Genomic DNA, 57,671 nt, shown 5'->3' with positions numbered 1-57,671 from the left:
TCGGAGGTATTCTGTCGGGCATGAAGAACATGAAGTCGTTTGGCTGGACCCTCAGTGTGGGGTGTTTGTTGACCGGCGTGGCGTTTGGCGGCTTCGGGCTGCTTGAAGTCGGCGCTTCTGCCGGGTTGATTCTGGGATGTTCCTTCCTTGGGGGAGTGGGCGTCGGGTTTAACATCATCGGATTTAGTTTTCTGCGGCAACGCGAGACTCCGCCGGAGACGATGGGACGCATCACCGGCATCACCAACTCGCTGACATCGGCGGTCGTCATCCTCGGCCCGATGCTTGGCGGTGTGTTGATCGGGGCGCTGGGTGTCAGCGCCGCTTTTTCCATCACGGGATACGTCATGCTTGGAGTGGGTCTGATTGGAGTTCTGTGTAAAAGATTGATTTGGAACGGGGGAGAGCAAGCATGAAACAAAAATTGGTAGGCGTGCTTGGGGGTATGGGGCCGTTTGCATCTGCAGAATTCGTCAACACGATCTATGAACACAACTTGAACTTGGGGATGGAGCAGAACAAACCACGGTTGGTGCTCTGTTCCGATCCGAGCATTCCAGACCGCACGACCTCGATTGAGGCGGGCGAGAACGATGCGGTAACCCGGAAACTGATCTCGCTTTGGGAGCAGATGCAGGGGATGGGGATTGAATGCTTGATTATTCCGTGCATCACTTCACATTATTACGTCCGGCACTATCCGGAAGCCATGCAGCAGCAGATGGTCAACCTCGTGACACTGACTTTGGGGGAAGTGGAGCGGGGCCGGAGCACGTATCTGCTGTTGGCAACGAACGGATCGTACCGTACGCGGTTGCTCGAACATGAACGCATCGTGATTCCCAGTGTGGAAGATCAACGGCGCATCCATGATCTCGCCTACACGATGAAGCAACACGGGAGTCGTCCGGATTTGTTGGTGCAAACGTATGAACAGGTGTTGGAATTGGTGAGAGCGTACGGCACAGACGGATGGATCAGCGGATGTACGGAATTTCATTTGCTGACCCGCTACGTGATGAGGGAACACGCAGAAGTGGCGGAGCGCATCCTCGACCCGTTGGTGCTCGTGGCAAAGAAATGGCCGCAACTTGCGGCGTATAAGTAAGGAGGGGGGTTGGAGATGACCGTGCTGAACCAGCAATATATACACCACATGTTTTCTGAACAGGCCGCGCAATTCCCGGATCGGGTCGCGGTCTCGTTCGGTTCTCAAGCAGTGACGTACGGGGAGTTGAACGCACGTGCGAACTCTCTGGCACATTTCCTTTTGGCCCAGAACGTGAAGCGTTGCGAACCGGTTGCGATCTTGTTGGAGCGCAGCATCGAGATGGTCGTGTCCTTGCTCGGGGTGTTAAAAGCGGGGGCCGCTTTCGTCCCGCTCGATCCGAAGTATCCGCACGACCGCCTCGCGATGATCATGTCTGAAGTTTCACCTTCGTGGTTGATCACCCAACCTTCCTTGCAAGCGCAGCTTGAAATTCCTCAGGATGTCAACGTGCTGGTCACGTCGCAGTTTGACGAGACAGGCAAACATTCCAATGAGAACCCCGAGCTTCGAAACGAGCCGGGAGACCTCAACTATATGTATTACACATCCGGCTCAACGGGGCGGCCAAAGGGAGTCATGGGCTGTCACAAGAGCCTCGCGCATTTTATCTCGTGGGAAATTGAAGAGTTTGGCATCGGGGCCGAAGACCGCGTGAGCCAATTTGCCGCGCTGTCGTTTGACGCGAGTTTGCGCGACCTGTTTGTCCCGCTCTGTTCAGGCGGCACCGTTTGCTTGCCGCCGCAAGAGGTGTTGCAAGACCGTGAAGCGTTGGTGAACTGGATCGAGACGGAGCGGCTGACGTTGGTTCACTGCGTTCCTTCGGTGTTCCGTCAGATTCTGGCGGAATTGCAAGCGTTGAAACCGAGTGACCGCGCCGCAAAGTTCCCGCACTTGCGCCAGATCTTGATGGCGGGGGAAGTGCTCGAAGTTAAACATGTTCGTCAATGGATGGACATCTTCGGAACGCGAATCCAACTTGTGAACCTCTACGGCTCGACAGAAACTACGATGATCAAGATGTTCCATCGCATTGAAAAAGTACCTCCCGAGGGCAAGTCGATTCCGGTCGGCAAAGCGATGAAAGGCGCGGCGGCGCTGATTCTCAATGAAAAGCAAAAGCTCTGCGGGATCGGGCAAGTCGGGGAGATCTACATTCGCAGTCCGTTCCTGTCGCTCGGGTATTACCAGCGCCCGGAACTGACGGCAGACGTTTTTTTGCAGAACCCGTTGAATCCGAACTCCGCCCATCCGGATCGTGTCTATCGCACCGGCGACCTCGGACGTTACTTGTCGGACGGCTCGGTGGAGTACATCGGGCGTCGGGACAACCAAGTCAAAGTGCGCGGGATTCGCGTAGAACTTGGCGAGATTGAAGCGGCGTTGACCCAATTGAACGGCATCCGGGAAGGAGTCGTGGTGGCGCGTTCGGAGGAGGAGGGAGATCACACCCTGATTGCCTACTTCACCGAGGTAACAGACGCAGACAAGTTAACCGTTGAGAAACTCCGTGCTTCTCTGCAACAGAAACTTCCGGACGTGATGATCCCGTCTCAATTCCATGCCCTCCACGAGATGCCGCTTTTGCCAAACGGCAAGATCGACCGCAAAGCTCTGCAAGCCTTGGCCGTAGCAGCCAAGCCGACGCTCGGCAGCACGTATGTTGCACCGACGACGGAGACGGAGCACCTGCTTGCTTCGATCTGGTCGGACGTTTTGAAAGTTGAAAAAGTGGGCGCACTCGACAGCTTTTTTGCCTTGGGTGGCCACTCCTTGCTGGCGATGCAAGTTCTGGCGCGCATCAAGGAAGCAACCTCCTTGCAAGTTAAGCTGAACGAGTTGTTCCAACACCTCACGATCCAAGACTTGGCGGCCCATCTCGACGGTCTGACCCAAGCGGGGAAACTCACGCGCGAAACCTCGATCCCTCGCCGACCAAAGCAAGACGCGTACCCGCTGTCCAATGCCCAGAGCCGAATCTGGTTCCAACAGCAACTCGACCTGCAAAACTCTTCCTACAACATGCCGTACAGCGTGACGTTCAAGGGCGAACTGAACCGAGAAGCGTTGGAAAAAGCGCTGAACTCCGTCACCGCACGCCAAGATGCACTGCGTACTCTGTTCTTGGAAGAAGACGGAGTGCCGTGCCAAGTCGTGTTGGAAGAAGTGCAAGTGACAGTTCCCTATGAAGACTTGTCCGCTCAACCACGCGGGGAGCAAGAAACGCAGATGCAAAAGTGGATCGACCACGATGCCCGCACGGCGTTCACACTCTCCGAAGCACCGCTTATGCGCACGAAGCTGTTTCGCATCAGCGATGACGAGCACAAATTCTATATCAATTTCCACCACATCATCGCAGACGGCACCAGCATACGCTTGCTGATCCAAGAGGTCGCGGAATTCTACCATGCTCTCCTGCACGGACAAGATGCAGACTTGGAAGCCTTGGCGATCTCTCACGTCGATTACGCCGTCTGGCAAAACGAGCAGATTGCCGCGGGCGCGTACCAAGAGGAAGAAGCGTATTGGACGGAGCAGTTGGCGAAACCTCTGCCTGTGCTGAACTTGCCGCTCGACTTCGACCGTCCGGCGGTGATGAGCGACGAAGGCGCCGTTTTGGAATGGCAATTGGACTCCGCGCTGTCCGACTTGGCCCGGCAAGTAGCAGAACGAGAGGGGACGTCGCTGTACATCGTGATGCTCGCCGTCTACCACCTGCTCTTGCATCGCTTGAGCGGAGATGACGACATCATCGTCGGCACTCCGATTGCCACTCGCACCACGCGCGAATTGGAATCGTTGCTCGGGGTGTTCATCAACACGCTGGCGATCCGCGTGAGATTCGGTGAAAACGAGACGTTCCGCTCTCTGCTGCAACAGGTCAAAGAGCGTTGCTTGGAAGCGTTCGACCGCCAGTCCTACCCGTTCGACCTGCTGGTGGAGAAAGTCCAGCCGGAGCGCGATTTGAGCCGTCCGGCGCTGTTCTCCGTTCAGTTCGTCTTTCCGAATGCTCCGTCCGGACTGCATCTGCCGGGCTTGGAAATGTCGGAGCCGACCGTCCATCGCCAGTCCAGCAAGTTTGACATGATGCTCAAAGTCATGGAGAACGACCAAGGTCTGAAAGTGATGATCGAATACAACACCGCGCTGTTGCAGGAAGAAACCGTGCAGAACGTGGCGGAACAATTCCAACTCCTCCTCGCGTCCGTCCTGCCGAATTTGGAACAGGGTTTGTACGAACCGAAACTTCTCACGGCTCGCGACCTTGAAATGATCAAGGAGATGAACGACACCGAACGGGCGTACAGCACTCGTTTGGCGATGGATCTGTTCAATGAGCGGGCGGAGATGCATCCGGAACGGATCGCCGTGCGATATGAGGGGCAGTCGATGACCTACGGCGAGTTTCACGAACGCTCGAACCGTGTGGCGAACTTCCTTCGCGCACAGGGCATCGGGCGCAACGACCTCGTCGCACTGCTCATGGAGCGCAGTCTGGAAACCCTCGTTGGAATCTACGGCATCATGAAAGCGGGAGCCGCGTATGTGCCGATCGACCCCGAATACCCCGAATGGCGCATTCAATATACGCTGGCAGACGCGGCGTCGCGTGTCGTTCTGACCAAGGGCAATTGTTTGACGCATTTGCAAGCTGTGCGAGATGAAGTGCCGTCGCTGGAGACGATCCTCCTGCTTGATGAATCAGAACTCGCGACGAAAGCAGACGCAGCGTCTGTAGAACTAGCTCGTAAGCGCATTGTGACCTGGCAAGAGATCACAGCGCTTGCGTCAGCGACCACTCCGAACTTGATCAACGTCCCGGGCGACCTCGCCTACCTGATTTACACGTCCGGCTCAACCGGCAAGCCCAAAGGCACGATGCTCTCCCACCGCGCGCTCACCAACATGTTGCACTGGTGGCAAGAGATGCAGCCGATCACCGAGAACGACTGCGTCGGTCAACGAGCTTCGGTCTGCTTCGATGCTTCCGTGCCCGAACTGTTTTGGCCGTTGCACCACGGAGCCCGCATCGTGATCGTCCCCACGGAAGTCGTCGTCGATGCCTACCGCCTGCGAGAGACGATGATCGCAGAGAAGATCTCCTATATGAAATTTGTACCGACCCTGTTCACCAGTTTCGTGGCGGGTTTGCAAGAGATGGGAGGTTCCCAAGCGAGCATTCCGTCGCTCCGCTATGTGATCAACGGCGGGGAAGCGTTGACGCCGAAGTCGGTCAACCTCTGGTACGAACTGTTCGGGACACAGGCGCAATTGATCAACCAATACGGCCCGACCGAAGCCACCGTCGACGTGACGATCAACAAATTGAACGGTCCGCAATCCGGCACCATCCCGATGGGCCGTGTCATGCCGAACAACCAATGCTACGTCCTCGACCGCGCCGGCAATCTCTGCCCGGTCGGCGTGATCGGCGAACTGCACATTGGCGGCGTGCAACTGGCAGACGGTTACCTCAACCTCCCGGAAAAAACGGCAGAGTCGTTCATCCCGAACCATCTGCCGAACACTCCCGGAGACCGCCTCTACCGCACGGGGGACCTCGTTCGCGTCCGCCGCGACGGCATGCTGGAGTACGTCGGGCGCAAGGACTCCCAAGTCAAAGTCCGCGGCTTCCGCATCGAACTGGGCGAAATCGAAGAAGTGCTGAGCCAGCATCGAGATGTGAACGGCGTTGGTGTGATCGTTCACGCCGAATCGGACGGCAACAACACACTGGTCGCGTACTTCACGTCGTCCAAGCCGCAACTCGACGTCGCGGAAATCAAAGCGTACCTCGGGGAAAAAGTCCCGCCGTACATGGTGCCGGCGTTCCTCGTCCAACTCGACAAACTCCCGCAGACCCCCAATGGCAAGGTGGATCGCAAAGTGCTGGTGCAGATGGCGACGGACGAAGGCTTCGAAGAGGCCAAGGACGCTTTTGTCCAACCTTCGACGCAGACGGAAGAGCGGTTGGCGGAGATTTGGAAGCAACTGTTGCGCAAGGACGAAATTTCGGTGCGTGACAACTTCTTCGAACTCGGCGGTCACTCGCTGACGTTGATGTTGATGCACAGTCGTATTCGCACGACGATGGATGTCGCGCTTGAACTCAAGGACTTGTTCGCGAACCCGACCGTCGCCGGATTGGCGGCACATGTGGATTCCCTGCTGGGAGCGGGGGAGAGTTCCGCAGAAGTTCGCATCGAACGGGCACCCAAGCAAGAGCATTACGAACTGTCACACGCGCAGAAACGCCTGTGGTTCCTCTACAAGTTCGACCCGGAGAACACGGCGTACAATGTGTATTTCAACCTCGTGTTGACGGGTGACATCGATGTAAACGTATTTGACCAAGCTCTGCAAGAAATGGTTCGCCGACACAGTGCGCTTCGGACGGTGTTCCGCGAAGTGGACGGTCTGCCGCGTCAGTTCGTGCAGGAGACGTCGCCGTTCCGTTTGGTGTATGAAGATTGGACGAACTTCGAAGCGGGAGACCAGGAAGCTCGATTGCGTGCCAAGTTGCGCGAGACGGAGCCCATGCCGTTCAATTTGGGCGAAGGTCCGTTGCTGCGTTGCTTCCTGTTCCAAACGGGAGAGCGGGAGTATCGTTTCTTGCTCCAGATGCACCACATCATCACCGATGCGTGGAGTCGGGACCTGTTTGGCAAGGAGTTGCACTTGATCTACTCGGCTCTGGTCGAAGGCCGCGAGCCGAACTTGGCTCCGGTGGAGTTGCAATATGAGGACTACGCCGAATGGCAAGCCGCTCAAGCGGAAGCGGGCGTTTTTGAACAAGAACAAGAGTATTGGCTGAAAACACTTGCCAAGCCGCTGCCTGTTCTGGAATTGCCGACCGACTTCCCTCGCCCTGAGGTGCAGACGTACAGCGGCGCTCTCGTCACCGAGGTGTTGCCAAGCGAACTGATCGAGCGGGTGCGCAACCTCGCGAAGCAAGAAGACCTCTCGATGTTCATGTTCCTGTTCGCCGCCTATGTTCACCTGCTGAACCATTTGACGGGGCAGGACGATCTGATCGTCGGGGTGCCGATTGCCGGACGTTTGAATGAGCAATTGAGCGGAACGCTCGGCTTCTTCGTCAACACACTGGGAATTCGTGTGCGGACGGAGGGCATCACGACGGTTCGCGAGTTGGTGCAAGAGATCAAGCGTCTGCAAGTGGAGGCATTCCAGAACCAGTCGGTGCCGTTCGACTTGCTGATCGAGCGTTTGAACCCGGAGCGCGACATGAGCCGTCCGCCGATTTTCTCGACGATGTTCCAGTTGGAAGTCGGGCAAGCGGATGTGCGCCACGGGGAGCATTACTCGTTGGAGTTGGCGGACAACGCCTTTGAGACGATGACGTCGAAGTTCGATATGCAGATGACATTGATGGACTTCGAGGGCAAGGACTGCCAACTGTTCCTGCAATACAACACCGATCTCTTCAAGCCTGAGACTGCACAGAAGTTCACAACTCTGTTCCTGCAAGTGGTGGCGGGCTTCGTGTCCGATCTGGAAGCGCCGCTGAGGTCGCTGACACTTTTAACAGAAGCAGATGAGCGCGTGTATGCCGAGATGAACGAGACGGCGGTGGGGTATGACAATGAACACCTGCTGGTCGAGGCGTTCGTGGAGCAGGCCGAAGCTCACCCTGAGCGGATCGCGTTGTCCGATCCCAGTGTCGGGCGCACGATGACATATGGGGAACTTCATGAACGTTCGAACCAACTGGCGCACTACTTGCGCTCGCAAGGGGTTCAGCGAAATCAGTTGGTCGCGATCATGATGGAGCGCAGTGTGGAGATGGTGGTGGGGCTGTACGGCATTCTCAAGTCGGGCGCGGCGTATGTGCCGATCGACCCGGAATATCCGGCGCAACGCATCCAGTACATGCTCCAAGACAGCGGGGCTCACATCCTGTTGACGAAGGAAATGTACTTGGATCAAGTGGAAGCGACGGAGGCGTTGCAAGCGGTGATCTTGTTGGAAGAATCGCTGTCGGAAGCACCGCATCTCGACGCTGAAAACGTACTGTCGGTGGTCTGGAACGACCTCGCGAACCAGCCGAAGACTCTGCCTGCATCCATCGGAACTGCTGACGACCTCGCGTATATGATCTATACGTCCGGCTCCACGGGACAGCCCAAAGGCGTGCTCATCCAACATCGCGCGATCCTCAACCGCCTGAACTGGCACCAAGATACGTTCCGGGCAACGCCGAACGATGTCATCATCCAGCGCACGACCGTTTGCTTCGATGACTCTGTGATCGAGCTGTTCTGGCCGCTGCGTCACGGCGCAACGCTGTCGATTATGCCGCAAGACATCGTACTTGATCCGAAACGCTTGATGAGGCAACTGGTACAGGAACGGGCCACGTACATGCAATTTGTTCCGTCGTTGCTGGCTGTCGTCGTCTCCGCTCTCCAAGAGATGGCGCCGATTGAACGCCCGTTGTTGCGTTCGATCATCGTATCCGGCGAAGCGCTCCCCTCGAAATTGGTCGAGCAATGGTTCACGCTCTACCCGACGGGGACGAAACTCGCCAACCTCTACGGCCCGACCGAAGCGGCCGTCGACGTGTCCGGCGCGGTCTACGAAGGTTCGCAATCTCTGATCACCATAGGCAAACCGCTTGCCAATACGCACTTATACGTTCTGAATGCTCACGGCGTTCTCTGCCCGATCAACGTCAAGGGCGAGCTCTACGTCGGAGGCGTGCAACTGGCGCTCGGCTATCACAACAAGCCGGAAAAAACGGCAGAGTCGTTCGTTCCGAACCATCTGCCGAATAGCATCGGCGAGCGTTTGTATCGCACAGGTGACGCCGTACGCCTCTTGTCTGACGGCACGATCGAATTCCTCGGCCGTGTGGACAACCAAGTGAAGATTCGCGGCTTCCGCATCGAACTCGGTGAGATCGAGGAAGCCCTGACCCAATACCCCGCGCTGGAACTCGCCGCCGTGATCGCACGCACCGGCCCGGACGGGAACAAAGCCCTTTTTGGCTACTATACAGCGGACGGCGACCTCGATGCCTCCGCCATCAAAGACCATCTGCGCACCAAACTGCCGGATTACATGGTGCCGCCGCGCCTCGTGCAGCTCGCCGTCATGCCGCTGACTCCAAACGGCAAGGTCGACCGCAAAGCATTGGAGTACATCGCGTCACAAGATGCGTTTGAAACGGTTTCGGAGTACACCGCTCCGACGACGGCGACCGAAGAGATTTTGGCAGGCATTTGGTCCGATCTGCTCAAGCGGGAACAAGTTGGCGTCCATGACAACTTTTTTGACCTCGGAGGTCATTCCTTGCTTGCCATCCAGACTCTCAATCGGATCCAGAGCGAACTGAACGCGGGACTTGCGCTCAAGGACCTCTTCACCTACCCGACGATTGCCGAATTGTCCCCCTACATCGACGACCTCCTCAGCTCCGGCACGACCCACACACGACTTGAGATCCCGAAAGCACCTATCCAAGAGCAGTACGCTCTGTCCAACGCCCAGAAACGCCTCTGGTTCACCTACAAGCTTGATCCGAACTCCCGCGCGTACAACGTCCCGCTGGAAATCTTGATCAAGCGAGACCTCAACGTCAAACTTTTTGAAAAAGCGACGCTCCAATTGATCGCTCGCCACGATGCTCTGCGAACCGTTTTCGTAGAAGTGGGCGGAGAACCGAGGCAGAAAGTGTTGCCGACCTCTCCGGTGCGCTTGTTCTACAAAGACCTGACGAGTTTCTCCGAGGAGGAGCAATTGCACTACATCCGCGAGACGATCGCACTAAGCGAAAGCAAGCCGTTCGACCTCAAGCGCGGCCCGTTGGTGCGCGTGATGCTGTTCAAGAGAGAGGAAGGGCTCTATCACTTCTACTTGAACTTGCACCACATCATCACGGACGGTTGGAGCAACGAGTTGATCGCCCGCGAACACGGCGTGCTCTACGAAGCGTTGCTGGCGGGGGAAGAGCCGCAATTGGCAGAACTTCCGTTGCAATACACCGATTACGCCGAGTGGCAAGAGCAGGAACTCTCCACCGACAGAGGGCGAGGAGACGAGTCCTACTGGTTGACCGCGCTCGCCAAACCGCTTCCGATGCTGGAACTACCGACCGACTTCCCGCGTCCCGACGTGCGAACGGACCACGGAGACGCGATTTGGATGACTCTGCCGCGCGAACTCACGGCTGCTCTGCGCACGCGTTCGGCCGACGGCGAGTACTCTCTGTTCATGCTGTTGCTCGCAGGGTATGTGCTGTTCCTGAACCAAGAGACAAAGCAGCGAGACCTCATCGTCGGCACTCCGATTGCGGGGCGGTTGAACGAATCGTTGGAATCGGTGGTCGGGTTCTTCGTCAACACGCTGGCGATTCGGACTCGATTGGACGGGGTGGAACTCGTTCAAGACCTCATGCAAGTGGTGAAAGAACAGTTCCTGACCGCTTATGAGCATCAGGCGTATCCGTTCGACCTGTTGATTGAGAAGTTGAACCCGGAGCGAGACTTGAGTCGGACCCCGATTTTCTCGACGGTGTTCACGTACCGTCAGTTCTTGGAGGCGATGTCCCCGATGTACGAACCGTTGGTGCCGGATACTCATGAAATCTCCAAGTTTGATTTGACGATCAATGTAAGCGATGCGGGCGACGACCTGCGTCTACGATTTGAATACAACACCGACCTGTTCAAACAGGAAACGGTCCGACACTTCGCCGAGGGGGTCGAAAAAGCGCTGCATGCCATCGCGTCTCACCCGACGGCACCGCTCGACGATGCATTCCGCCGAGTGGAGGAGTCAAATCAAGAGCGCGACACAGTGCAAACGCGCTTCGAACGCCAAGCGGCCCTGACGCCGCAGAACGTGGCCTTGACTTGCGAAGGCACGTCGTGGACGTATGAGCGTTTGAACGCCGAAGCGAATCGGATCGCTCACAAGCTTCGCCAGCAAGGAGTCGGGGCGGGAACTCCCGTCGTCCTCGTTCTGGACCGCACCCCGCAGATGATCGCTTCGATTCTCGGCGTTGTCAAAGCGGGCGGTGTCTACATCCCGGTCGACCCGGATTATCCGGAGGAGCGCATCACGTACATCGTGGAGAACAGCGAAGCGAACCACCTGCTCACCACGAGCGCGGCGCCGGAACTTTTACAAGCGTTCCAAGGCGTGACGCTTCTGCTTGACCGCGATGCGGACGAACTCGCGACGATGCAGGAGACCAATCCGGACTCTGTGATCGAATCTGACAGTCTCATCTACGCGATCTACACATCCGGCTCCACAGGCAAGCCCAAGGGTGTGTTGCTCACCCATCACAACGTTCTGCGCCTCATGGACGTCACGCAACCTGACTATAACTTTGGCGGTGACGACGTCTGGACGATGTTCCATTCCTACTGCTTCGACTTCTCCGTCTGGGAGTTGTACGGGGCTCTGCTCTACGGAGGACGTGTGGTGATCGTTCCGAAAGTCATCGCCCAATCGACGTCCGACTTCTACGACCTGCTCGTCCGCGAGCGCGTCACCGTGCTGAACCAAACGCCGTCCGCTTTCTACCGCCTCATCGAAGCGGATGAAAAAAGCGCTTCCGGCCTGTTGGGCCGTCTGCGTTACGTGATCTTCGGCGGAGAAGCGTTGAATTTCACGCACTTGCGCCCGTTCCTCGAACGCTACCCGAACGGACCGCAACTGGTAAATATGTACGGCATCACCGAAACGACCGTTCATGCCACCTACCGTCCGATTTCACGCGTTGACGTGGACACCGTGTGGAAGGGCAGTCCGATCGGCTTGCCGCTGGGGGACCTGACGTTTTATCTGCTGGACGAAAACCGCGAAGAAGTTGCGGACGGAGAGCCCGGTGAAATCTACATCGCAGGTCCCGGTCTTGCGGCGCGCTACTTGAACAACCCGGAAAAAACGGCCGAGGTGTTCGTAGAACGCGACGGCCAACGTGTCTACAAAACGGGGGACATCGCCCGCCGTCACGAAAACGGCGAGCTCGAATACCTCGGACGGGTCGATCACCAAGTCAAGATCCGCGGGTTCCGCATCGAACTCGGAGAGATCGAGAACACCCTCGCCCGACATGAACTTGTCAAAAACGTCCTCGTCGTGGCAAGCCCCGACGCGAACGGCGACCTCCAAATCGTCGCCTACCTCGAAACGGACGCCGACCTGCCCGCGAAGGAATGGAGACGCTTCGTCCGCCAGTCGCTGCCGGAATATATGATCCCGGCGCGCGTGATCTCTGTGCAGGAGTTCCCGGTGACGCCAAACGGCAAGATCGACCGCAAAGCCCTGCATGAAATCGGGGAGCAACAGGCAGAGGTGCAACGGGCAAGAGCTGCTGTTCGGGCGGCGGAACACGAGAAACCGGCTTCCTCGTCCCTTTCGTCACTTCCGATTCAACAGGATATCCAAGCCATCTGGCGCGATGTCTTGCAACACGACGACTTCGGCGTAGACGACAACTTCTTCGATGTCGGGGGGCACTCGTTCGCACTGGCGAAAGTTCATTCTCTCTTGAATGAAAAACTCAGCCTCGACTTGCCGCTGACCGACCTGTTTAAGTACCCGACGATCCAATCCTTGGCGGAGGCCCTTGCACCGTCCTCAGACGAGAGTGAAGGACAAGCCTTTTTCCAAGACGTTCCCGCGAACGCTTCCCGAGAGGAGGAAGCCGTTGCGATTATCGGGATTGCCCTTCGTTTCCCGGAAGCCAGTTCGCCGTATGAATTCTGGCAGAATTTGAAGAACGGTCGCGAGTCCGTGCGTGAATTCCCGATGGAGGAGATCGCGGACACCCCGTTCAACCAAGACCCCGAAACCCGCGCCCAACTGGTTCGCGCCGCAGGGCTCTTGGATGACATCGACATGTTCGACGCCTCGTTCTTCGGAATCCCGGAGAAAGAAGCGCGCCTGATGCATCCGCAACACCGCTTGTTCCTCGAATGCTCGTGGGAAGCGATTGAAGACGCGGGTTACAACGTCGAACGGATCAACGGCAAAGTCAGCGTCTACGGGGGATGCGGCGGTTCCGAATATTTGCCGCGCACCGGACTTCCGAATTTGAGCCGCTCGGAAGTGTTCCAAGGGATGATCGCCTCGCAACCGCGATTCCTCACCACCCGCGTCTCGTACAAACTCAACCTCAAAGGCGAGAGTATGTTCGTCGACACGGCGTGCTCGACCTCGCTCGTCGCCATCCACATGGCGTGCGAAAGCCTCTTGAATCGCAAATCCGACTACGCACTGGCGGGCGGCGCGACGATTGTGTTGCCGCAAAAGCGCGGATACATGTACGAGCCGGGCTTCGTTCATTCCGAAGACGGTCACTGCCGCGCGTTTGACAAGTCGTCCACAGGCACGGCGGACGGCAGCGGGGCGGGAGTCGTTTTCTTGAAACGACTTTCCGATGCTGTGCGTGACGGCGATCCGATCTACGCGGTGATTCGCGGGTCGGCACTGAACAACGATGGCAGTTTGAAAATCGGCTACACCGCACCGAGCCAAAGCGGACAGGCAGAAGTCATCGCCGCCGCCCATGCTGCGGCGGGTGTGACGCCGGATGATATCACCTACATCGAAGCACACGGCACGGGCACCGTGCTGGGCGATCCGATTGAAGTCGCGGCGTTGACCGAGGTGTTCCGCCGACGCACCGACCGCCGAAACTATTGTGCGCTGGGCTCGATCAAGACCAACATCGGGCATCTCGACACGGCCGCCGGAGTCGCCGGACTGATCAAAACCGCGCTGGCTCTGCACCATCGCGAGCTACCGCCGAGCTTGAACTTCCAAGAAGCGAACCCCGCTTGCAAGTTGGAGGAGTCGCCGTTCTACGTCATCACGGAGCACAAGCCGTGGGACGCGGAAAACGGTGTGCGCCGCGCCGGGGTCAGTGCATTTGGCATCGGGGGCACGAACGCCCACGTGATCTTGGAAGAAGCACCGTCTGACGAACAGGAAGCAATCGAAGTTAGGAGGGGCCTCCTTTGAAATCCGAACAGCAAGTGGTAGAACGCTCACACCATCTCTTCAACCTGTCTGCCCGAAGCGAGGCAGGCGTACGCCAAGCTGCGTTGAAACTGAGCCAACACTTGGATCAGGAACCGAACCAATCTCTCCCGAACCTGGCGTACACGATGCACGTGGGACGCAAACAGTTTGATCACCGACTGAACCTCGTTGCTTCCTCCAAGGAAGACTTGCAAGAACTCTGCCGTCAAGCGGCGGAACAGCCTTGGGAGCACGGGATGGTGATCGGCGGGGCCTCGTACCGCCAACGGGTCGGCAAACAGGCACCCAAGCTCGCGTTTCTTTTTACCGGTCAGGGCAACCAGTACACTGGGATGGGGCAGGAATTGTACGAAAGCTCCTCTGTGTTCAAGGAAGCGGTGGATATGTGCGTCGCCATCCTTGATCCGTACTACCCGGTTCCCTTTTTGCAATACATGTTTAACCCGATGTACGCAGACGAACTGGACATGATCTACATTGCCACGCCTGCGATGTTCGTTTTGGAATACGCAGTCGCCAAACTCTGGATGTCGTGGGGGATCAAGCCGGATATCGTAATGGGTCACAGCTTCGGCGAATACGTGGCGGCGACGATTTGCGGTGCGATGACGCCGGAAGAAGCGATCCCGCTGCTCGTGGAGCGCGGGCGACTGATGCATGAAGAAATGGAAGAGGGCGGCATGGTGTCCGTCCTCTGTGAGCGGGACGTGCTCCAGATCTATCTGGACAACTATCGCGAACATCTCTCCATCGCGACACAGAACTCCCCGCAATCGTTCGTCATCTCCGGTCGAGTGGCGGCGATTGAAGACTTGATCACCCATCTGGAAGCGAACAACATCGTTCACAAACGTCTGCCGATCTCGGTTGCGGGGCACTCGCCGTTGATGGACCCGATCTTGGCTCCGTTCAAGGAGCATATCGAACAGAACATCAAGTTCAAGCCGCTTTCCATTCCGCTGGTCTCCAACTTGACCGCCGAAGTGATGGAGAACGTCGTTCTCGATGCACAGTACTGGGGGCGCCATATGCGCGAACCTGTACTTTTTTCCCAAGGCGTTGAATTCCTGCTGAAGCAGGGGGTGACTGCGTTTGTCGAGGTCGGTCCGCACCCCGTCCTGAAGACGATGGTCGATACGATGACCGATGGAACTCCGCTGGTCGTTGGCTCGTTGAACCGCAAAGAGTCCCCGTGGAAAGCGATCTTGATCTCGCTCGGTCAATTGGCTGCAGCCGGGGTGAATGTGGACTGGCACGCGTTTGACGCCGACTACAGACGTCGCCGCGTACATGCGCCGACCTATCCGTTTGAGCGCAAATCGTACTGGATTTCGTTTGACACGCCGGCTTTGCAACTGGCGCCGGATGCGAGCGCGTTCCAAGAAGTCGCCGCTACGGCACAAGTCGAGGAAAAAGTACAACGCTCCACTCGTCCGACGCTCGACTTGCTTGAACAGTTCTGGAAGGAAGTCCTCGGCATCTCCAAAGTCGAGCCGGATGACCACTTCCTGACGCTCGGCGGTGACTCGCTGATGATGATCCAGATCAAGTCGCGGGTTCAAAAAGCGCTGGGGATCGACATCCCGATCAAGGACGTGTTCCTGCACCCGACGTTCTCCGATTTCGTCGCCCACGTCGACTCCTTGCGCCAAGAAGCGGCCGACGACGAAGAAGCGGAGATCAAGCCCGCCGAGGTCAAGGAAGTCTATCCGCTGTCCCATACGCAACGCAGACTGTGGTTCCTCTACAAATTCCAACCGGAATCCCCGGTTTACAACATGCCGTCGCACTATCTGCTCAAGGGTCAGGTCAACGTCGAATGGCTGGAACAAGCCCTCCAATTCATGGTTGACCGCCACAGCGCGTTCCGCACCGTGTTCACGGAGATCGACGGCAAGCCGTACCAAGTGGTGCGCCCAGAATGGAAGTTCCAACTGGTCTACTTTGACGGAACGGGTCTCAATACCCGCGAAGAGCAGATGAGATACGGCGAACAGCGCGTCATCGAGGACCAGAACATTCCGTTCAATCTCACCGAAGGCCCGCTGCTGCGCGCGATGTTGTTCAAATTAAGCGACGACGAGTTCCATTTCTACATCAACCAAGCGCACATCATCACCGACGGATGGAGTTTGGACTTGTTCCGCAAAGAACTGCTCGAAGCCTACCATGCGATCGCCAACAACCAGGCACCCGCGATGAAAAAAGCGGTGCAGTACATCGACTATGTGGAATGGTACGAAGCTGAGCAAGCAAACGGCCGCTGGGCGAAGGAAGAGACGTTCTGGCTCCAAACCCTTGCCAAGCCGCTTCCGGTGCTCAACCTGCCGACCGATTTCCCGCGACCGGAAATTCAAACCTACAACGGGGCTTTGGGTCGCCTCAACTTGACGGACGAGTTGGCAACGTCCCTGCGCACGTTCGCTCAGCGTGAAGGCGTGTCGATGTACATGCTTTTGATCTCTGCGTTCAAGATGCTCCTCCACCACCTCAGCGGCGAAGACGACTTGCTCGTCGGGACGCCGGTCATGGGCCGTACGGTGGAAGCGCTGGAATCGACGATGGGCTTTTTCGCAAACTCGGTCGTCATCCGCACTCGCATGAACAGCGTGGAAACCCTGCGCGATCTCTTAAAGCAAGTGACGGGTCAGAGCTTCGATGCGTTCGAGCACCAGTCGTATCCGTTCGACAAATTGGTCGATCAAGTGAACGTCGAGCGCGACATGAGCCGTTCGCCGATCTTCACCACGTTCTTCTCCTATCGCTATGTGACCGAAGGCAAGGAAGCGGAGGATCAACTGATCCGCTTCACCGCACCGGGTGAAGAATCGCGCGGATTGGGTCACAACGTCTCCAAGTTCGACCTCTCCTGCATCGTCAACGGCAAGGACGACGAGATGACCGTTCTGTTTGAATACAACACCGACCTCTTCCGGGCCGAAACGATCGACCGCTTCCTCGACGGCTACCGTCAAGTGCTGGAAGCGTATGTCGCCGACGCCAACCAGTCGGTTCGCGAGTTGAACTTGCTGACGGTTGAAGAGCAAACTCTGTACGATGCGCTCAACGACACCACGGCAGACTTCCCGTCAGAGCAGACCATCCCGGCGCTGTTCTACGCACAAGCTGCGAAACACGCAGACGCTCCGGCTCTCTCCGATCCTGAGCAGACGCTGACATACCGCGAGCTAAACGAACGCTCCAACCGGATTGCACACGAGCTTCGTACACGCGGCATCGGCAAAAACTCTATCGTCGGCGTGCTCATGGAACGCTCCGTGGACGCGGTGATCGCCATCCTCGGTGTTCTCAAATCGGGTGCCGCCTATGTGCCGATTGACCCGAGTTATCCTGAATCCCGTGTACGCTTCATGATGGAAGACAGCGCAGCGGCGCTTTTACTGACGCATGAGGCGACCGTCGCAGCTCTCGACCTTCAAGGCAGCGATAAAACGCTCTGTCTCGAACACCTCGCGTCCGACTTGCCGACCGCCGATCTGGACTTGAACACGGAGCCGCATGACCTCGCGTACATGATCTACACATCCGGCTCCACCGGCACGCCGAAGGGGACGGAACTGCACCACGTCGGTGTCGCCAACTTGACACAGTGGAAGCGGGATCGGTACGCGTACTCGACGCAGGACATCATCCTTCAATTCGCATCGTTCTCGTTCGACGCATCGGTCTGGGAGATGTTCCCGGCTCTGCTCAACGGGGCGCATGTGTACTTGCTCGGCGAGGAGGAACGTACCTCCGTCGAAGGCTTCACGGCGGCTGTTGAGCGCATGAAGGCGACGACCGTTACGCTTCCGACCGTGTTCTTCAACCAACTGAGCCGTCATCTGAGCGACGACGACCTCCGCAAATTCGAGACGCTCCAGCGCATTTTCGTGGCAGGGGAAGCTCTCCAAGGTGAAGTCGTCCGCGCTTGGCAACGCCGCTTCGGGGAACGCATCCTCATCGTCAACGCATACGGCCCGACCGAATCGACCGTCTGCGCCACCGTGTACGAAATCGACCATCGGGTGTCGGACGAGCAAGTTCACATCCCGATCGGCACCCCGATTGCGAATACACGCATCTACATCCTCGGCGCGAACCTCAAGCCGTGCCCCGTCAACGCCGTGGGCGAGTTGCACATCGAGAGCGTCGGGTTGGCAAGAGGCTACCGCAACCAAGCAGAACGTACGGAACAAGCGTTCATCCCGCATCCGTTCTCGGAGGAGCCGGGAGCGGTGCTCTACAAATCTGGCGACTTGGCTCGACTGTTACCGGACGGAACCATCGAGTTCATCGGACGTCGCGACGACCAAGTGAAAATCCGCGGCCACCGTATCGAAATCGGGGAGATCGAAGAGAGCCTCCTGCGCCACCCGTCCGTCAAAAACGGCGCTGTCGTCGCGCCGAAACTGCCGAGCGGAGGTCACCAGTTGATCGCCTACGTGACCGCGCACGCAGAAGCCCAAGCTTCGGGAGACAGCCTGGACACCTCCTCCGTCCGCGCTTTCCTCGCCAAACACTTGCCGGACTACATGGTACCGTCGCACTTCGTCGCCCTCGACGAGATGCCGCTGACCCCCAACGGCAAGATCGACCGGAAAAAACTGCTCTCCCTCGACATCGAGGTCGAAGCAGTCGGCTACGTCCCGCCGCAAGACGAGTTGCAAGCCAAACTCGCCTACGCGTGGGAAAAATGCCTCTACCGGGAGCAAGTCGGCATCCACGACAACTTTTTCTCCGTCGGGGGTGACTCGATCATCTCGATGCAGGTGGTTTCGGTGCTCAATCGAGAAGGGCTGCGCGTGAAAACGCAAGACCTCTTCAAACACCAAACCATCGCCGAACTTGCCGACCACATCGAAACCAACGACCTCTACTTGCGCGAAGATCATGCGCAAGAAGTGTCCGTCTCCGGTGTCGTGCCGCTCGGCCCGATTCAGCAGCACCTGTTCGAACTGGAGAACACCGACCGTGAATACTATCTGCTCGCCCTCATTCTCGATATCCGCAAGCCGGTCGTGTCCGAACACGTGCAAGGAGCGCTGGATTTGTTGCTTGAACACCACGACATGCTCCGTGCGACGTACTCGTTTGAGAACGGCGAAGTCATCCAGACGATCCTCCCCAAGGAGGAAGCCAAGCTTCAACTGGAAGTCCACGAGTTCCCCGAGATGGACATGGAGGGCGTCTTCGCCGAATGTACGCGCCTCGAAGCGGAGCTCAAAGCGAGCATCAAGTTCGCGGACGGCTTGGTGGTCAAAGCGGCCCTGCTGAACTTCGGCAAGCGCCAAGCCCGCTTGATTTTTATCATCCACCATCTCGTCACCGACATGGTGTCGTCGCGGATCTTGACCACCGACCTGATCTCTCTCTACGAGCATCTGGAGCAAGGTAAAGAAGCGAAGTTGCCGCAGAAATCCAGCACCTACGACGCATGGGTGCGCTCGACAACCAAGCACATGAACGGCCCCGAAGGCGAGCGAGCCTTCTCGTACTGGAAACCGTTCTTGGACGTGGCAGGGGAGGTCGCGTTGCCGGTCGATGTGCCGAACGGCCCGAACCGGATGATGGACAACACCGAACTTTTTGTCTCCATTGACGAAGACGCAACGACCAAACTGTTAACCGAAGTCACGGAGCGCTACAGTACGTCGATCAAGGAAGTCCTGCTCACCACGATGCTTCGCTCCGTCGCCAAATGGACAGGGCAGGAGTGGGTCGGACTCGCGACCGAAGGCCACGGACGTGACGAAATCGCCGAGGATGACGACATCAACCTCGAACGCACCGTGGGCTGGTTCACCTCCGTCTATCCGTTCTATGCACGCATTGACGAGAACCAACCGGTGCGAGAGTCGATTTCGCAAGTTGTGGAGAACTTGGGCAACCTGCCGCACGGCGGGGCGTCGTTTAACATGTTGCGCTACTTGAGCGAAGAGCAGAGCGTGCGGGAGTTGTTCAGCAACTTCCGGATGCCGGAGGTCTGCTACAACTTCTTTGGCCAGTACGACAACATGCGCTCTCTGACGTTGGACTGGTCGCCGGGCGTTCAGTTTGTCGAGAACCATCCGTCCGACAGCGAGAACCATTTTGATCTCTTGATTCGCGGTCGGATTCGCGACGGCAAGCTCTCGATGGGCTTCCAGTTCTCGAAGGAACGTTACCACGAAGCTACGATTCAGGGACTCATGCAGTTGTTTGAAGCGGAAATCCGCCACATTGTGCAAGCCCACATCTGATAGGAGGAGAGTTTTTTGAAAGCAGCTCAAAACCGTGACATGATTGCAATCGTCGGGATCGGATGTCGGTTCCCCGGTGGAGTGACCGGCCCTGAAAGCTTCTGGCAGCTCTTGAAAAACGGCGTGGACGCGATCACAGAAGTTCCGTCCGACCGCTGGGGCAAGCACTTTTTCAACCCGAACCGTTCGACACAGGGCAAAACCTACACCAAGTGGGGCGGCTTCGTAGACGGGGTCGATCAATTTGATGCTTCGTTCTTCGGCATCTCGCCGCGCGAAGCGGCACTGCTCGACCCGCAACAGCGCCTCTTGATGGAGACGACGTATGAAGCGTTGGAGGATGCCGGCATGGTGGTGGAACGCCTCGCCGGCACCCGTACCGGCGTCTTCATGGGGGGCTTCACTCTGGACTGGCAAGCGCTGCAATTTGCAGACAGCAACCAAGACGTGATCGAGTCGCACACCGCGACCGGCGCGATGATGACGTTGCTCGCCAACCGCCTGTCCTACGTGTTCGACTTCCGCGGGCCTTCTGTCGCCGTTGATACGGCGTGCTCCTCCTCGATGGTAGCCGTTCACCTCGCTGTGCAAAGCTTGCTCGGCGGAGAAACCGACCTCGCCGTCGTCGGCGGCGTCAACGTCATGGTCAAACCGAACATCACCATCGCCGAATCCAAAGCGGGCATGCTCTCTCCGACAGGCCGCTCCAAAACGTTCGATGACAGCGCCAACGGCTACGTCCGCGGCGAAGGTGCGGGTGTCGTCGTCCTGAAACCGTTCGAGCAAGCGCTGGCAGACGGCGATGACATCTACGCTCTGATTCGCGGCACTGCTTGCAACCAAGACGGTCACAGCGAAGGCTTGACCGTTCCCAGCGGCGACGCTCAGCAGGAACTCGTACGTGAAGCTCTTGCGCGCGCCGGCGTACAACCGCACGAAATTCAATACCTCGAAGCGCACGGCACCGGCACTCCGGTCGGCGACCCGATCGAAGCCAACGCACTGGGCACCGTGTTGCAAGAGGGCCGTTCCGCAGACCGTCCTTGCTACATCGCGTCTGTGAAAACCAACTTCGGTCATACCGAAGCAGCCGCAGGGGTGGCGGGCTTGATCAAGACCGCACTCTGCTTGAAAAACGGCGAGATTCCCGCCCACCTGCACCTGCAAAACGTCAACCCGAAAATCGACTTCGACGCAATGAAAATGGTTGTGCCGCTCACCCACACGGCATGGCCGGACACGCACGGTCTGCCGCGCTTGGCAGGGGTCAACTCCTTTGGATTCGGCGGCACGAACGCACACGCCGTGCTCCAAGACGCAGAATCGGCGATTGCAGCACGTCAGCCTGTCGAGCACAGCGAAGTGACGAAGCCTGTCCTCGTTCCGCTCACCGCTCGCAATGAGAAGGCGGTCGCCGCTTTCGCCAGCAAGATCCAAGACCATTTGGAAAAAACCGACGTCTCGCTCACGGACCTCGGCTACACGCTGACGAACCACCGCGCGCTCCACGGGTCCCGTCTTGCAGTCGTTGCTTCTTCCAAGCAGGAATTGATCGACAAACTCGCGACCTTCCAAGCAGGGGAGTCCGCTCCGGGCTTGACGATTGGCAGCGTCCCGCACGGCGGCGCGCCGAAGATGGCGTTCGTCTACACCGGCATGGGTCCGCAATGGTGGGCGATGGGCCACCAGCTCTTGCAACAAGAGCCGATCTTCCGCGCCGTCGCCGAACAGATCGACGCCAAGTTCAAAGCCCTCTCCGGCTGGTCCTTGCTTGACGAAATGCTGAAATCCGAAGAGGAGTCGCGCATGATCGAAACCGAAGTCGCCCAACCGGCGAACTTCCTGATCCAAGTCGCGCTGACCTCGCTCTACCGTTCGTGGGGCATCAAGCCTGACGCGATCATCGGACACAGCGCGGGCGAAGTTGCTTCTGCATACGAAGCGGGTTCCATGACGCTGGACGAAGCGGTGCGCGTCATCTACCACCGTTCCCGCCTCCAACAAAAAACGACCGGCCAAGGCCGACTCGTCGCGATCGGTCTCCCGGCCGAGCAAGCAAAGCAAGCGATGGCAGGCTACGAAGACCGCGTTTCGTTTGCCGCGATCAACTCTCCGAGCTCCGTCACGCTCGTCGGCGATCCGGAAGCGTTGGAAAAAATCGTGGAGCCCTTGCAGGAGCAACAAGTCTTCTGCCGCTTCCTGAACGGCAAAGTCCCGTACCACAGCCATTACTTGGAACCGCTCAAGGGCGAGTTCTACGAATCGATGGGCACTGTCGAACTGCAAGACACGGCGTTCCCGCTCTACTCGACCGTAACAGGAGGCTTCATCACCGGGCCGGAACTCGACACGAACTACTGGTGGCGCAACAATCGGGAGCCGGTCTTCTTCGCCGATGCGATGGCGCAGATGATCGAAGACGGCTACCGCGTCTTCGTCGAGATTGGGCCGCATCCGGTCTTGGCTTCGTCGATCCGCGAATGCCTGACTGTGGCGGACAAACAAGGCGTTACGCTGACCTCGCTTCGCCGCAACGAACCGGAACTTCCACAACTTCTGGAAGCGCTCGGCGGGCTTTACACCCAAGGTATCGGATTGAATTGGCAAGCGTTCTTCCCGCAAGGCAACCGCGTCAAACTCCCGACCTACCCGTGGCAACGCGAGAAGTGCTGGCACGAATCGGAGCGCTCCCGCCTCGACCGCCTCGGCGAAAACATCCACCCGCTGCTCGGCAAGACGTTGCGCGCTCCGCACCCGCGCTTTGAAACGGACATCGACTTGCACCAACTGCATTGGATCGGCGACCATCGCATCCAGAACTCGATTGTCTATCCGGGTGCCGGCTATGCGGAAATGATGACGGCCACCGTCATGAAGTCGATCGGCGAGGGCAAACCGGCTGTCGAAGTTCTCGACATTGAATTCAAAAAAGCTCTGTTCATTGGCGAAGACGAAACGGTCAAACTGCAAGTCCATCTCGACAGCACCACCGGATTCGTCGGCGTCTACCGTCCGGGCGCGCAAGAGGGTGATTGGACGAACCATGCAGAAGGCTACTATCGTCCGATCAACCGCTTCCCGATCGGCAACCCGGACCTCACCGCCCTGCAAGCGCGCATCACCCACGAAATTCCGAAGGAGAAGTGCTACCAGCACTTCCGTACACTGGGTCTTGAGTACGGGCCGACGTTCCAAGGCATCCACCAATTGTGGCAAGGGGAGAACGAAGCGCTCGCTCAAGTCGAGATCCACGACCTCCTCCAAGGCGAAGTCGATGACTTCTACTTGCACCCGGCGATGCTTGACCTCTGCTTCCAAGTGCTCGCAGCAGCGCTTCCGTTCCGCGATGACGAGAGCTCCGTCTACATGCCGACCGCTCTGCGCCGCGCCTACCTGCGCCACGCGAAACTCACGAAAAAAATGTGGATTCATGCTCGCATCACCGACCAAACGAACATGCTCCTCGCCGGCGACATCCAATTGCTCGATGAAGACGGGAACCTCATCCTCGACATCAGCAAGTGCGAAGCCCGCTCTCTGCGCGACGAATCGGCGGGTGGCGGCGGCAATATTTCCTACTCGGAACTGGTTTGGTCCGAGCAAGAGCGCAACGAGGTGGAAGCAACCCCGCAAACGGCAGGGATGTGGATGGTCTTCGCAGACGGCCAAGGCGTTGCAGATGCGCTTTCCGAGCAACTCAAAGCCAAGGGCGACAGCGTCCTGCGCATTACCCGTGGTGACGAATTCGCAATCTTGGACGGCAACGCCAGCCTGAACCCGACCGACAAATCATCCTACCAACAACTGATCCAATGGGCGCAAACTCAACCGATTTGCAAGGGCGTTGTTCACCTCTGGAGCCTCGATGCGGTCTCCGGCGATGACGCGACGATTGCCGACCTGCGCCAAGCGGAAGACTTCGGCTGTGCGAGCGTTCTCTTGCTCACGAAGCAACTGGCACAAGGCACCTTGAAACAAAACCCGCTGCTCTGGCTGGTCACCCGCGGCGCGCAACCGGTGCTTCACACCCAAGAACGCCTGCAGGTCGCCCAAGCTCCGCTGTGGGGTCTGGCCCGCGTGCTCGGTCACCAAGAGCACACGGACATCTGGGGCGGAATCCTCGACCTCGATGCGACTGAGGTCAACCCGGCTGTAGAGGCCGAGCAAATTCTCCACGAACTCCTGAACAAAACCATCGAGGACCAAATCGGCTTCCGTCGCGGCGTTCGCTACGTCGTCCGCGTCCAAGACTGCGGCGATCTGACCCTGCCGATTCCGCCGAAGTTCCGTCCGGACGCATCCTACCTGATCACCGGCGGTCTCGGAGGCTTAGGCATCCAAGTTGCCCGTTGGTCGATTGAACAAGGCGCTCGCCGCATCGTCCTCTCGGGCCGTGAAGCACTGCCGCCGCGCTCCACGTGGTCGGACATCGACCCGACGTCCAAACTGGGCGAGCGCATTGCCGCCGTCCGTGAACTGGAAGCGCTGGGTGCCTCCATCACCGTCATCGGGTGCGACGTTTCCAACCGCGACGACCTGTTCGCTCAACTGGCGGCCTACGAAGCAGAGGGCTGGCCGGCGATCCGCGGCGTCGTTCACTCCGCAGGTGTGGCATTCCCGCAAACCCTGTTGCAAATGGAACTGGAAGACCTCAGCAACGTCCTGCATCCGAAGATCTTCGGGTCTTGGAACCTGCACAACTACTTCAAAGACCGTGAACTCGACTTCTTCGTCCTGTTCTCGTCGCTGGCAGCACAAATCGTCTCGCCGGGCCAAGGGAACTACTCGGCGGGCAACGCCTTCCTCGACGCCCTCGCGTACCACCGCCAAGCACAAGGTTTGCCGGCTCTCTCCATCAACTGGGGTCCTTGGGCGGAAGTGGGCATGGCGACCAAGCTCGACCTGATCGAATTCTTCGAGCGTCGCGGCATGTACCAATTCTCGCCGGAAAAAGGCCTGAACGCGTACGGCAACCTGTTGCTCGGCTCCAAGCCGAACGTGCTGGTCTGCATCGCAAACTGGTCGGTGGTCGCGCAACACAACTACCCGGGCGGCCTCGCGCCGGCGATGATCCTCGACATCGCCGCCGCTGATCAAGAAGCGTCCAACGGGCAACAAAACAACGACGGCATCAACTTCCTCGAAACTTGGAAGGAAGCCGAAGAAAGCGACCGCCTGACCCTGCTCGAAGACCATCTCCAAGACGTGGTCGCCCATGTCATGCGTCTGAACCGCTCGTCGTTGACGTCCGACCAACCGCTGAACTCGTTGGGACTTGACTCCATGCTCGCCATCGAATTGCGCGTCTCGTTGGAAAAAGGCCTCAACGTCAAACTCGCCGTCGTCGAACTGCTCAAAGGCCCGACGATCTCCGAACTGGCAGACTCGCTCCACGAGCAGATGGTTTCCAACCTCGAACTCTCTCAAGATGAAGAAGTTGCGGACCTGCTCGCAGAACTGGGAGACATGAGCGAAGAAGAGATGGCCGCCCTGCTTGAAGCGGCTGCAACGACGGTGAGCGAAGATGAATGACAAACTGCTCGCCCGTCTCGCCTCGCTCTCTCCGAAACAACGTGAGCTTCTCGAAAAACAACTCTTGAAAAAGCAACAAACTGCAGACGAGGGGTCGGTTTCGATCCCGACCGTCTCGCGGGACCGTGACGAGTACGAACTGTCCTACACGCAGACCCGCATGTGGTGGGCCGACCAATTGGAACCGGGCAACGCCGCCTACATCATCCCGGTGGGCGTCCGCTTCCGTGGAGACCTCGACCCTGCCTTGTTGGAACAAAGCCTCAACGCATGCATCAAGCGTCATGAAGCTTTGCGCACGACCGTTCATACCAAAGAGGAGGGGCACCCCGTTCAACGGGTGGCCCCTGCTCTCCATCTGCCAATCCCGCTCGTCGACCTCTCCCACATGCCGGAAGGGGACAAACAAGTGGAGGAACAACGACTCGCCGTGGAAACGTGCAGCACTCCGTTCCAATTGCATGAACTTCCGCTGATCCGCACCCGACTGTTGCGTATGCGCACGGACGAGCATCTCTGGGTCGTCGCCGTCCATCACATCATCTTCGACGGTTGGTCCACAGGGGTGTTCGTACAGGAAGTGGCCACGATGTACGAAACGTTGAAACGCGGCGGCACGATCTCACTCCCGCCAGTACCCGTACAAGTCATCGACTACGCCGCTTGGCAACGCGACTACCTCACGGAAGAACGCATCCAAAAGCAAGTCTCCTATTGGCAGAAAAAACTCCAACGACCGTTCCCGGTGTTGGAGTTGCCAATCGACCACCCGCGCCCTGGCGTGCGCACGTACACGGGGCGGCACTACAACTTATTCTTGACCGACGGCTTGCCGGAGGCTGTCAACGAGATGAGTCGACGCGAGGAAGTCACGCTGTTCGTCACGATGATGGCCGCGTTCCAAACCCTGCTCTACCGCTACACTGCGCTGGAAGACATCATCGTCGGCTTCCCGATCTCCGGGCGTGGTTCGTCCGAGATCCACGGCTCCATCGGGGCGTTCATCAACTCGCTGGCTCTGCGTAGCCACGTCACGGCTGAGATGAGTTTCCGCGACCTGCTCCAACAGGTGCGGGAGCGTACGATGGAAGGCTTCGAACACCAAGACGTGCCGTTTGAGATGGTGCTCGACGCCGTCCAACCGGAGCGCGTGCCGGGCCATACGCCGGTCTTCCAAGTGATGTTCAACTTGAACAAAACGGTCGCGCCGATCCAACTGACAGGACTGGAGATGGAGTACGAGCTGATCGACCACCAAGCTGTGAAGTTCGACATCTCGCTCTCAATTCGCACGAGCGACGACACGATCTGGTGTACGTTCGAGTACAATTCCGACCTCTTCGAAGAAGAGACGGTGCGCCTGCTCGCCGAGCAATACGGCAACATCTTGCGCGCCGTCGCCGACAACCCGAACCAAGCCCTTGCCGAGATCGACACTCTCTCGACCGACGAGATCGACATCGTAGCGGCATTAGGACTCTTCGATGCCCTCGAATAGACAAAAAAAAGCACCGAGCCGCTTGCGGCCGGTGCTTTTTTCTTAGGCTTGCACAGTTTTCAAGTTTGCTTTCCCGGTGCGTTCTGCCTTCACCTGTTTGCGGTGCAGGATTTCGAACATGATCGGGACGATGAACAGGGTGAGGAAGGTCGAGGAGATCAAACCACCCATAACGACGACAGCCAGACCTTGCGAGATGACCATCGAAGAGCCAAAGCCGATGGTGAGCGGCAAGATCGCGCACATCGTGGCGATTGCGGTCATCAAGATCGGACGCAGACGAACGCCGCCCGCCGAGATCAGTGCATCGCGAATCGATTCGCCCTTGGCCATCTGCTGTTTCGCACGGTCGAGGAGGACGATTGCGTTGGTGACGACGATCCCGATCAGCATCAGGAAGCCGATCATACTCGGCAGCGAGATCGGTTGACCGGAGAGCTTGATGCCAAGCAGAGAACCGATCAAAGCGAACGGGATGGAGAACAGAATCGCAAACGGTGCTTTGCCTTCTGCGAAGGTGACGACCAGTACGATGTAGACGGCACCGATTGCGATCAGGAACGCCATGATCATGTCTTTGATCATGTCGGCGATCTGTTGGTTGGAGCCGCCCAGCGAGTAGGAAGCGCCGTCTTCGAGTTGGACGGTTTTCAGAGCGTCCTTGATCGCAGAAGAGGTGCTGGATTTGTCTTCGCCGAGGATGCCGGCGGAGACGGAAGCGTATTCGTTGCCGTTGAGCAATTGCAGAGCGCCCGGTTGGTCCACTTCATTGACATCGGCGATGTCTTTGATTTTGAACACTTTGCCTGTCGCATCCATCAGTTCGAGGTTTGCGATGGCGTCGAGGTTGGTGATGCCGTTGCTCGGTTTGAGTTGCATGTACAGGTCTTCTTGGGCATTGTCTGTCGTGATCGTGCCGACTTTGGAATCGGTCAGATACGGGTTGATCATCTGATACGCTTGGCCGGAGGTCATGCCATGCGCGAGTGCATCGTCATGGCGGACTTTGACTTCGACGCCCTTGATGCCTTCTTGCAGGTTGTTCTTGACGTTTTCGGTGCCTTCGATACCTTTGACGACTTCGGTGATTTTCTCAGCCGCTTTTTTGATCGAGTCTTTGGTCGGGCCGTTTACGACGATTTGTACGTCGGCACCGTTGGCAGCGTTCGGGATTTGGTACAGTTCAAGCGTGGTGAAGTCGCGGTTCACTTTCAGGTCTTGTTTCTTCTCATCGATAAACTTCACGATGTCGGTGCCGTTCTTGAGCAGAACCATCCAGTTCGCGACGTTGGTGACACTTGCTTCCTTGCCGTTGCCTTTCGGAGCGCCGACGGTCAACTGCGAAGTTTCAACGCGAGAGTCTGCGCGGAGTTTTTCGTCAATGCTCTTGGAGAACGATTGGATTTCTGCCAATTCCGTGCCGCGCGGCAGGGTGAGGGTCAGGCCGACGACTTTGTTCTGCTCAGACGGCAGGAACGTGAAGCCGGCGGTCATCGCCAGCGGAGCCGAGCCAACCAGCAGCACGAGTGCGGCGAGCAGAACGGTTTTTTTGTGGTTCAGGGACCATTGCAGAGCTTTTTTGTAACGAACGGCCAGACCGCCTTCGTGCTCGTCATGGGAAGCGGAGCCGAATTTCTTCATCATCAGGTACGAAAGCATCGGGACCACGGTGACGGAGACGAGGAGGGAAGCGATCAAGCAGAACACGACGGTCAGCGCGAACGGGCCGAAGACGATCCCGATCATACCGGACACGGCACCCAGCGGTGCGAAGACCGCGACGGTCGTAAGCGTCGAGGAGGTGATCGCTTTGACAACTTCCTTGATCGAATCGACGATCAAGTCGAAGCTCATCGGTTCTTTTTGCAGGCGGCGCATGATGTTCTCGATGACGACGATGGAGTCGTCGACGACGCGGCCGGTTGCGACGATCATCCCGGCGAGCGACATGAGGTTCAGCGCGATGTGGAACTGTTGAAGCAAGATCAGAGTGATCAAGATCGACAGCGGGATCGAAACGACGGAGATGATCGTGGCGCGGAAGTTGCGCAGGAACAAGAGAATCAACAGCGCTGCGAACACAGCACCGAGGCCGCCTTCACGGACCATCGAGAACACCGATTCCGAAACTTGTTCGGAAGAGTCCCAGATGACTTTCATTTCGACTTTGTCGTACTTCGCCATCTCGTCTTTGAGCGCTTGCACGACTTCGACGGTGTTGGCGTCTGCGTTTTTCATTAGCGAGATCGCGATGCCGGACTTGTCGCCGACGGTGGTGATCGTTTCGGCGGAGGTGATGTTTTGTACGTTTGCCACGTCTTTGAGCTTGAGGTTCGGACGCAGCGTCAGGTTGGAGATGTCATCGAGAGACGCGAGGGCACCGTTGAGCGTGACGGTTTCGTCCATTTTGTTCAACGTGAGCTGCCCAAGCGGTGCGTTGACGTTCTGAGCTTGCAGGAGTTGCTGAACTTGCTGGTAGGTGACTTTCTGGTCCTTCAACTTCTCCGGGTCGACCGCGATGACGATCTTGGAGTTGTTGAGACCCTGTGCATCTACGGCTGCGACGCCGGAGACCGACTTCATCGCCGGGAGGACGTGGTCGACGACTTCCTTTTCGAAGTCTTCCATAGAGACGCCGTCCTTGGGAACCAGCGACGAGAAGAGGATCGGCACGGTGTTGGAACCGCCCTTGATGATGTTCGGAGCCTGCGCCGTAGACGGCAGTTTAACGGATGCGACGGCTTCTTCGACTTTGGTCTTCTTGAGTTCGCGGTCAACGCCGAGGTCGAACTCCAGACGGATGAAGGAAACCGAGTCCGAAGTGCTCGAAGTGAGCTTTTGAACACCTTCTACATTATTGAGCGCTCTCTCGAGCGGCTTGGTCACGGAATTGAGGGCTTCTTGCGCAGAAGCACCCGGCCAGACCACGTTGACGTAGATCGCTGCCGGCGATACGTCCGGCATCATCTCTTGGTTGAGCTTGGACGTGGAGAATACCCCTCCCACGATGATCAGCAACACCAAGATAAACACGACGATCGGGTTGCGCAATGAGAAACGTGTTAAATGGGTCACTACCTAGTTCACTCCTTCTCTCATAACTAATTTAGGTAGACAAGTCTGATTAACAAGATGCCCTGTTTGTATTTCTACTTTCGGTTGAGCCTTTCCTTCTGCGATGTAAAAATTTCTTCTTTTTTGTCGAATTCTTAGGTTCACCTCATTTCTGGTTCAAAAAAGGTACCGGAATTTTTTTCGTACAGTACCTTTCATTGCAAGGTAGCTGGTGTTATAATAAACCACAAGGAGTGCATTTGACAAGTAAATCGTCTCACAGAAAGGAGAGTTGATTAGAGAACATGGAAAATATACAATTTAAAAAGGGCGTGCTTGAGTTGTGTGTTCTCGTTTTAGTCGGGGGAGAAGACCTCTACGGCTATGAACTGGTGAACAGCATCTCCAAGTACATCGAAATTTCCGAGGGAACGATCTATCCTCTCTTGCGTCGGCTTACGAAGGAAGGCTACTTCACGACATACTTGGTGGAATCGCAAGAAGGTCCGCCGCGCAAATATTATCGTTTGACCGAGGGTGGCAAACGCTACCGGGATGAACTGATACGAGAGTGGGACGACTTCGTGGGTCGCGTAAATTCCATTGTGCGAGGGGAACGCCATGACTAAGGATACTTTTCTGAAAACGCTGGAAGCTGAATTGAAAGGTCTGGATCGCGAAGAACGCGAGGAAATCCTCGCCGAATACCGGGAACACTTCGCGATGGCTCTGGCAGACGGCCGCGACGAAGCGGGCATCGCCCTCTCGCTTGGCAACCCGAAAGCGCTCGCCAAAGAGATTCGGGCGACGACGTTGATCGAGCAAGTGCAACACGAGGTTTCCTTTACGAAACTGTTCCACGCGATCTTCGTGGCGGCAGGCCTTGGACTGGTCAATCTGCTGATCTTGGCGGGGCCGTTCTTCGGATTGCTTGGCGGCTTGGCTGGGCTGTACGCGGCGGCAGGCGCGTTGATTCTCTCCCCGTTGGTCGCTCTCTATATGAATGGCGTGCCGACGAGCGGAGCTGACTGGCTCCAACTGGTGTTTGCGTTGGTGATGACGGTCGTCGGTTGGTATATGGGCCGCGGGTTGATCTGGCTCACGAAATGGATGTACAGATGGTTTGTCAAATACTTGGCTTACAATGTGAAGCTTGTAAAGGGGAAGGGTATCTATGAAGCGTAAGACAGCAATGTGGATGATGGGACTGGCAATGATCGTGATGGCGGGAGGTCTGACGGGGTGCGACGCGGGCGTGTTCCAAGGCAAACAAGCGCCGATCTCCCAAGAGAAGTCGTTTGACGGCAAAGACATCCAAAACATCTCGATCGAATCGCACTCGATCGACGTGCATCTGATTCCGTCAGACGGGGACAAGATCGTCGCCACGGTCAAAGGCACGCTCAGCGAGAACGCCAAGGACGATGACAAAGCGGAATTGTTGAACGCTTCCGTTAACGGGTCGCAACTGGTGATCGTCTCCAAGATCCCGACTTCCTTCATGGATTACAAGGGCGGTTCGATAAAACTGGACGTACAAGTGCCGAAGAAAATGTACGAAGGCATCAAAGTCGAAGAGCATTCCGGCGACATCGAAATGGATGCGTTCCAAGCCAAGAAGTTTACGGTGGACACCTCCTCCGGCGACGTTGTTGTGCATGGCTTCCAAGGGGACGATTTCAACCTGACCGCGCATTCCGGCAACATGACGTTGGATCAAATGACCGGCAAAGGCACGATCTTGACTCATTCCGGTGACGTAAAAGTCTCGATGGCAGAGGTCAAAAAGGACATCTCCATCGAAACGCACTCCGGCAACACGGCGCTCTATCTGCCGGAAGCGTCGGTGTTCCGTCTCGATTCCGTCACGAAATCGGCCGACAGCGTGAAGCTGAACTTCCCGCTCTCTTCGCAAAAAAAGGACGGCGACGATCACGTGATTGCGGCGGCGAACAACGCCACGGACAGCGCACCGTTGGTCAAAATCGATTCCTCCTCCGGCAACTTGGAACTCGGCAAGTCGTCTAACTAAACTTTTTTCTTCTACAACTAACAAGATGTGCTCGGGACGATCCCGGGCACATCTTTTTTTGTCACATGGGGTCATATGGGTACAGGCAGTTTCATAGATATGAACGTGACGTTAGTGAACGAAGGAGGGACTGCGAGTGGCGGAAGCAGAAAACAAACCGTCGATTCGGATTCATGTTGACCAGCAGGTCACGATAGAAGGCGTGCGCGGCCATGAGGAAGTAGAAGACGAGACGGTTGCAACGGAGATTACGGGGTTTGATGTAGAAGACGATCTGTATGTGTTGCGCGGTGCGCTTTCGTTCAGCGGATTTTTCCGCCAAGAAGACGAGGGCGACGTGCCGCTGCCGGATGCGTTTGAAGATCGAGATGTGTTCGATGCCGGGGCGGACGTGCCGGAAGCGCCGGTCTTGCCGTTCCATCATCGTTTGCCTTTCTTGCTGCAAGTGCCGGTGACGGCGCAGGAAGTTCACCAACGCGAGTCCGGCTCGCTGTACGTGAATCCCAAGATCGGGCAATGGAACGTCCATGTGCTGGGCGAAGACACCATCCACCTGCGCGCGGAGTTGGTCTTGCAAGGACTGTCCGGTCAGGAGGGCTATGTGTTCCGTTGCGGCACACAGGAAGAGGGAGTCAAGCCCGCTTCCAGCCTCGACAACCTGCTCGAACAGGAGGAGTCGCGCACACTCGTGCCGCCTGCCGTGTCGGATGACGAGGAGTTCGACGCTCCGTTTGACAACGCGTGGGCATCGAATTATCGCCAAAGCCTCGATGTGGTCGAAGAGCCGGCATCCGAAGATGATTGGCTGATCGAGTCCCCCGCACCGGATGCCCATACGGCAGAAGCGGAGTACGACGCCGATCGTCATGAGGACGAGGAGCAAGCCGAAGAAGATGAGGAAGACGTGATTCTGTTCACGCCGGACCCGCGACTTGTGTTCCCGATGCCGGATGCAGAGACCGACTGGGCGAAAGAGCTGAACGCGGTGGAGCAGGCGTTCCCGAACGGGTTGCCGCTTCAAGAACAGGATCTGTTCAACCAAGCACAGGCGATGTTCGAGCAGGCGCAGCGCCAGTATCCGGAATTGCAAAATGTCGACTTCGCGGAAGCTTCTCGTGAAGTGATGGAGCACTTGCAAGTCTCGAACTTCGAAGATTTGCAACGGAGCCTCTTCGAACAAGCTCAGTCGCCTTACGCCAATCAATTCCTCAATCCATACGCGGACCCCGATCAAAACCATGCGTACGAAGCGGATCAATATCGTGAAGTGTACGACCGCGCGTTCGATCAATACAGCAAGTTCCAAGGCTCAAGACCGCAAGAAGAAGTGCCGTCGTCGTCCGGAACTCCGTCCTCTTCTTCGTCGGGAGGCGCAACGGCCGATGCGTACCACGAAGCTTACAATCGCATCGTCTCAAGCCACGGCACTCCGAGCCCGTATGATGAGGATGCAGACGCATTCGTCGTCGAGGACGCTCGCACCGAGCAATTGACGGAGTTGGAAGATACATTCGATGCTCCGGAGCCGTTTGAAGCGCAGGAGGAAGAAACGGAACGCCCGGTCCTCGAAGTCGTGGAGGAAACGGTAGAAGCAACGTATGAGTTCGAAGACGAAGTTCCCCCGCAAGAAATCATCGCCGCCGCTCCCGAAGTGGTCGAGCCGCACGTCAAGCAAAGCGGCCCGAAACTGTCGGTCGGCAGCAAGTCGTTGATTTCGGAGAGCACGGGCAACTCGCTCAAACTCTCGTCCCTGCTCGGCGACTCCCGTACCCAACCGGAAGCACCCGAAGTCGTGGACGCAGGCTACACCGAATCGGCGCAACTGACCCGTGAGAGCAACACGCTTGGCTCCATCGTGTCGAACAACGGTGCGAACTCTTCGAATAAAATCGAGTCGTCCGATTCCATCGTCTCGAACAACGGTGGCAACATCGCAGCACCCCTGTACACGCCGCAGGACGCCCACGATTCTGTCTGGGGCAACTTCCTGCGTCAAAAAGAAACCAAGACCACGCTGAAATTCCGCATCGTTCACGAGCAAGACTCGCTGCATGAACTCGCGGAACAATACAACACCACGCCTTCCGACTTGCAACGGGCCAACCGCCTGACACGCCAAGAAGTGGAGACCGGTCAAGTCCTCTACATCCCCACGAAACGCCGTTAACGAAAAAACAGGCCGGACACTCCGTTGTCCCGCCTGTTTTTTCGTCTACTCGTTGGTACAAACGCATAGGCTTACAGCAAGAAAAGGGAGGGGAGACGTATGGACAGTGCGCAAGTAGACGTGATCCTGGAAAGTGTTCTACCCCGATATGGCATGAGTGTCCGAGGGATCATGCCGCTCAACCCCCAGACCGTCCTGGTGGACAGCGACCGCGGCGTCAAACGCCTGCGTATCGATACGGACGAAAACGTGGTCAAACGCCGGCACGCCCTCTGGGAACATCTCGCCAAAAACGGATTCCGCCGCATCCCGCGACACATCCGTTCCCTCTACGGCGAATCGTGGATTGGGGCGGGCGAGCAAATTTTCACCCTCGCCGACGATTGGGAAGGCCGGACGCCGGACGTATTCCCACTCGACATGCGAATCGTCGGGCGCAACCTCGCGAATCTGCACCAAGCGTGCCGAGGCTTGCAACTGCCTGAGGATGTCGCGTTGCCCAAGCGTCACGGAACCTGGTTGCAACGCTTCACCCAAGCGGGCCACGAACTTGAGCAACGGCACGGGCAATGGAGCGAACATCGCCAACGCAACACGCTGCAAGACTCCTTTCTCGAACACTACAGCTGGATCTCCGAACAGATCGCCCGCGCCGTCGAGGGATTAACGGCAGGCAAGTACGAGGAATCGGCCCGCCGTGCCGAGCAAGAAGCCGAGTTCGCCGTGGGCGACTACCGACTGAGCGATCTGCGCATTTCGATGGAGGGTCGAGTGGCCACGATGCACATCGACGATGCGATTGCCGATTTGCCGCTCTACGATGTGGCAAAATTCGCGCACGGTCTGATTGAAAAAGGCGAAGACGACATGGCGCGCCTGTTTGTGGATTCCTATGCCGAGACGGGGCAACTCAGCGAGCAGGACATCGTCGTCCTCGACGCGTACATGACGTTCCCGCACTCCGCATACCGTCACATCTCGCAATATTCGCGCTTCAAAAAAAGCGCCGACGTCTTCGCCGAGCGGCTGGAACAGGCGGTGATCCAAGGGCAGACGCGCCGACCGATTCTCTACGGCGCCGACAGCATCACATGGTCCTAAGCGGTTCAAGGAGTGCGAAAGGAGGGACACCCACATGCTGTATGCCGTGATCTTGGCTGGTGGAGTGGGGAGTCGATTCTGGCCCAAGAGCTCCTCGGCCAACCCGAAGCAGTTCTTGCAAATCTTCGGCGACAAAAGCCTCCTGCAAACCACGGCCCAACGTGTTCGTCCGCTGATTCGTCAAGATTGCATCTACGTGGTGACCAACGACCGCTACTACGACAAAATCCAAGAGCAATTGCCCGACCTGCCGTCCGACAACTTGATCATCGAACCGGAGGCCCGAGAGACAGCGGCCGGGATTGGACTCGCCGCAATCAAACTCGCCCGGCGCGACCCTGAAGCGGTGATGGCCGTTCTGCCGTCCGACCACTTCATCGGCTCCGAGCAAGACTTTCGCCGTTGCATGTCTTGGGCGGCCGAGTTCGCCCGCAATCACAAAATGCTGGTCACATTCGGCATTCGTCCCACAGAGCCCAAGACGGGATACGGCTACATCAAGATGGACCGCTTGCTCGTCAACGACAACGGACGCCGCTCGTACCATGTTGCAGAATTCACGGAGAAGCCGGACTTCGACCGTGCGCTGCGCTTCCTGCAATCCGGCAAATACCTCTGGAACTCCGGCATGTTCGTGTGGAAGGTGCAGACGATCTTGCAAGCGTACCGCAAGCACATGCCGGAGATGTATCAACAGCTCTCATTTATCTATGATCATCTGGGTACGCCGGAGGAGCGCGACGTCATTCGGGAAACGTACGGCAAGTTGGAAAAACTCTCCGTCGACTACGCGATTATGGAAAAAGCGCCGAACGTCGCGGTCATCCCCGCCGACTTCGCGTGGGACGACGTCGGGTCTTGGCGTTCGGTGGAGCGGTTCTTGCAACAAGACAACTCCGGCAACATCGTCAACGGCTTGCATGTGGGCATCGACACCCGCAAGTGCATCATCGAGAGCGAAGACCTGCTGATCGCGACCATCGGCGTGCGCGACTTGTTGATCGTGCAATCAGATCGCTCGATCCTCGTCGCCGACAAAGAGCGCGACCAAGAGATCAAAGACCTGGTCCGCCGCATCGAGAAGCGCGACCTGCGCGAGTTTTTATAAGGGGGAGTGTGACCGATGGGGAAACGAAAAGACGAAAAAGAATTGCAAGAAACGTTTGACCAGATCGGCGGAGATGCGGAAGTCCTGCGCGAGTGGGATCTCTCGGTGGAAAAAATCCGCCAAGTGCGCGGCGTCCTGAAACTGTACACGTCGTCCGGTCCGCGCATGTTGAAAAAAGTCAACGTCAGCGACGCCCGCCTGCGCTTCATCCATGAATCGCTGGAGCACCTCTACCTGAGCGGCCTGACCAGCGTCCCGCGCTTCATCCGCACCAAATACGGCGATCCGTACGTCGTTCATCCGACCGGCTTGTACTACCTGACGAACTGGATGCCGGGCAAGGAAGCCGATCTCAAGAAAACGAAAAACCTCTTTCTTGCAGCCGAAACGCTCGCTCGCTTTCACAACGCAGGCACAGGCTTTGAAGGCGGCGGCTTTGGGCAAGAGACGCGCGAGGACTTCTCCGCACTCTGGGGCAAGTACCGCGCCAAACTGGCCAGCTACGACGAACACTTGGAAGAACGGCGAGACCAGACGATCATGGACAACGCCTATGTCGACCACCGCAAGGAACTGCTCAAGATGATCGACCACGCCGTCGAGCAGTTGAACGACACCCCGTACGGTGCCGTACTGGAATGGGCCCGAGAACACAAGACGATCTGCCACGGCTCCTACTCCCGCCAGAACTTGATCGTCGACAAAGAACGTATGTCGGTCGTCGACCTCGACCACTGCCATTTCGGGCATCCGATTCAAGACCTTGGCGCGATGCTCTCTCGCTACATGCCGCGCTTCGGATGGGACGCGGAGATTGGCTTCTCGATCCTCGACGTCTATCGTGAAGTTCGCGAAATCACCAAGGAAGAAATGACCGTGCTCGCCGCGTACCTCTCCTTCCCGTCGCGCACGCTGCAAGTGGTCGAAGCTTACTTCGAACGCACCCGCGATTGGGAAGTCGAGCGCTTCACCAAAAACTTCCGCAAGTCGCTGGCGCTCGACCGCGGCCGCGAAACCTTTGTGCAAGACCTCATCGACCGCTACAACTTGACGATGGAAGCGCCGTCCTTTGCGCCGCAGCTCGACGACGTGGGCTCCTACGACCTCGAAGACGACGAATCCTCTTCTGTGGAAGCGCGTCATGACGGTTGGGAAGAGAACCAAGGAAACGAGCACGACGAAGAGAGCGGCCCGATTTCTGTGCAAGTGGAGAACCAAGAGGTCGACGTCACACTCGCCCGCTTTGAGGACGATGACGAGTTGATCGAGGAGTCCGGGCAACGAATCACGCATGTCGCGCATGCCCGCCAAGCTCGCCCGAAAACCAAACGCGCCCAAGCGGACGTCCAACCGCGCCGCCGTCCGAACACAGGAGGCCCGACCGGTCCGTGGACGCCGGGACGCTGACGTTTCAGAAAAAAACCACCGAATGGCAGATTCGGTGGTTTTCGTCATAATTCGATAAAATGTAGCTTCTTGTAAACACTTCCCCCTTGCTCTCTCGCATCTCTGTCTCGTAAAGTAGTAGAGATAGAGTTTAGGAGTAGGGAGACGAAAACCGTGCGCATGAAGAAATGGCTCAAACGAATGGCAATCCTCGGCGGATTGTTTGTATACCTGATCGTTTCCAGCGTACTCTTGGTCTTCTACGGACCGTTTGAACATCTCCGTTCGATGGTCGTCGGGTCGATTTTGACATCCCGACACCCGCAGTACGCGGAGTATTTTTTGTCGCAAGAGAAGTTGAAACAATACCAGCCGCTCGCGATGGACGTAGCGGCGAACGGAGACGCAGGTGCGCTGAACAACTACAGCGACATCACTGACGATTCCATCGAAGTGCTCCCGATTGATGAGAAATTGTTCACCGGCAAATTAATGATCGTCAAAGACCCGAAGCGTCTGCACGTTGAAGTTACGCAACACCTGAACGATGTCGGCGAACTCGTCAGCGACATGGCAGACCGCGTAAACGCCGTCGCAGCGGTCAACGCCGGCGGCTTTTTGGATGTGGCAGGTCATGGCACCGGCGGCATCCCGCTTGGCTTGACGATTACGCACGGCAAAACCATCGTGCAGCCGACCAACGACCCGATCATCGGATTCAACCGTGACGGTGCGCTGGTGATCGGCAAATACAATAAGGAAGACATTCCGTCGCTCAACCTCGTCGAGGCGGTTTCGTTCGGGCCGCAACTGGTGAACAAGGGACAAGGCATGATTACCAGCGGCGATGGAGGCTGGGGCCGTTCCGCTCGTTCGGCGATTGGACAGCGCAGTGACGGAGCTGTGCTGCTGCTCGTCGTCCAAGGGCGCGGCACAGGCGGTATCGGAGCGACGTTGAAAGACCTCGAGGAAACCATGCTTCAAAACGGTGCCGAGACGGCTGCGAACCTCGACGGCGGTTTCTCGGCGGAGATGTGGCAAGACAACAACTTGATCGTGCCGCCGTCGAATCCACTGGGCGAGCGTCCGGTGGCCACGGCGTTCGTCGTGAGCAAACACTGAGGAGGAGAGAGAATGAAATCGTGGAAAAAATACCTGCTGCTCTTCACCTCAGTGGTTCTGTTGCAACTGACAGGCTTCTATGTGTTGGAAGACTACTTGTCTCCGCAAACCGAGTCGGAGAATTTCTCAGCCATCGCCGTCGCCAAAACTTCCACGCCGATTGAAGAGCATCTGCAACCGCCGGATACGGCGTTGCTCTATGACATAGACTCCAAAGGCAAGACGATGGCGGTCTTCAACAACCACTCGCAAGTTGTGATCACCAACCAGAAGCACCAAACGCTCGGCGTGTTCGACTTGGAGGGAACGAAGTACCTCCAATGGATGGACCAAGGCAAGACGCTGTTCTACCTCGCCGACCACTGGGGCAAGTACACATTTGGCGTCTACAAAGTCGCAGAGAAAACGCTCGTCCCGCTCTACGATCTGACATCGGGCTACGACATTCGCATCGAGCAATTGTTCAAATCGTCCTACTCGCAGTCGATCAACTTCCTGTACACACAGGACGGCCAACTGACGCTCGGCTTCTACGAGTCGATCTTCGGCTTCAAATCCTACACGCTGTATGGGATCGAACCTGAAAAGACCACGTTTGACGAGAAACAGAACATTCTCACGATCCAAGACAAGTCCGGCGAGGTCTATCACTTCCAAAACGGACACCCTGTGACCACCACGACCCCGTAGTTCATAAAAAAACACCATTCGCGCCGAACGCGGGTGGTGTTTTTTTTCGTTGCCGGTGTTTCAATCACTGTCAAGTCCCGAGGAACATCGTCATCAACACGAGGAACAGCAGCAAGAGGACCAAGATGTCGAGCACGTTCGGGAAAAACAGTGCGCGCAAGAAGATGATCCCAATGGCGGTACACAGCAAAACTTTGACAATGCGCAACAGATAGTAGTACACAGCGGCACCCCCGTTCGACAGCATTCATGGGTTGATTCACAGTATCCTATGAACGTGCCCGCTTCTGCGTGACAACGGCCTATCCTCCTGCATAGTCTGTTGGAAAGAAAGAATTGCAGAAGAGGGGATGACAGCATGGAAATCGTCTTTGGACCGGAGGGCTGGCGTGGGAGGATGGCAGATGCGCTCACGATCCCAAACGTGCGGATCGTCTCCCAAGCGCTCGCCGACGATCTCTTGGAGCGACAAGCGGAGGAGCAGGGCGTGGTGATCGGATACGACACACGGTTTTTGTCTGACACGTTCGCACGTGTTTGCGCCCAAGTTCTCGCCGCCAACGGCGTCTCCGTCTACTTGCTCGACGATCCGACGCCGACGGCCCTTCTGTCGTTTGCCGTGCGCTACCACGGAGCTGCCGTCGGCGTGATGGTCTCGGGCGGCCATCGTGCGCCGGAATGGAACGGTCTCGCGTGGAAAGGCCCGCACGCAGGCCCGATCATGACCAGCGAACTGAAGTACCTCGCCGCCAAAGTGGGCAAAACGCCGCCGCGCACGATGGAATTCGAGCAAGCTCTCGAGCAAGAACGGGTTCGCTACGCCAATTGTGACGAGCCGTACGTCCATCATCTGCTTCGTCTGCTCTCCCTCTCCGCACGAAAAAAGCGTCGTCTCCACATTGTCGTCGACGCGATGCACGGCGCAGGCGGCGCTTTGCTTGCGACTGCGTTCGAGGAATTGGGCAGTGATGTCACGAAGATGCGCATGCGTCACGATCCGCTGTTTGGCGGAATCATGCCCGATCCGACGGTCGACGAGTACCTGATTCCCTTGCAGGAAAAAGTCGTGGAGTCCGGGGCGAGCTTCGGGTTGGCCGTTTCCGGAGACGGTGCCCGGATCGCGGCGGTTGATGAGAAGGGACGGGTCGTGAGCGGCCAGGACCTTTTTTCGTTGGTGGCGTTGCATCTGTTGCGCGAGCGCGGGTGGGCAGGGAGTCTGGTGAAAACATCGGAGGTCTCGAAAAAAATCGAGAAGCTCGGCAATCGCTTCGACCAGCGGGTGCGCGAAGTGGGGAAGGGCTTCAAAAAAGTACAGGACCGTGTCCAACGCGAAGATGTGCTGATTGCGGGCGAAGGCAACGGCAGTCTGATCATCCCCCGCCACATGCCGGAGCGGGACGGCGCGTTCGTGGGTGTGCTTTTGTTGGAGCATCTCTTGTGGACGGAGAAGGGTTTGCGAGAGGCTTTGGATGAAATGGAAAACATTGTGGAATACTAGACGTTACATGCCAAGGGTTGCATGCCCTTGGTCTTTTTATTATGATCAAAACTGACGCAAGAGAGCGAGGGAACGTAGATGTTGGACGGCATCGAGATCTTCTTCAATCTGTTGTGGCTGTTTCTGTTGGGTTTTGGAGCGTGGATGACAGTCAAAATTCTGCGCAAACCGGACCCGTTTGACGAGGGGACGGCTGTCGTGGAAGACGAGGAATAGGGGGACTTGCCATGATGCAACGCGTCCGCTGGGCGTGGGGGAATCTGTGGCGCAAACCGCTGCGGAGCTCTCTCTTGGTGGCAAGTACAGCGATCACCGCCGCGATCCTGTTCCTGAGCTACTTTTTCCTCCTGAGCGTCGACAAAAGCCTCACCGCAAGCGAGGCGAGATTCGGGGCTGACGTGATGGTCGTACCGAAAAGCTACAGCGCAGTCGCCGAGCAAGTGATGATCTCCGGCGACGTGTCCCCGTTTTACATGTCGAGTTCCGTGTTGGACAAGCTCCGCCGGATTCCCGAAGTGAAGCAAGTGTCGCCGCAGTTGTTTTTGGCGACGTACTCGGGCGTGTGTTGTCAGATTCAAGGAGACTTCTCCGTCGTTGCGTTCGACCCTGGAAGCGACTTCACGCTCAAAGGGTTCGTGAGTGAAGTGGGACGGTCGCTTACGCCGGATTCGATCTTGATCGGGAGCGAGGCGGGCGGCAAGAACGCGATTGCGGAGATGCGGTACAAGACGTATCACGAGCGATTGAATCTGTTCGGTCATGAATTTGAAGTTGCGCAAGTGTTGTTCCCGACCGGAACGGGGGCGGACAGGACGATTTTCATGTCCTTGGACACAGCGCGGACGCTCGATGTAAAAGCTCCCCAAGACAGTATTTCTGTCGCGCTGGTCAAGACATCGCCCGGCGACGAGGAATATGTGAAACGTCAAATTGAGCGGACGATGCCGGAAGTCGCGGCGGTGACCGGCACGAAGATTCGCGAAACGATCAACCGTCAGTTGCGGCCGATGCGCTTGCTCTCGTATGCGATGATTGGCGTCGTGTTGATGATGGCGGCGTTGCAAGCGATGACGCTTTTTTCGGCGCTGGTTCAGGAGCGAATGCGAGAAATTGGCATGTTCCGCGCGGTCGGGGCCGGAAAGTGGGCGGTGTATCGTTTGATGCTGACCGAAGCCGGGCTCGCTGCGTTCGTCGGCGGCGGGGTGGGGGTGTTTTTGGTGGCGACGACGTTGTTTGACAACCAGTCGTTGATGCTCAAGGCCTTCGCGTTGCCGCTGGTCTTCCCGACGTTTGGCTCGGTGGCGGGGTTGGCTCTGCTGGCGTTGGCTGTGACCGTGGGGATCTCGATGCTGGCGGCTTCCTTGCCAACTCGTCAGATTCTGCGGCGCAATCCCTATGATGCGATCCGAGAGGGGGAGTAGTTCTGATCGAGTTGCTCGGTGTGACGAAATCCTATCAAGGACCGCTCGGGGATGCGAAAGTTCCGTATTCGGAGCGAAAACGGCAGATTCAAGCACTCGCCGGGATCGACCTGCGCATTGAGCGCGGGGATTTTGTGGCGATCATGGGCCCGTCGGGGAGCGGCAAATCAACGTTGCTCTCGATTGTCGGGCTGTTAAGCCAGCCGTCGGAGGGGGCTGTTTTTTTCGACGGTCAAGATGTGACGCAGTTGCGCGAGCGGGAGCGGACGCAACTGCGGGCGGAGCGAGTGGGGTTTGTGTTTCAGTTCCCAAGCCTCGTGAACACGTTGAATGTCAGGGAGAACGTTTTGCTGCCCAAGATGTTGCGAGGAAGGATCACGAAGTCCGACCGCACGCGGGCGGATTCGCTTTTGGCACAAGTTGGGTTGGCAGACCGGGGAGAAGACCGTTCGTACACGTTAAGTGGAGGAGAGCAACGGCGTGTGGCACTGGCCCGCGCCTTGATCGGCGACCCGCCTCTGGTGCTCGCCGATGAGCCGACCGGAGCGCTTGACGAGACGACGGCGGAAGAGATGATGGGCTTGTTCAGCCGCTTGCAAACGGCGGGCAAGACGGTGGTCATGGTGACGCACGATCGCAGTTTGACGCGGTTTGCGAACCGCACCGTGAAGATACAGTCTGGAGTGATTGATCGATGTTCAACGAATTGAATTGGAAACGAATTTTGACGGTAGCAGGGGTTCTGGGGGTCGTGTCGGGGATTATCCCGATGTTCTTCACGCCGGACTTGCTCCTGTCGACGCTGCCGGTCGCGATGATGTTCGCGATCTACTTCATCGTACAGAAAGTCACGAACCGCCGCTTTACGCACGGCATTATCGGGTCGGTGCTGTCTGCGCTGATTTCGTATGTGGTGTATTTCATCTACGTCTACGCAAAACTCGGTGCATCGGAAGGGACGACCGCGTTGAAAAATGCGCTGGTTCAACTTCCGATGCTCGTCGTGATCATCTCCGTATTCGGGACGTTCATTTTCACCAAAACCCATGAATGGACAGAGAAAAAACGCGGAGAGCTCGACGCCAAAGTCGCAGCGAAAAAAGCGAACGAATCCAAGGCACAGGTCAAAGACAAGCATTCCAAAGTCGACAAACCGTATGTCGCGCACGCAACGACCAAGAAATACCGCAACACGAAGAAGAAAAAGAAAAAGTAAAGGAAAGACCGTCGCGGCCGGAGGATGCTGAGACGGTCTTTTTTATTTGTGTGTACTATGGTACTCTACAGTAGTCAGATAAATCGCGCGGAAGGAAGTGGTGGAGATGTACAACCAACAGAACCTGAACTCCAAGAATGAGGGCGTTCGTTTCTGATTCAGCTCACCGGGAACCGAATGCCCCTGTCGTAGTCGAAAACAAGAGAGGGGATTCGTTCATGACGAACCAAACCGCAGTACTCGTAATTGACGCGCAAGTAGGATTAGTAGAAGGACCCAAAGAAATGTATCGCAAGGAAGCCACATTGGAGCGCATCCAATCTGTGCTGACGAAGGCACGCACCGCTCAACTGCCCGTTCTCTACGTCCAAGACGACGATGTCGCCCCCATCAACACACCGGAATGGGAGATCCACCCCGCTGTGGCACCGATCGACGGCGAACCGTCCGTGCGTAAAAAGGCCACGGACGCTTTTTACATGACGGATTTGCATCAAAAATTGTCTGAACTCGGCGTGAACCACCTGATCATCATGGGCTTCAAAACGGAATACTGCATCGATTCCGCTTGCCGCCGTGCAACCACGCTCGGCTATCGCGTGACGCTCGTGAAGGACGCGCACTCCACAACGGACAACGCCGTTCTCACCGCCGAGCAAATTGTCGCCCATCACAACTGCAATTTACACGGCTTGGACAATCTAGAGCAGTACATCCTCGTCGTCCCTGCCGACGAAATTCAATTTTGATCTAAATTCTGTTAAAAAACAGTAGCACCTCTCGACCCGTTTCGTGTATACTATGTATCAAATCAAGCCAAACTACATGTGACTGTGATGGGAAAGAGTAGAGACTGGAAACTTTCAGAGAGGGTGGTTGACCCGCTGCGAGGCCGCCTAAGTGAAATGTCTTGAACGTCGTCCCGGAGTCGTTGCCCTGAACATCCCCGCTTGTGGCGCGGGATCACTAAGGGTGACCGGTGAATCCGTTATCTTCATTTGAGTGCGCCTCTGCTTTTTCTACGAGGCGAACCAAGGTGGTACCGCGGAAGTCACGTCTCTTCCGTCCTTGCTGACGCTACATGCGTCCGAGGACGGAAGGGACTTTTTTATTTTGAGGAGGTCTTCAACATGGAAGAAAAAAACATCCCGAAAATTTACGACCCCAAAGCAGTAGAAACCAAGCTCCACGATTGGTGGCTTGAGAACAACCTGTTCAAAGCGAGTGAAGACAAGCAAGCGCCGACGTACTCCATCGTCATCCCGCCGCCGAACGTCACCGGCAACTTGCACATGGGCCACGCGCTGAACTTGTCCATCCAAGACTCGCTCGTTCGCCGCAAGCGCATGCAAGGCTTCGACACCCTCTGGCTGCCGGGGACCGACCATGCCGGCATCGCGACCCAATCCAAAGTTGAGAAAAAACTGCGCGACGAGCAAGGCCTCTCCCGCTACGATCTCGGCCGCGAGAAGTTCCTCGAAAAAGTCTGGGAATGGAAGGACGAATACGCCGACACCATCCACAAGCAATGGTCGAAACTCGGCATCTCCGTCGACTACTCCCGCGAGCGCTTCACCCTCGACGAAGGTCTCTCCAAAGCGGTTCGCACCGTTTTCGTCAAACTCTACGAAAAAGGCCTGATCTACCGCGGCAACCGCATCATTAACTGGGACCCGGCACAGCGCACCGCGCTTTCTGATATCGAAGTTATCTACCAAGATGTACAAGGGGCTCTCTACCACCTGCAATACCCGCTCACGGACGGAAGCGGCCACATCACCGTCGCCACCACCCGTCCGGAAACGATGCTCGGCGATACCGCCGTCGCCGTTCACCCGGAAGACGAGCGCTATCAACACATGATCGGCAAGACCCTGCTCCTCCCGATCATGAACCGCGAAATTCCGATCATCGCCGACGAATATGTAGACAAAGAATTCGGCTCCGGCGTTGTCAAAATTACTCCGGCACACGACCCGAACGACTTCGAAGTCGGTCTCCGTCATGACCTGCCGCAGATCAACGTCATGGACGAATCCGGCACCCTGAACGAAAACGCCGGCCCGTACCAAGGCCTCGACCGTGCAGATGCTCGTAAAAAAATCGTCAAAGACCTCCAAGACATGGGCGTCCTGATCAAAATTGAAGAACACCTGCACTCCGTCGGGCACTCCGAGCGTTCCGGCGCCGTGGTTGAACCGTACCTCTCCACCCAATGGTTCGTCAAAATGCAACCGCTCGCAGATGCTGCGATTCAAGCACAAAAGGACGAAAAAACGGCCGTCAACTTCGTGCCGGAGCGTTTCGAACGCACCTACCTGCACTGGATCGAAAACATCCGCGACTGGTGTATCTCTCGCCAACTCTGGTGGGGTCACCGCATCCCGGCTTGGTATTGCGAATGCGGCGAGACCGTCGTTTCGATGGACGAAGTCACCGCTTGCCCGAAGTGCGGCTCGCACAACCTCAAGCAAGACGAAGACGTTCTCGACACTTGGTTCTCCTCCGGTCTCTGGCCGTTCTCCACGATGGGTTGGCCGGAACAAACCGAAGACCTCAAGCGCTACTACCCGACCGATGTACTGGTTACGGCGTATGACATCATCTTCTTCTGGGTGGCGCGCATGATCTTCACCGCGCTGGAGTTCACCGAAGAGAAACCGTTCACCGACGTGCTCATCCACGGTCTGATCCGTGATCCGGAAGGGCGCAAGATGTCCAAGTCGCTTGGCAACGGGATCGATCCGCTCGAAGTTATCGAGAAGTACGGCACCGACGCGATGCGCTTCATGCTCTTGACCGGTCTGTCGCCGGGCAACGACATGCGTTTCAACTGGGAGCGCGTCGAGATGGGCCGCAATTTCGCGAACAAGATCTGGAACGCATCGCGCTTCGTGATGATGAACCTCGACGAGTCGTTCACCTACGAAGGCATCAACGAGAACTCCAAACTCGGCATCGCTGAAAAATGGATTCTGCACCGCCTGAACGAGACGGCTCGCGAAGTAAATGAGCGCATGGACAACAACTACGACATCGGCGGCGCCGGCACTGCGCTGTATGAGTTCCTCTGGAACGAATACTGCGACTGGTACATCGAGTTGGCAAAAATGCCGCTCAACGGCGAAGACGAAGCGGCGAAGAACACCACGAAAAACGTTCTCGTCTACGTCCTCGACCAAGCGCTGCGCCTCCTGCATCCGTTCATGCCGTTCCTGACCGAAGAGATCTGGCAGCACCTGCCGTCCACGCAAGCGGGCACGTCGATCATGACCGCGAAGTACCCGGAATTCACCGAGCAACTCGCAGACTCTACTTCTGAGCGCGAAATGTCTCTCTTCATTGATATCATTCGTTCGATCCGCAACACCCGCGCCGAGTTGAACGTTCCGATGTCCCGCAAAATCACGTTGCTGATCAAAGCGAAGGACGCAGCCACCGAAGAAATTCTCAAGCGCGGCGAGTCCTACCTCGTTCGCTTCTGCAACCCGGAAAGCCTGACGATCGGCACAGACCTCACCGCGCCGGAGAAAGCAGTCTCCAACGTAGTGACGGGGGCTGAGCTGTTCCTGCCGCTCCAAGGTCTCATCGACATCGACGCTGAGATTTCTCGTCTGGAAAAAGAGTCCAAGAAGTTGGACGGCGAAGTCGAGCGCATCGAGAAGAAACTCAACAACCAAGGCTTCGTAGCCAAAGCTCCGGCTGAAGTCATCGATGCCGAGAAAGCAAAACTCACCGACTATGCGGAGAAGCGTGAGAAGGTCAATGCTCGTATCGCGGAGCTGCGCGGCTAATGAACGCCGGCAATTCAAAGCTCAAAACTACATCGGCTTCACAACTGCCTCAAGCGCCTCAACCTTCTCCAGCGTTTCAAGATCGGGAGAGCGTCTCCTCGATCTTGAAGTGGATTCACGGATTTGACCGTTTCGACGGACGCAAGGGGATCAAGCCGGGGCTTGAGCGCATGGACGCGATGCTCGAACACCTGGGCAACCCGCACCGTAACATGAAATTCCTGCACGTGGCCGGTACAAACGGCAAAGGTTCGACCTGTGCGTATCTGGCCTCGATCTTGGAAGAGGCCGGATACCGGGTCGGGCTGTTTACGTCGCCGTACCTGACATCGTTTCACGACCGGATGTCGGTCGGGGGCTTGAACATCACCGACGAGGAACTGATCGAGATGGTCAACCTCCTGCGCCCTGCGGTCGAGTCTGTCTCGGAAACGGTACATGGAAGACCGACGGAGTTTGAAGTGGTGACGGCGCTTTCGATCTTGCACTATTCGCGAGCAGGAGTCGACGCTGTGGTGTGGGAGACCGGGCTTGGCGGACGATTGGATTCAACCAATGTCGTAACGCCGATTCTGTCTCTCATCACCAACGTCGGACGCGATCACCAAGCGATACTCGGTGAGACGCTGGAACAGATCGCGGCGGAGAAGGCGGGGATTATCAAGCAAGGGGTCCCCGTTTTGACGACGGCGGATGAACCGGCACTCTCTGTCATCTTACGCACCGCGCGGGAAAAAAGCGCACCGGCATTTCATGCGGGTCGCGACTTTTCCACGGACGGTCGCCGCGTGTTCGGGCTCGAAGGCCAGACATTTGACTGGGCGGAAACCGGTTCTGCGACCGTGGACGCTGCGCCCGATACGGGCAGCGTCGCTTTTTCCGAACTGCAAATTGGATTGCTTGGGCCTCATCAGGCAGTGAACGCTTCACTCGCCGTGGCGGCGGTTGTTCAGCTGAACTCCATGGGCTGGAACATTTCGGAGGAGGCACTGCGCCGAGGGCTTCTGCGCACGCGATGGGCGGGTCGATTCGAAGTGATCTCTCACGATCCGCTGACCATCCTCGACGGCGCACACAATCCGGAGGGTGCCGCGGTCTTGGCGAAGACGATCACTGAGCTGTTGCCGAATCGGCGCTTGACGGTCGTGTTCGGCATCCTCGCCGACAAAGCCATTCCTGAGGTGTTGGCACCCGTCCTCGCACACGCCACGCACGTTCTCGTTACCCGAGCAGACGTGCCGCGCGCGGCGAATCCCGAAGATGTGGCACGCGTCGTTCGCGAGATTGCGCCAAACTTGCCCTGCGAAGTCTGCGACTCCATCCCGAATTCGTTGGATCGCGCTCGTGAATTGACGTCCGAGGGACAGGCTGATGCCATCCTCTACACGGGGTCGCTGTACACGATCTCCGAAGTGCGTCAACATTTGTTGTAAGTCAACACACACCAAGAGAACCCGCACTGTGAATCAGTGGCGGGTTCTTTTTTCTGTCAGCTAACAGTAAATTCAAACACATATCCTGCAATGATAAGTCTACATTGTTTTCCAGTTCGATTTTTTAATTCCCGATGCAGGAATGGTTCATAAAATGTCGAAATACGTCTCCATACAACTAGGACGAATGACCTAAGGTGAGCGAAGGAGGCGCAGGTATGATCCGCAAACGCATCGGTGACTTGTTGATCGACGCCGGATTGATTACAGAGCAACAATTGCAAGAGGCGTTGAACATCCAGAAAACCGGCAAGGAGAAACTGGGCGACGTCTTCCTCAACATGGGTCTACTCACGGAGCAACAATTAATTGAAGCTTTAGAATTCCAGCTGGGTATCCCGCACGTCCAACTGCACCGGTACAAAGTGGACCAGAGCTTGCTCGGGATCATCCCGGAGCGCCTCGCGAACATGTACCGCGTATTGCCGCTCAAGAAGGACGGCAACAAACTGATGGTCGCGATGGTGGACCCGCTCGACTACTACGCCATCGACGATTTGCGGATGAGCACAGGCTTCGTGATCGAACCTGCCATCGCATCCAAAGACGAAATCATGCGGGCGATCTCTCGGTACTACGGCATGCAGGGCTCCGTCGAAGAAGTGATGCAGACCATGCAGCCGCAAGTCGATCTCGATGTGGACCGCGAGATCATCGACGAGGATTCGCCGGTCGTGCGGATGGTCAACCAGATTATTCAGCAGGCCGTTCAACAGCGCGCGTCCGATATTCACATCGACCCGCAGGCGGATACGATTCGCGTTCGGTATCGGGTGGACGGTGTTTTGCGGACCGAGCGCTCCTTGCCGAAGCACATGCACGGTGTGATCACCGCCCGCATGAAAATTCTCGCGCAACTGAACATCGCCGAACGACGCGTGCCGCAGGATGGACGTTTTCATATGGATGTGGAATTGCGCACCGTCGATGTCCGCGTGTCGACACTGCCAACCGCACATGGGGAGAAAATCGTCATGCGCGTCCTCGATGTGAAGACCGCAGTCAACGACATCGAGAAACTCGGGTTTGAACCGTACAACTTGGAGCGCTTCCTGACGATGCTGCGCCACGCGCACGGGATTGTGTTGATTACCGGCCCAACCGGTTCGGGGAAGACCTCGACGCTTTACGCCGCTCTCAACCGGATGAACACCGACGAAGTGAACATCGTCACCGTCGAGGACCCGGTTGAGTACCAAGTGGACGGTATCAACCAAGTGCAGGTCAACCATGCTGCCGGGTTGACTTTTGCCAGCGGGTTGCGGGCGATCTTGCGTCAGGACCCGAACGTCATCATGGTCGGGGAGATTCGCGACAGTGATACGGCGGAGATTGCCGTGCGGGCTGCTTTGACGGGGCACTTGGTTTTCAGCACCTTGCACACCAACGATGCCGTCGCTTCCATTACGCGCTTGATTGACATGGGGATTGAGCCGTTTCTCGTCTCGTCCTCCATCGTCGGCGTCGTCGGTCAGCGTCTCGTGCGCCGGGTTTGCCACGAGTGTTCGTCCCCGTATGTTCCGCATGAGGACGAGCTCCGAATGTTGGAAGCCAGGGGGTTGCCCGTCGATCATTTGCGAATCGGGCGCGGATGCGGCAACTGCAACCGAACGGGGTACCGCGGACGGGTTGCCATTCAAGAGATCATGCGCATGGACGAGAAACTACGCCGTTTGATCATGGAGAAGCGCCCTGATTCGGAGTACCGCCAACACTGCATCCAGAATGGAATGAAGACGATGTTCGACGACGGACTGAGCAAAGTCGCGAACGGCATCACGACATTTGCCGAAGTGTTTCGTACCACGATGACCGAAGGGGAGACCTCTGCATGATCCAAGACTTGTTGCGCACGACGCATGAGCGCGGCGCTTCCGATTTGCATCTGACGGTGGGCAGCGCGCCTGTACTTCGCTTGCACGGCGATTTGCGCGCGATGCCGGGCGAACCGCTCAAACCGCAGGACACGATGGACATGGCGCGGGAACTGTTGACTCGCGTTCAGTTTGAAACGTTGATGGAGCGCGGGGAGTACGATTTTTCGTGGGAGATTGAAGGGGTGTCGCGGTACAGAATCAACGCCTACTGCCAACGCGGAAGCCTCTCGATGGCGGTGCGCGTGGTACCCCGACGCATTCCTTCGCCTGAGGAGTTGGGCATTCCCGACATCTTGATCGAGATGACGCACAAACCGCAAGGGTTGTTTCTCGTCACGGGCCCGACGGGCTCAGGGAAATCGACGACGCTCGCGTGCATGCTCGACTACATCAACAAACGGATGCGCCGTCACATCATCACGCTCGAAGACCCGATTGAGTATCTGCACCATCATCAGCAGAGCATCGTCGACCAGCGCGAAGTGGGCAAAGACACGCAGACGTTCGCAAGCGGTTTGCGGGCGGCGTTGCGACAAGACCCGGACGTGATCCTCGTCGGCGAGATGCGCGACTTGGAGACGATTTCGACGGCGATCACAGCGGCGGAAACGGGGCATTTGGTATTTGCCACGTTGCATACCGCCGATGCCCCGCAGACGATCGACCGCATCGTCGATGTGTTCCCGCCGGAGCAACAACAACAGATTCGTGTACAGCTCGCGGCCGTACTGCTTGGCGTCGTTTCGCAACGATTGCTCCCTCGTACCAACATGAACGGTCGTGTGGCAGCTCAAGAAATTCTCGTCAACACCCCGGCGGTCGCGAATTTGATTCGCTCGGAGAAAGTTCACCAGATTCGCACGTCGATGCAGACGGGCAAAGCGCAGGGCATGCAGACGTTGGAAATGCACCTGCAAGATTTGATTCGTCGAGGAGATATCACCGATGCCGTCGCCCGCGAACAACTCTCGCACCAGAACACTGTGATCTAAGGAGGGATGGGCGATGCCGGCCTACTCGTACCAAGCGGTCGACGACACAGGCAAGACACGCAAGGGCCGCATCGAGTCGGCCGACCGTCAGGCCGCCGTCCTCGACCTCAAAGGGCAAGGCTTGTACGTCATCCGGCTCGGGGACGCCAAGCCAAGCATCTGGAAGCGTGAAATTGAATGGGGCCCGAAGCGTTTGCCGTTGAAGGACTTCGTGCCTTTTCTCCGCCAATTTTCCACGCTGTTCAAAGCGGGGGTGACGCTGGTCGAATCGCTTCGCATCTTAAGCGAACAGACCAGCAACAAAAAATTGAAAAAAATCCTCACCGAGTGCGCCTCCCACGTTGCACGCGGCAACCAGCTCTCCGACGCCCTGCGCGAACATGACGAGGCGTTTCCGCCCGTTTTTGCCAACATGGTGCGGGCGGGGGAGATCACGGGGAACATGGACGACGTGCTGGAACGGCTCGCCTCGATGATGGAGAAGGAGCACTACACGCGGGAGAAGGTCAAGTCGGCGCTCACCTACCCGAGCGTCATCGGGGTGGTGGCGGTCATCGTCTCGATCTTCCTGCTGGTCAACGTCATCCCGAACTTCGTCAAAAACTTGACGGCACTCGGAGGCACGCTGCCGTTGCCCACTCGAATCGTCTTGGGGGCTTCCGACCACCTGATTCACACGTGGTACTGGTACTTGACCCTCGTCATCGTCGGGGGGATCTCCTTGCGGTCGTTTGTAAAAACGCCGCGGGGACGATTGGCGTTCGACCTGTTCAAGCTCAAATTGCCGGTCTTCGGGCAGCTGTTTCAAAAAGCGGCGATCGCCAGAAGTGCCCGCACGATGGCGACGCTTTTACAAAGTGCGGTGCCCGCTTTGACGGTGTTCACGGTGGCGGCGAACGTGGTGGGCAATGAAGTGTACGCCCGGGCCTTGCGAGAGTCGCGCGATTCGTTGCGCGCCGGGCAGTCGATGGTCAAGCCCTTGCGCGAGGAAAAAATGTTCCCGCCGTTGGTCACGCAGATGATCGCCATCGGGGAGCAGACCGGCAGCGTAGACGCGATGTTCAGCAAGATCGCCGATTTTTACGAAGCGGATGTAGAAGCGACCGTCGACAAGTTGCGCCCGATGATCGAACCGATCATGATCTTAATCTTGGCCGTCGTTGTAGGGGTTATCGTGACCGCAGCGATTGCGCCGATGTTTGAAATATACAAAAATGCTGGCCGAACTCATTAGGGAAAGCGGGGAAGAACAATCATGGCAATGATTCGCAAACTATTCAAGAAACTCAAAGAAGAAAAAGGGGTCACCCTCATCGAGTTGCTCGCCGTAATCGTCATTCTCGGGATTATCGCTGCGATTGGGATTCCGGCGATCATTGACAGCCGTAAGGATGCAGAGACCTCCACTGGGGCTGCCAATGCGCAAACGATGACGGAAGTGGCCAAACGCCTGATTCTCAAGGGCGAAGCGTACACCGACGCGAAAGCAACCGCCTCGGAAGATACCGAGTTTGACTTCAACGAAGTCCTGACCGCAGCAGGGATTACCCCGGCGACGGGTACCGTAGACAACACAGCACACACCTACACCGCAGACGGTGGCACGTATACGATCGTTCCGGATACCGGCGTCGTCACGTACGATCACGACCAATAAGCACGATACTTCAACCAGAATACAACCGGCACTGCGTGGACATGTCTTGTCCACGCAGTTGCTCTAGATGAGGGTCTATGGAAAATTTGCTGGTCATGAGTTATATTTTCACATTTTTCCTGTTTATTGGGTCTTTTTTGAACGTGCTGGGATTTCGCATGTTGGATGGGACGTCCGTTTGGAACCCGCGTCACTCGCATTGTCCATCCTGTGGAACCCAATTGACGTGGCGGGATCTGATTCCTGTTCTGTCGTGGTTGTTTCTGCGCGGCAAGTGCCGCAATTGTCACCAACCAATCTCCTGGCTGTACCCGTTGGGGGAGTTGATGACAGCGGTGTTGCTTACGTTCGTGGTTTGGCATGGCGGTTGGACACTAGAGACGTTCGTGAATCTCGTGTTGTTTGTGATCGTCATCACGGGCACGATCACCGATTTGCGGGCGAAATTGATCCCGAATGCACTCACGTTTCCGGGGATGGCGATCCTTCTCGTCTTGCGCTTGTTCGTTCATCCGGAACCGCTGTGGGACTATCTGCTCGGGTTCGTGGTCGGAGGCGGGGTGCTGACGTTGCTCGCGTTGATTCCCAACGGCATGGGAGGCGGCGATGTGAAACTTTTTGCACTGCTTGGGCTTGGACTTGGGTGGAAACTCGTACTGCTCGCTCTGTTTTTCTCCTGCGTTTGGGGGACGGTAGTGGGTCTTCCGCTGAAAGTTTCGGGTCGTCTGAAAGCACGCCAAGCGATTCCGTTCGGTCCGTTTATCTTGCTGGGGACGCTGACCTCGTGGGCGTATGGCGAGAGACTTTGGGACTTGTACCGCAATTTGTATCTCTAAATCCACAGAGGAGGTGGTGCGAATGCTCACCATTTGGAAAAACGAGCGCGGTCTGACGCTGATTGAACTGATGGCGGCCGTCGTCATTCTCGTGCTGGTCGCAATTCCGCTGTCGAGCATTGGCACGACCGTCTATCGGTGGTACAAAGAAGATCAACAAAAAAATGAAGCGGTGTTGTTTGCGGAACAAACGGTGCAGGATCAGAAAAAAGTCTTGGAAAACACCGGCTACACGTTCGATGAACCTCAGCATGTCATCACCATCGAGGACGCGGACGCAAACGGCTTGCAAGCGGTGGTCACGCTCACTCCCCATCTGTTCGAAGGTGCAACGCTCCCGACGGACAGCCTGATTGACGTGGAGGTTGAAGTCAAAGGCCCTGACCTTGCGAACATCGGAGGAGATCTCATCTCCTTGACTCACTTGGAGACGACCATACGCCAGAAGTCGGCAGGAGGGACACCATGAAGCGACGAGACGACGAACGCGGTGTGACGATGCTTGAAATGATGGTGGTGCTGGCCCTCATGGGTCTGGTCTTCGGCGGGGTGGTCGCGTTTTCGACCTCCACGATCAGCAGTTTTCATAACACGACGCAGGGTTCGGTGAACCAGCAGGAAGCGACGTTGATCATGGACCAATTGGCGCAAGACTTGCGGCGAAGTGATTCCACCGATCTCTGGCAAGAGGCAGCCGATCACAAATACCACTTGCATACCGCGCGCTCGAACGATGCCACCCAAGCGCAGATCGAAGTCACCTACGAGCAGGTTGGGCGGGAGATTTTGTATACCACAATCAACGGTGGAAAAAGCGTGACGGTACCGCTGGCCCACAATGGAACTTTCTCTGTAGAGCCTGACGTTACCAACAGCGATTCTTTTACCATCAAGGTTTTGGTGGGGGATGACGACGATCCGAATCAAGCGGTGCTGACCACGACGGTCTCCCGCTACAATTGGGGGCGATGAGCATGTATCGGGGATGGAGAAGCGAAGAAGGTTCGGCTTTGTTATTGGTCTTCCTAGCTGTAACGGTGCTCGGAATGATGATCGGCGGCGTCACACTTGCCGTTCACAACTCCGCGAACCAATCGATCGTGCACGAGAAGGAAGTGCAGGCGGAGTTTCACGCCGAGCAGAGCATGGAACTGGCGGTCTATATGCTCTACAACCAACCGGAGCAGTTCCAAGCCACGTTTCGCAACGCGACGGGGACGAATTGTTTGACCAACCCGAATGACTCCGAAGTCAATGTCTGTTTGGAAAGCAACACCGATGCAGACGGGTATGTTTGGGAAACACTGGTCGCTCGGGCGAAAATTTCCGGCCAAGATGAAACTGCGAACCCGCTAAGCGCCATCCGCTTTCAACTGACCGCATCGGAAGTTCCTGATCCGGTCAATCCGGCACCCGGCGGTGGGTTGACAACGAATCCGACGAATCCATCCACGCCGACGACCCCCGATCCGACTCCGACACCACCAAGCCCGACGGAGAATCCGAACCCAACCAATGGACTGTATCTGGGGGAGGAAACGTGTGGGGTGACCAACAACTACCTCATGCGGGCGCTGGTCATCGGCAACGAACTCGATTTCGGCAATGCGATGCTCGAAGACAACCGCCGCGCCTTGAAGAACGACAACTATGCGTACAAATCGGACAGCGTCGAGATCTCCGGCGGCGTCTACTTGGACAATGACAGTGATCTTGTGATCGCACGTCCGAAAAACAACGACAAATTTGACATCTACGCCATCGTCAACGGCTGGATCAGACCCGAGGGGGGTCTCTCCTGGTCGCAGGGCAACGGTCACCAATCCGATTTAGCGTACTCGCTGATGGGAGCCAACGCCAAGGCGGACGCTTGCTCCCGAAACGTCACGTTCCACACGTACATGAACCAACTGGGCAACAAAGTCTACAATTCCCTGCAAGCTGTCCCCGTCTACTACTATAGAGGCACCGTCACCACCAGATCGACAGGCACGAAAAAAAGCGCCGGCACGTCGACGTTCCAAACGTCGAGCCAAACGCTCGCACAAGTGCTGGCAGACAAATCGGACAAAATCATCCTGATCAACGGCACGTTGCAAATGGATACCGCCACCGATTCGCAGGGCTATCTGATCGTCTACAACACGGCAAACTCCAATCCCGCCACGATTAAGTTGCCTGACAATTTCGTCTGGAGCCACAGCGGCGCCGTGACAACGGAAAAAATCATCAGCACCGACAGCAAAAAAAGCGGGTGGCCGTCCAACTACCGCCTGTACATCACCTTGACCCAGCCGCAAGCGACCCTGTACGACCAAGACGGCCGCTGACCTACGCAGGATCTAGAGAAGAGAGAGGGAGTTCCATGCTCAGCATCATCTCCGAAACCACACTCGGGATCGAGATCAACGAATACCGTGTCCTGATCGCCGAACTTCGAAAAAAAGGCGGAAGTTACACCCTGCAACGCATTGTACAAGCCTCGATTCCGCTGGGGGTCATGTCTTCCGAAGGCAAGGTCGTCCAAGTCGAAACGCTGGCGAACGTGATCCGCGAGACGATGCGCAACAGCAACATCCGCACCACCAAAGTCAACTTGGTCGTCCCCAGCCAATACGTCGTGATCCGCCAACTGCAACTCCCCGACCTGCCGGAGCCGCAGTTGCGCAAAGTGATTGACTTTGAATTGCAGAACTCCATCCACCTCCCCTTCGAAGATCCGGTGTATGACTTTGTGAAAACGGGTCGTATCCAAACGGAGGAGGGCGTTTTGAAGGAAGAGGAGCAGGAAACGGATAGCAAGCCGCTGGCCGACGTGGCGCTGATTGCATCGTCTCGTTCCGTGATCGACCCGATTGTGGAAGCGGCGAAACTCGCAGGTTTG

34 protein-coding genes and 1 other annotated feature (2 of these 35 running past the window's edge) are annotated in these 57,671 nt (G+C 57.1%); of the genes, 32 read left to right on the top strand and 2 right to left on the bottom strand.

The genetic code is table 11. The features are described 5' to 3' along the window. The 6 genes in view from JJB07_RS10585 to JJB07_RS10560 are tightly spaced (at most 15 nt apart) and all read left to right on the top strand, a layout consistent with a single transcriptional unit that may run on beyond the window. Positions 1-416: the 3' end of an MFS transporter gene (locus JJB07_RS10585; RefSeq protein ID WP_201634770.1), read on the top strand. It extends 829 nt beyond the left edge of the window; 416 of the gene's 1,245 nt are visible here — the last part of the coding sequence; the start codon falls outside the window, past its left edge; its stop codon occupies positions 414-416. Continuing rightward, positions 413-1,108: an aspartate/glutamate racemase family protein gene (locus JJB07_RS10580; protein WP_201634768.1), complete on the top strand. Its 696-nt coding sequence runs from the start codon at positions 413-415 to the stop codon at positions 1,106-1,108. The genes JJB07_RS10585 and JJB07_RS10580 overlap by 4 nt, the downstream gene beginning before the upstream one ends. A 15-nt stretch (positions 1,109-1,123) precedes the next feature. Then, a complete protein-coding gene (locus JJB07_RS10575; protein ID WP_201634766.1) occupies positions 1,124-14,050 on the top strand; it encodes a non-ribosomal peptide synthetase in 12,927 nt (4,308 codons plus the stop codon). Next, positions 14,047-20,313, top strand: a complete 6,267-nt coding sequence (locus JJB07_RS10570) for a non-ribosomal peptide synthetase (protein ID WP_201634764.1) — start codon at positions 14,047-14,049, stop codon at positions 20,311-20,313. The genes JJB07_RS10575 and JJB07_RS10570 overlap by 4 nt, the downstream gene beginning before the upstream one ends. Positions 20,314-20,328: 15 nt before the next feature. Next, positions 20,329-25,845 carry a type I polyketide synthase gene (locus JJB07_RS10565; RefSeq protein WP_236588008.1) on the top strand — a complete coding sequence of 1,839 codons (5,517 nt, stop codon included), beginning with the start codon at positions 20,329-20,331 and terminating at the stop codon, positions 25,843-25,845. Then, positions 25,838-27,343: a condensation domain-containing protein gene (locus tag JJB07_RS10560; protein ID WP_201634762.1), complete on the top strand. Its 1,506-nt coding sequence runs from the start codon at positions 25,838-25,840 to the stop codon at positions 27,341-27,343. Before JJB07_RS10565 ends, JJB07_RS10560 begins: the two co-directional genes overlap by 8 nt. A 42-nt stretch (positions 27,344-27,385) precedes the next feature. On the opposite strand, the gene JJB07_RS10555 is transcribed toward JJB07_RS10560, so the two are convergent. Further along, on the bottom strand, positions 27,386-30,418 hold the full coding sequence (locus JJB07_RS10555) for an efflux RND transporter permease subunit (protein ID WP_201634760.1): 3,033 nt from the start codon (positions 30,416-30,418) through the stop codon (positions 27,386-27,388). Positions 30,419-30,702: 284 nt separating this feature from the next. On the opposite strand from JJB07_RS10555, the gene JJB07_RS10550 reads away from it, so the two are divergent. From JJB07_RS10550 to JJB07_RS10510, 9 genes are all read left to right on the top strand, one after another. Beyond that, positions 30,703-31,026, top strand: coding sequence for a PadR family transcriptional regulator (locus JJB07_RS10550; protein ID WP_201634758.1), 324 nt, complete (start codon positions 30,703-30,705; stop codon positions 31,024-31,026). Further along, complete coding sequence (locus JJB07_RS10545; RefSeq protein WP_201634756.1) at positions 31,019-31,582, top strand: DUF1700 domain-containing protein; 564 nt, start codon at positions 31,019-31,021, stop codon at positions 31,580-31,582. The genes JJB07_RS10550 and JJB07_RS10545 overlap by 8 nt, the downstream gene beginning before the upstream one ends. Beyond that, complete coding sequence (locus JJB07_RS10540; protein ID WP_201634754.1) at positions 31,572-32,429, top strand: DUF4097 family beta strand repeat-containing protein; 858 nt, start codon at positions 31,572-31,574, stop codon at positions 32,427-32,429. The genes JJB07_RS10545 and JJB07_RS10540 overlap by 11 nt, the downstream gene beginning before the upstream one ends. 136 nt (positions 32,430-32,565) lie before the next feature. Continuing rightward, positions 32,566-34,596, top strand: coding sequence for a LysM peptidoglycan-binding domain-containing protein (locus JJB07_RS24400; RefSeq protein ID WP_201634752.1), 2,031 nt, complete (start codon positions 32,566-32,568; stop codon positions 34,594-34,596). A 99-nt stretch (positions 34,597-34,695) separates the two neighbouring features. Next, positions 34,696-35,697, top strand: coding sequence for a protein kinase family protein (locus JJB07_RS10530; RefSeq protein ID WP_201634750.1), 1,002 nt, complete (start codon positions 34,696-34,698; stop codon positions 35,695-35,697). Between the two features lie 34 nt (positions 35,698-35,731). Next, positions 35,732-36,805: a mannose-1-phosphate guanylyltransferase gene (locus JJB07_RS10525; RefSeq protein ID WP_201634748.1), complete on the top strand. Its 1,074-nt coding sequence runs from the start codon at positions 35,732-35,734 to the stop codon at positions 36,803-36,805. A 15-nt stretch (positions 36,806-36,820) separates the two neighbouring features. After that, positions 36,821-38,212 (top strand): CotS family spore coat protein, encoded by a 1,392-nt coding sequence (locus JJB07_RS10520; protein WP_201634746.1) that lies wholly within the window; start codon positions 36,821-36,823, stop codon positions 38,210-38,212. A 159-nt stretch (positions 38,213-38,371) separates the two neighbouring features. Next, positions 38,372-39,313, top strand: a complete 942-nt coding sequence (locus JJB07_RS10515) for a phosphodiester glycosidase family protein (RefSeq protein WP_236588037.1) — start codon at positions 38,372-38,374, stop codon at positions 39,311-39,313. Between the two features lie 12 nt (positions 39,314-39,325). Next, positions 39,326-40,003: a hypothetical protein gene (locus JJB07_RS10510; protein WP_201634742.1), complete on the top strand. Its 678-nt coding sequence runs from the start codon at positions 39,326-39,328 to the stop codon at positions 40,001-40,003. Positions 40,004-40,073: 70 nt separating this feature from the next. On the opposite strand, the gene JJB07_RS10505 is transcribed toward JJB07_RS10510, so the two are convergent. Beyond that, positions 40,074-40,226: a hypothetical protein gene (locus JJB07_RS10505; protein WP_201635590.1), complete on the bottom strand. Its 153-nt coding sequence runs from the start codon at positions 40,224-40,226 to the stop codon at positions 40,074-40,076. Positions 40,227-40,361: 135 nt separating this feature from the next. On the opposite strand from JJB07_RS10505, the gene JJB07_RS10500 reads away from it, so the two are divergent. The 17 genes from JJB07_RS10500 to pilM all read left to right on the top strand — a co-directional run. Beyond that, complete coding sequence (locus tag JJB07_RS10500; RefSeq protein WP_201634739.1) at positions 40,362-41,501, top strand: phosphohexomutase domain-containing protein; 1,140 nt, start codon at positions 40,362-40,364, stop codon at positions 41,499-41,501. Between the two features lie 78 nt (positions 41,502-41,579). After that, complete coding sequence (locus JJB07_RS10495) at positions 41,580-41,717, top strand: hypothetical protein (RefSeq protein ID WP_201634737.1); 138 nt, start codon at positions 41,580-41,582, stop codon at positions 41,715-41,717. Positions 41,718-41,728: 11 nt separating this feature from the next. Then, positions 41,729-42,922, top strand: coding sequence for an ABC transporter permease (locus JJB07_RS10490; RefSeq protein ID WP_201634735.1), 1,194 nt, complete (start codon positions 41,729-41,731; stop codon positions 42,920-42,922). Between the two features lie 20 nt (positions 42,923-42,942). Beyond that, positions 42,943-43,632, top strand: coding sequence for an ABC transporter ATP-binding protein (locus tag JJB07_RS10485; RefSeq protein ID WP_347338339.1), 690 nt, complete (start codon positions 42,943-42,945; stop codon positions 43,630-43,632). Further along, positions 43,617-44,138, top strand: a complete 522-nt coding sequence (locus JJB07_RS10480; protein WP_201634733.1) for a hypothetical protein — start codon at positions 43,617-43,619, stop codon at positions 44,136-44,138. Before JJB07_RS10485 ends, JJB07_RS10480 begins: the two co-directional genes overlap by 16 nt. Before the next feature lie 218 nt (positions 44,139-44,356). Then, a complete protein-coding gene (locus tag JJB07_RS10475) occupies positions 44,357-44,887 on the top strand; it encodes a cysteine hydrolase family protein (protein ID WP_201634731.1) in 531 nt (176 codons plus the stop codon). Between the two features lie 75 nt (positions 44,888-44,962). Continuing rightward, positions 44,963-45,211 (top strand) — a binding site (T-box leader). 57 nt (positions 45,212-45,268) lie between these two features. Continuing rightward, the gene (locus JJB07_RS10470) at positions 45,269-47,932 is read left to right on the top strand and encodes a valine--tRNA ligase (protein WP_201634729.1); all 2,664 of its coding nucleotides are present in this window, start codon (positions 45,269-45,271) and stop codon (positions 47,930-47,932) included. Further along, positions 47,932-49,365, top strand: coding sequence for a bifunctional folylpolyglutamate synthase/dihydrofolate synthase (locus tag JJB07_RS10465; RefSeq protein ID WP_201634727.1), 1,434 nt, complete (start codon positions 47,932-47,934; stop codon positions 49,363-49,365). The genes JJB07_RS10470 and JJB07_RS10465 overlap by 1 nt, the downstream gene beginning before the upstream one ends. A gap of 218 nt (positions 49,366-49,583) precedes the next feature. After that, on the top strand, positions 49,584-51,260 hold the full coding sequence (locus tag JJB07_RS10460) for a GspE/PulE family protein (protein WP_201634725.1): 1,677 nt from the start codon (positions 49,584-49,586) through the stop codon (positions 51,258-51,260). Further along, positions 51,257-52,294, top strand: coding sequence for a type IV pilus twitching motility protein PilT (locus tag JJB07_RS10455; RefSeq protein ID WP_201634723.1), 1,038 nt, complete (start codon positions 51,257-51,259; stop codon positions 52,292-52,294). The genes JJB07_RS10460 and JJB07_RS10455 overlap by 4 nt, the downstream gene beginning before the upstream one ends. Before the next feature lie 13 nt (positions 52,295-52,307). Then, a complete protein-coding gene (locus tag JJB07_RS10450) occupies positions 52,308-53,528 on the top strand; it encodes a type II secretion system F family protein (protein ID WP_201634721.1) in 1,221 nt (406 codons plus the stop codon). Positions 53,529-53,549: 21 nt separating this feature from the next. Further along, positions 53,550-53,951: a prepilin-type N-terminal cleavage/methylation domain-containing protein gene (locus tag JJB07_RS23990; protein WP_430727221.1), complete on the top strand. Its 402-nt coding sequence runs from the start codon at positions 53,550-53,552 to the stop codon at positions 53,949-53,951. A gap of 77 nt (positions 53,952-54,028) precedes the next feature. Beyond that, positions 54,029-54,787, top strand: a complete 759-nt coding sequence (locus JJB07_RS10440) for a prepilin peptidase (protein ID WP_201634719.1) — start codon at positions 54,029-54,031, stop codon at positions 54,785-54,787. Between the two features lie 22 nt (positions 54,788-54,809). After that, complete coding sequence (locus JJB07_RS10435) at positions 54,810-55,256, top strand: prepilin-type N-terminal cleavage/methylation domain-containing protein (RefSeq protein ID WP_201634717.1); 447 nt, start codon at positions 54,810-54,812, stop codon at positions 55,254-55,256. Then, a complete protein-coding gene (locus tag JJB07_RS10430) occupies positions 55,253-55,759 on the top strand; it encodes a PulJ/GspJ family protein (RefSeq protein ID WP_201634715.1) in 507 nt (168 codons plus the stop codon). Before JJB07_RS10435 ends, JJB07_RS10430 begins: the two co-directional genes overlap by 4 nt. Before the next feature lie 2 nt (positions 55,760-55,761). Then, a complete protein-coding gene (locus tag JJB07_RS10425; RefSeq protein WP_201634713.1) occupies positions 55,762-57,117 on the top strand; it encodes a hypothetical protein in 1,356 nt (451 codons plus the stop codon). 35 nt (positions 57,118-57,152) lie between these two features. Continuing rightward, a protein-coding gene (pilM, locus tag JJB07_RS10420) for a type IV pilus biogenesis protein PilM (RefSeq protein ID WP_201634709.1) crosses the window boundary here: on the top strand, positions 57,153-57,671 show its beginning. Its footprint extends 540 nt past the window's final position; 519 of the gene's 1,059 nt are visible here — the first part of the coding sequence; its start codon is at positions 57,153-57,155; the stop codon falls past the right edge of the window.

Origin of the sequence: Tumebacillus amylolyticus, assembly GCF_016722965.1 — a bacterium.
Taxonomy (GTDB): Bacteria; Bacillota; Bacilli; order Tumebacillales; family Tumebacillaceae; genus Tumebacillus; species Tumebacillus amylolyticus.
Note: the sequence above shows the minus strand (reverse complement) of the source record. Positions and strands in the feature narration are given on the sequence as shown.

Bases quoted from the DNA above. Each gene is read 5' to 3' on its own strand.
- JJB07_RS10580 (WP_201634768.1), top strand. From the start codon at position 413: ATGAAACAAAAATTGGTAGGCGTGCTTGGGGGTATGGGGCCGTTTGCA.
- JJB07_RS10575 (WP_201634766.1), top strand. From the start codon at position 1,124: ATGACCGTGCTGAACCAGCAATATATACACCACATGTTTTCTGAACAG.
- JJB07_RS10560 (WP_201634762.1), top strand. From the start codon at position 25,838: ATGAATGACAAACTGCTCGCCCGTCTCGCCTCGCTCTCTCCGAAACAA.
- JJB07_RS10550 (WP_201634758.1), top strand. From the start codon at position 30,703: ATGGAAAATATACAATTTAAAAAGGGCGTGCTTGAGTTGTGTGTTCTC.
- JJB07_RS10545 (WP_201634756.1), top strand. From the start codon at position 31,019: ATGACTAAGGATACTTTTCTGAAAACGCTGGAAGCTGAATTGAAAGGT.
- JJB07_RS10540 (WP_201634754.1), top strand. From the start codon at position 31,572: ATGAAGCGTAAGACAGCAATGTGGATGATGGGACTGGCAATGATCGTG.
- JJB07_RS10530 (WP_201634750.1), top strand. From the start codon at position 34,696: ATGGACAGTGCGCAAGTAGACGTGATCCTGGAAAGTGTTCTACCCCGA.
- JJB07_RS10525 (WP_201634748.1), top strand. From the start codon at position 35,732: ATGCTGTATGCCGTGATCTTGGCTGGTGGAGTGGGGAGTCGATTCTGG.
- JJB07_RS10520 (WP_201634746.1), top strand. From the start codon at position 36,821: ATGGGGAAACGAAAAGACGAAAAAGAATTGCAAGAAACGTTTGACCAG.
- JJB07_RS10515 (WP_236588037.1), top strand. From the start codon at position 38,372: ATGAAGAAATGGCTCAAACGAATGGCAATCCTCGGCGGATTGTTTGTA.
- JJB07_RS10510 (WP_201634742.1), top strand. From the start codon at position 39,326: ATGAAATCGTGGAAAAAATACCTGCTGCTCTTCACCTCAGTGGTTCTG.
- JJB07_RS10500 (WP_201634739.1), top strand. From the start codon at position 40,362: ATGGAAATCGTCTTTGGACCGGAGGGCTGGCGTGGGAGGATGGCAGAT.
- JJB07_RS10495 (WP_201634737.1), top strand. From the start codon at position 41,580: ATGTTGGACGGCATCGAGATCTTCTTCAATCTGTTGTGGCTGTTTCTG.
- JJB07_RS10490 (WP_201634735.1), top strand. From the start codon at position 41,729: ATGATGCAACGCGTCCGCTGGGCGTGGGGGAATCTGTGGCGCAAACCG.
- JJB07_RS10480 (WP_201634733.1), top strand. From the start codon at position 43,617: ATGTTCAACGAATTGAATTGGAAACGAATTTTGACGGTAGCAGGGGTT.
- JJB07_RS10475 (WP_201634731.1), top strand. From the start codon at position 44,357: ATGACGAACCAAACCGCAGTACTCGTAATTGACGCGCAAGTAGGATTA.
- JJB07_RS10470 (WP_201634729.1), top strand. From the start codon at position 45,269: ATGGAAGAAAAAAACATCCCGAAAATTTACGACCCCAAAGCAGTAGAA.
- JJB07_RS10465 (WP_201634727.1), top strand. From the start codon at position 47,932: ATGAACGCCGGCAATTCAAAGCTCAAAACTACATCGGCTTCACAACTG.
- JJB07_RS10460 (WP_201634725.1), top strand. From the start codon at position 49,584: ATGATCCGCAAACGCATCGGTGACTTGTTGATCGACGCCGGATTGATT.
- JJB07_RS10455 (WP_201634723.1), top strand. From the start codon at position 51,257: ATGATCCAAGACTTGTTGCGCACGACGCATGAGCGCGGCGCTTCCGAT.
- JJB07_RS10450 (WP_201634721.1), top strand. From the start codon at position 52,308: ATGCCGGCCTACTCGTACCAAGCGGTCGACGACACAGGCAAGACACGC.
- JJB07_RS23990 (WP_430727221.1), top strand. From the start codon at position 53,550: ATGGCAATGATTCGCAAACTATTCAAGAAACTCAAAGAAGAAAAAGGG.
- JJB07_RS10440 (WP_201634719.1), top strand. From the start codon at position 54,029: ATGGAAAATTTGCTGGTCATGAGTTATATTTTCACATTTTTCCTGTTT.
- JJB07_RS10435 (WP_201634717.1), top strand. From the start codon at position 54,810: ATGCTCACCATTTGGAAAAACGAGCGCGGTCTGACGCTGATTGAACTG.
- JJB07_RS10430 (WP_201634715.1), top strand. From the start codon at position 55,253: ATGAAGCGACGAGACGACGAACGCGGTGTGACGATGCTTGAAATGATG.
- JJB07_RS10425 (WP_201634713.1), top strand. From the start codon at position 55,762: ATGTATCGGGGATGGAGAAGCGAAGAAGGTTCGGCTTTGTTATTGGTC.